This window comes from Kluyvera genomosp. 2 (assembly GCF_036759865.1).
Lineage (GTDB): Bacteria > Pseudomonadota > Gammaproteobacteria > Enterobacterales > Enterobacteriaceae > Kluyvera > Kluyvera ascorbata_B.
The window spans coordinates 1-57,671 of sequence record NZ_JAPKIA010000003.1 but is presented as its reverse complement, the minus strand read 5'-3'; the positions used below and the strand labels follow the sequence as shown (position 1 = coordinate 57,671).

The 57,671-nt window shown below is 55.3% G+C and carries 51 protein-coding genes and 2 tRNA genes (1 of these 53 running past the window's edge); 36 read left to right on the top strand and 17 right to left on the bottom strand.

Going from position 1 to position 57,671, the window contains the following annotated elements; translation table 11 throughout:
* The 4 genes from nagE to chiQ all read left to right on the top strand — a co-directional run.
* Window positions 1-42, top strand: the 3' end of a protein-coding gene (nagE, locus tag V6942_RS03650) for a PTS N-acetyl glucosamine transporter subunit IIABC (RefSeq protein ID WP_106924670.1). Its footprint begins 1,908 nt before the window's first position; only the last 42 of its 1,950 coding nucleotides appear in the window; the start codon falls outside the window, past its left edge; the stop codon is at window positions 40-42.
* A 186-nt stretch (window positions 43-228) separates the two neighbouring features.
* The gene (gene glnS / locus V6942_RS03645; RefSeq protein ID WP_106924669.1) at window positions 229-1,887 is read left to right on the top strand and encodes a glutamine--tRNA ligase; all 1,659 of its coding nucleotides are present in this window, start codon (window positions 229-231) and stop codon (window positions 1,885-1,887) included.
* A gap of 447 nt (window positions 1,888-2,334) precedes the next feature.
* Window positions 2,335-3,741, top strand: a complete 1,407-nt coding sequence (gene chiP, locus V6942_RS03640; RefSeq protein ID WP_106924668.1) for a chitoporin ChiP — start codon at window positions 2,335-2,337, stop codon at window positions 3,739-3,741.
* A gap of 50 nt (window positions 3,742-3,791) precedes the next feature.
* Complete coding sequence (chiQ, locus tag V6942_RS03635) at window positions 3,792-4,130, top strand: ChiQ/YbfN family lipoprotein (protein WP_106924667.1); 339 nt, start codon at window positions 3,792-3,794, stop codon at window positions 4,128-4,130.
* A gap of 121 nt (window positions 4,131-4,251) precedes the next feature.
* Here chiQ and fur read toward each other — a convergent pair whose 3' ends face one another.
* From fur to ybfF, 4 genes are all read right to left on the bottom strand, one after another.
* On the bottom strand, window positions 4,252-4,704 hold the full coding sequence (gene fur, locus V6942_RS03630; protein WP_106924666.1) for a ferric iron uptake transcriptional regulator: 453 nt from the start codon (window positions 4,702-4,704) through the stop codon (window positions 4,252-4,254).
* A 292-nt stretch (window positions 4,705-4,996) separates the two neighbouring features.
* Window positions 4,997-5,527 (bottom strand): flavodoxin FldA, encoded by a 531-nt coding sequence (fldA, locus tag V6942_RS03625; protein ID WP_064548295.1) that lies wholly within the window; start codon window positions 5,525-5,527, stop codon window positions 4,997-4,999.
* A 150-nt stretch (window positions 5,528-5,677) separates the two neighbouring features.
* Window positions 5,678-5,971 (bottom strand): LexA regulated protein, encoded by a 294-nt coding sequence (ybfE, locus tag V6942_RS03620; RefSeq protein ID WP_106924665.1) that lies wholly within the window; start codon window positions 5,969-5,971, stop codon window positions 5,678-5,680.
* Window positions 5,972-6,100: 129 nt separating this feature from the next.
* On the bottom strand, window positions 6,101-6,865 hold the full coding sequence (gene ybfF, locus V6942_RS03615; protein ID WP_182929284.1) for an esterase: 765 nt from the start codon (window positions 6,863-6,865) through the stop codon (window positions 6,101-6,103).
* A gap of 182 nt (window positions 6,866-7,047) precedes the next feature.
* On the opposite strand from ybfF, the gene seqA reads away from it, so the two are divergent.
* Window positions 7,048-7,620 carry a replication initiation negative regulator SeqA gene (gene seqA / locus V6942_RS03610; RefSeq protein WP_106924663.1) on the top strand — a complete coding sequence of 191 codons (573 nt, stop codon included), beginning with the start codon at window positions 7,048-7,050 and terminating at the stop codon, window positions 7,618-7,620.
* Window positions 7,621-7,658: 38 nt separating this feature from the next.
* On the top strand, window positions 7,659-9,299 hold the full coding sequence (pgm, locus tag V6942_RS03605; RefSeq protein WP_106924662.1) for a phosphoglucomutase (alpha-D-glucose-1,6-bisphosphate-dependent): 1,641 nt from the start codon (window positions 7,659-7,661) through the stop codon (window positions 9,297-9,299).
* A gap of 72 nt (window positions 9,300-9,371) precedes the next feature.
* Here pgm and V6942_RS03600 read toward each other — a convergent pair whose 3' ends face one another.
* From V6942_RS03600 to kdpF, 10 genes are all read right to left on the bottom strand, one after another.
* Complete coding sequence (locus tag V6942_RS03600) at window positions 9,372-9,845, bottom strand: pyridoxamine 5'-phosphate oxidase family protein (protein ID WP_106924661.1); 474 nt, start codon at window positions 9,843-9,845, stop codon at window positions 9,372-9,374.
* A gap of 62 nt (window positions 9,846-9,907) precedes the next feature.
* Window positions 9,908-11,224 carry a putrescine-ornithine antiporter gene (gene potE / locus V6942_RS03595; protein WP_106924660.1) on the bottom strand — a complete coding sequence of 439 codons (1,317 nt, stop codon included), beginning with the start codon at window positions 11,222-11,224 and terminating at the stop codon, window positions 9,908-9,910.
* The gene (gene speF, locus V6942_RS03590) at window positions 11,221-13,416 is read right to left on the bottom strand and encodes an ornithine decarboxylase SpeF (protein WP_106924659.1); all 2,196 of its coding nucleotides are present in this window, start codon (window positions 13,414-13,416) and stop codon (window positions 11,221-11,223) included. The genes potE and speF overlap by 4 nt, the downstream gene beginning before the upstream one ends.
* 243 nt (window positions 13,417-13,659) lie before the next feature.
* Window positions 13,660-13,764 (bottom strand): leader peptide SpeFL, encoded by a 105-nt coding sequence (speFL, locus tag V6942_RS03585; protein WP_106924658.1) that lies wholly within the window; start codon window positions 13,762-13,764, stop codon window positions 13,660-13,662.
* A gap of 278 nt (window positions 13,765-14,042) precedes the next feature.
* On the bottom strand, window positions 14,043-14,720 hold the full coding sequence (gene kdpE / locus V6942_RS03580; RefSeq protein WP_106924657.1) for a two-component system response regulator KdpE: 678 nt from the start codon (window positions 14,718-14,720) through the stop codon (window positions 14,043-14,045).
* On the bottom strand, window positions 14,717-17,404 hold the full coding sequence (gene kdpD, locus V6942_RS03575; protein ID WP_106924805.1) for a two-component system sensor histidine kinase KdpD: 2,688 nt from the start codon (window positions 17,402-17,404) through the stop codon (window positions 14,717-14,719). Before kdpD ends, kdpE begins: the two co-directional genes overlap by 4 nt.
* 2 nt (window positions 17,405-17,406) lie before the next feature.
* Entirely contained in the window at window positions 17,407-17,982 is a 576-nt protein-coding gene (kdpC, locus tag V6942_RS03570; protein WP_106924656.1) for a potassium-transporting ATPase subunit KdpC, read from the bottom strand.
* Between the two features lie 10 nt (window positions 17,983-17,992).
* A complete protein-coding gene (gene kdpB / locus V6942_RS03565) occupies window positions 17,993-20,041 on the bottom strand; it encodes a potassium-transporting ATPase subunit KdpB (RefSeq protein WP_333500818.1) in 2,049 nt (682 codons plus the stop codon).
* Between the two features lie 20 nt (window positions 20,042-20,061).
* Entirely contained in the window at window positions 20,062-21,741 is a 1,680-nt protein-coding gene (gene kdpA, locus V6942_RS03560) for a potassium-transporting ATPase subunit KdpA (RefSeq protein ID WP_333500868.1), read from the bottom strand.
* Window positions 21,741-21,830, bottom strand: coding sequence for a K(+)-transporting ATPase subunit F (gene kdpF, locus V6942_RS03555; RefSeq protein WP_077625464.1), 90 nt, complete (start codon window positions 21,828-21,830; stop codon window positions 21,741-21,743). Before kdpF ends, kdpA begins: the two co-directional genes overlap by 1 nt.
* A 304-nt stretch (window positions 21,831-22,134) precedes the next feature.
* On the opposite strand from kdpF, the gene V6942_RS03550 reads away from it, so the two are divergent.
* A complete protein-coding gene (locus V6942_RS03550; RefSeq protein ID WP_106924653.1) occupies window positions 22,135-22,341 on the top strand; it encodes a YbfA family protein in 207 nt (68 codons plus the stop codon).
* Window positions 22,342-22,521: 180 nt separating this feature from the next.
* The gene (phrB, locus tag V6942_RS03545; protein ID WP_333500817.1) at window positions 22,522-23,943 is read left to right on the top strand and encodes a deoxyribodipyrimidine photo-lyase; all 1,422 of its coding nucleotides are present in this window, start codon (window positions 22,522-22,524) and stop codon (window positions 23,941-23,943) included.
* A 22-nt stretch (window positions 23,944-23,965) separates the two neighbouring features.
* On the opposite strand, the gene dtpD is transcribed toward phrB, so the two are convergent.
* Window positions 23,966-25,447, bottom strand: coding sequence for a dipeptide permease DtpD (dtpD, locus tag V6942_RS03540; protein WP_106924651.1), 1,482 nt, complete (start codon window positions 25,445-25,447; stop codon window positions 23,966-23,968).
* A 281-nt stretch (window positions 25,448-25,728) separates the two neighbouring features.
* Here dtpD and V6942_RS03535 point away from each other — a divergent pair, with 281 nt between their 5' ends.
* The 5 genes from V6942_RS03535 to nei all read left to right on the top strand — a co-directional run bounded on the left by V6942_RS03535 (window position 25,729) and on the right by nei (window position 30,021).
* The gene (locus V6942_RS03535; protein WP_106924650.1) at window positions 25,729-26,472 is read left to right on the top strand and encodes a type 2 GTP cyclohydrolase I; all 744 of its coding nucleotides are present in this window, start codon (window positions 25,729-25,731) and stop codon (window positions 26,470-26,472) included.
* A gap of 17 nt (window positions 26,473-26,489) precedes the next feature.
* The gene (pxpB, locus tag V6942_RS03530; RefSeq protein WP_182929280.1) at window positions 26,490-27,146 is read left to right on the top strand and encodes a 5-oxoprolinase subunit PxpB; all 657 of its coding nucleotides are present in this window, start codon (window positions 26,490-26,492) and stop codon (window positions 27,144-27,146) included.
* Entirely contained in the window at window positions 27,140-28,072 is a 933-nt protein-coding gene (pxpC, locus tag V6942_RS03525) for a 5-oxoprolinase subunit PxpC (protein WP_106924648.1), read from the top strand. The genes pxpB and pxpC overlap by 7 nt, the downstream gene beginning before the upstream one ends.
* A 210-nt stretch (window positions 28,073-28,282) precedes the next feature.
* A complete protein-coding gene (locus tag V6942_RS03520) occupies window positions 28,283-29,149 on the top strand; it encodes a DUF1266 domain-containing protein (RefSeq protein ID WP_333500867.1) in 867 nt (288 codons plus the stop codon).
* Window positions 29,150-29,229: 80 nt separating this feature from the next.
* Entirely contained in the window at window positions 29,230-30,021 is a 792-nt protein-coding gene (nei, locus tag V6942_RS03515; RefSeq protein WP_182965882.1) for an endonuclease VIII, read from the top strand.
* Window positions 30,022-30,159: 138 nt separating this feature from the next.
* Here the strand turns inward: nei and V6942_RS03510 are convergent, their stop codons facing one another.
* On the bottom strand, window positions 30,160-31,443 hold the full coding sequence (locus V6942_RS03510) for a citrate synthase (RefSeq protein ID WP_106924645.1): 1,284 nt from the start codon (window positions 31,441-31,443) through the stop codon (window positions 30,160-30,162).
* Between the two features lie 637 nt (window positions 31,444-32,080).
* On the opposite strand from V6942_RS03510, the gene sdhC reads away from it, so the two are divergent.
* The 8 genes from sdhC (at window position 32,081) to sucD (ending at window position 41,840) form a co-directional block, all read left to right on the top strand.
* On the top strand, window positions 32,081-32,485 hold the full coding sequence (gene sdhC / locus V6942_RS03505) for a succinate dehydrogenase cytochrome b556 subunit (protein WP_181357960.1): 405 nt from the start codon (window positions 32,081-32,083) through the stop codon (window positions 32,483-32,485).
* Complete coding sequence (gene sdhD / locus V6942_RS03500; RefSeq protein ID WP_035892719.1) at window positions 32,479-32,826, top strand: succinate dehydrogenase membrane anchor subunit; 348 nt, start codon at window positions 32,479-32,481, stop codon at window positions 32,824-32,826. Before sdhC ends, sdhD begins: the two co-directional genes overlap by 7 nt.
* Window positions 32,826-34,592, top strand: coding sequence for a succinate dehydrogenase flavoprotein subunit (sdhA, locus tag V6942_RS03495; RefSeq protein WP_106924644.1), 1,767 nt, complete (start codon window positions 32,826-32,828; stop codon window positions 34,590-34,592). Before sdhD ends, sdhA begins: the two co-directional genes overlap by 1 nt.
* 15 nt (window positions 34,593-34,607) lie before the next feature.
* Window positions 34,608-35,324: a succinate dehydrogenase iron-sulfur subunit SdhB gene (sdhB, locus tag V6942_RS03490; protein WP_064548333.1), complete on the top strand. Its 717-nt coding sequence runs from the start codon at window positions 34,608-34,610 to the stop codon at window positions 35,322-35,324.
* Between the two features lie 298 nt (window positions 35,325-35,622).
* Entirely contained in the window at window positions 35,623-38,424 is a 2,802-nt protein-coding gene (sucA, locus tag V6942_RS03485; protein WP_182929275.1) for a 2-oxoglutarate dehydrogenase E1 component, read from the top strand.
* 13 nt (window positions 38,425-38,437) lie between these two features.
* Window positions 38,438-39,658, top strand: a complete 1,221-nt coding sequence (gene odhB, locus V6942_RS03480; protein ID WP_106924642.1) for a 2-oxoglutarate dehydrogenase complex dihydrolipoyllysine-residue succinyltransferase — start codon at window positions 38,438-38,440, stop codon at window positions 39,656-39,658.
* A 146-nt stretch (window positions 39,659-39,804) separates the two neighbouring features.
* Window positions 39,805-40,971: an ADP-forming succinate--CoA ligase subunit beta gene (gene sucC / locus V6942_RS03475; protein WP_003022927.1), complete on the top strand. Its 1,167-nt coding sequence runs from the start codon at window positions 39,805-39,807 to the stop codon at window positions 40,969-40,971.
* Window positions 40,971-41,840, top strand: coding sequence for a succinate--CoA ligase subunit alpha (gene sucD, locus V6942_RS03470; protein WP_006809578.1), 870 nt, complete (start codon window positions 40,971-40,973; stop codon window positions 41,838-41,840). Before sucC ends, sucD begins: the two co-directional genes overlap by 1 nt.
* 98 nt (window positions 41,841-41,938) lie before the next feature.
* Here sucD and V6942_RS03465 read toward each other — a convergent pair whose 3' ends face one another.
* A complete protein-coding gene (locus V6942_RS03465; protein WP_182965880.1) occupies window positions 41,939-42,655 on the bottom strand; it encodes a GntR family transcriptional regulator in 717 nt (238 codons plus the stop codon).
* Between the two features lie 183 nt (window positions 42,656-42,838).
* Between V6942_RS03465 and mngA the strand changes: the two genes are divergently transcribed.
* The 15 genes from mngA to V6942_RS03390 all read left to right on the top strand — a co-directional run bounded on the left by mngA (window position 42,839) and on the right by V6942_RS03390 (window position 57,614).
* Window positions 42,839-44,755 (top strand): PTS 2-O-a-mannosyl-D-glycerate transporter subunit IIABC, encoded by a 1,917-nt coding sequence (gene mngA, locus V6942_RS03460; RefSeq protein WP_333500816.1) that lies wholly within the window; start codon window positions 42,839-42,841, stop codon window positions 44,753-44,755.
* A 24-nt stretch (window positions 44,756-44,779) separates the two neighbouring features.
* Complete coding sequence (mngB, locus tag V6942_RS03455) at window positions 44,780-47,413, top strand: mannosylglycerate hydrolase (RefSeq protein ID WP_333500815.1); 2,634 nt, start codon at window positions 44,780-44,782, stop codon at window positions 47,411-47,413.
* 735 nt (window positions 47,414-48,148) lie between these two features.
* Window positions 48,149-49,717 (top strand): cytochrome ubiquinol oxidase subunit I, encoded by a 1,569-nt coding sequence (gene cydA, locus V6942_RS03450; RefSeq protein ID WP_106924638.1) that lies wholly within the window; start codon window positions 48,149-48,151, stop codon window positions 49,715-49,717.
* A gap of 15 nt (window positions 49,718-49,732) precedes the next feature.
* Window positions 49,733-50,872: a cytochrome d ubiquinol oxidase subunit II gene (gene cydB, locus V6942_RS03445; RefSeq protein ID WP_333500814.1), complete on the top strand. Its 1,140-nt coding sequence runs from the start codon at window positions 49,733-49,735 to the stop codon at window positions 50,870-50,872.
* Between the two features lie 14 nt (window positions 50,873-50,886).
* Complete coding sequence (cydX, locus tag V6942_RS03440; protein ID WP_006177208.1) at window positions 50,887-51,000, top strand: cytochrome bd-I oxidase subunit CydX; 114 nt, start codon at window positions 50,887-50,889, stop codon at window positions 50,998-51,000.
* Window positions 51,000-51,296: a cyd operon protein YbgE gene (gene ybgE / locus V6942_RS03435; protein WP_106924636.1), complete on the top strand. Its 297-nt coding sequence runs from the start codon at window positions 51,000-51,002 to the stop codon at window positions 51,294-51,296. Before cydX ends, ybgE begins: the two co-directional genes overlap by 1 nt.
* 145 nt (window positions 51,297-51,441) lie before the next feature.
* Entirely contained in the window at window positions 51,442-51,846 is a 405-nt protein-coding gene (ybgC, locus tag V6942_RS03430; RefSeq protein ID WP_035892730.1) for a tol-pal system-associated acyl-CoA thioesterase, read from the top strand.
* Complete coding sequence (gene tolQ / locus V6942_RS03425) at window positions 51,843-52,544, top strand: Tol-Pal system protein TolQ (RefSeq protein WP_074398837.1); 702 nt, start codon at window positions 51,843-51,845, stop codon at window positions 52,542-52,544. Before ybgC ends, tolQ begins: the two co-directional genes overlap by 4 nt.
* A 3-nt stretch (window positions 52,545-52,547) precedes the next feature.
* Window positions 52,548-52,976 (top strand): colicin uptake protein TolR, encoded by a 429-nt coding sequence (gene tolR, locus V6942_RS03420; protein WP_064548352.1) that lies wholly within the window; start codon window positions 52,548-52,550, stop codon window positions 52,974-52,976.
* A gap of 88 nt (window positions 52,977-53,064) precedes the next feature.
* The gene (gene tolA, locus V6942_RS03415; RefSeq protein ID WP_333500813.1) at window positions 53,065-54,372 is read left to right on the top strand and encodes a cell envelope integrity protein TolA; all 1,308 of its coding nucleotides are present in this window, start codon (window positions 53,065-53,067) and stop codon (window positions 54,370-54,372) included.
* Between the two features lie 132 nt (window positions 54,373-54,504).
* Complete coding sequence (tolB, locus tag V6942_RS03410; protein ID WP_106924634.1) at window positions 54,505-55,797, top strand: Tol-Pal system beta propeller repeat protein TolB; 1,293 nt, start codon at window positions 54,505-54,507, stop codon at window positions 55,795-55,797.
* 34 nt (window positions 55,798-55,831) lie between these two features.
* Window positions 55,832-56,353, top strand: coding sequence for a peptidoglycan-associated lipoprotein Pal (gene pal, locus V6942_RS03405; protein ID WP_106924633.1), 522 nt, complete (start codon window positions 55,832-55,834; stop codon window positions 56,351-56,353).
* A 9-nt stretch (window positions 56,354-56,362) separates the two neighbouring features.
* On the top strand, window positions 56,363-57,160 hold the full coding sequence (gene cpoB, locus V6942_RS03400) for a cell division protein CpoB (protein ID WP_182965874.1): 798 nt from the start codon (window positions 56,363-56,365) through the stop codon (window positions 57,158-57,160).
* Between the two features lie 165 nt (window positions 57,161-57,325).
* Window positions 57,326-57,401 (top strand) — tRNA-Lys (locus V6942_RS03395).
* 137 nt (window positions 57,402-57,538) lie between these two features.
* Window positions 57,539-57,614 (top strand) — tRNA-Val (locus tag V6942_RS03390).
* The last annotated feature ends 57 nt before the right edge of the window (window positions 57,615-57,671 follow it).

The window sequence follows — 57,671 nt, the reverse complement described above, 5'->3', positions numbered from 1 at the left end:
GTTGCAGGGCAAACGCCGCTGTATGAGATTAAAGGTAAGTAATCGCTCCTGAGTAAAGTAGATTAATGCCTTAAGCGGCGGGGGGAGATCCTCCGCCGCTTTTTTTTGTCGTAAATCCCCCCATATACACCAGAGAGACGCCATTTTTGTGCAACTAATAGTTGTCTCTTAGCGCCGCTTATAAGATCATGTGCCGTTATACGTTGTTTACGCTTTGAGGAATCCAAGATGAGTGAGGCTGAAGCCCGCCCGACTAACTTTATTCGTCAGATCATTGATGAAGATCTGGCTACCGGTAAGCACACCACGGTGCATACCCGTTTTCCGCCAGAGCCGAATGGTTATCTGCACATCGGCCATGCGAAATCCATCTGCCTGAACTTCGGCATTGCGCAAGACTACCAGGGCCAGTGCAACCTGCGTTTCGATGACACCAACCCGGTCAAAGAAGACATCGAATACGTTGACTCCATCAAAAATGACGTCGAGTGGTTAGGTTTTCACTGGTCTGGCAACGTTCGCTATTCCTCGGATTACTTCGATCAGCTGCACGCATACGCGGTAGAGCTCATCAATAAAGGCCTGGCCTACGTTGACGAGCTGACCCCAGAACAGATCCGCGAGTACCGCGGCACGCTAACCGCACCGGGTAAAAACAGCCCGTTCCGCGATCGCAGCGTGGAAGAGAACCTGGCGCTGTTCGAAAAAATGCGTACCGGCGGCTTTGCGGAAGGTACCGCCTGTCTGCGCGCGAAAATCGATATGGCGTCGCCGTTTATCGTCATGCGCGATCCGGTGCTGTACCGCATTAAATTTGCCGATCACCACCAGACCGGCACCAAGTGGTGCATCTACCCGATGTACGACTTTACCCACTGCATCAGCGATGCCCTGGAAGGCATTACCCACTCGCTGTGTACGCTGGAATTCCAGGACAACCGTCGTCTGTACGACTGGGTACTGGACAACATTTCCATTCCGGTTCACCCGCGTCAGTATGAATTCTCGCGCCTGAATCTGGAATACACCGTGATGTCCAAGCGCAAGCTGAACCAGCTGGTCATGGAAAAACACGTAGAAGGTTGGGACGACCCGCGTATGCCGACCATCTCCGGTCTGCGTCGTCGTGGCTACACCGCCGCGTCCATCCGTGAGTTCTGTAAACGCATCGGCGTGACCAAGCAGGACAACACCATTGAGATGGCATCGCTGGAATCCTGCATTCGCGAAGATCTGAACGAAAATGCGCCGCGCGCGATGGCGGTTATCGATCCGGTTAAGCTGGTTATCGAAAACTACCCGCAGGGCGAAAGCGAAATGGTCGCCATGCCTAACCATCCGAATAAGCCGGAGATGGGCAGCCGCGACGTGCCGTTCAGTGCGGAAATCTGGATCGATCGCGCCGACTTCCGTGAAGAAGCGAACAAACAGTACAAGCGTCTGGTGATGGGCAAAGAAGTTCGCCTGCGTAACGCCTACGTCGTGAAAGCAGAACGCGTGGAGAAAGATGCTGAAGGCAATATCACCACCATCTTCTGCACCTACGATGCCGATACCCTGAGCAAAGATCCGGCCGATGGTCGCAAGGTGAAGGGCGTTATTCACTGGGTGAGCGCCGCGCATGCGCTACCGGTAGAAATTCGTCTGTATGACCGTCTGTTCAGCGTGCCGAATCCGGGCGCTGCGGAAGACTTCCTCGCGGTGATGAACCCTGAGTCGCTGGTCATCAAGCAGGGCTATGCCGAACCGTCTCTGCAGGCCGCAGAGGCCGGTAAAGCGTATCAGTTTGAGCGTGAGGGGTACTTCTGTCTCGACAGCCGCTACACCACCGCGGATAAACTGGTCTTTAACCGTACCGTCGGTTTACGTGATACCTGGGCGGGCTAAGCTCAGTCAGCAGAATAAAAAACGCCGCTTTTGCGGCGTTTTTTTTACGCCAGAATCAGGAGGGCAATTTTGTCCCCGTATCGTTCATGATGACTTATCATTTCGCAGAGCGAATTAATAGTAATATCCTGGGTCTGATACGTTCGTTTTTTTTCACAACTCCCATCACACATTCTGAATGTAAACGGTCTCATTAACATTCCACTCAGGCCCCGCAAGGGTTGGCGTGGATAAATGTTAATAACGCATTACGTTACACATTGAAACCAAATATGTGCGCTTTGTCATAATCCTGCACTCTTGTTGCGGAAAAGGATTGATAATTCGCGTCGCGAAAAATAGTCTATCCGTGTACTAAATATCTTTTTCCAGAAGTTCATTTTTTTTAAGTTTTATTTTTTGCCTCTGCTTTGCGGCGGCATTTTAAAAGTCAAAGAGGATATAACTATGCGTACGTTTAGTGGCAAACGTAGTACGCTGGCGCTGGCTATCGCCGGTGTGACAGCTCTCTCAGGTTTTGCAATGACCCCGGAAGCCAAAGCGGAAGGGTTTATTGATGATTCAACATTGACCGGTGGCGTCTATTACTGGCAGCGTGAACGTGACCGTAAAGATGTGACCGACCACGACAAATATAAAACCAACCTTTCCCACTCCACCTGGAACGCTAACCTTGATTTCCAGTCTGGCTATGCGGCTGACATGTTCGGTATTGATATTGCGGCGTTTACCGCAATTGAAATGGCGGAAAGCAGCGAAAGTGGCCACCCGAACGAAATTGCCTTCTCGTCGAAAAACAAAGGTTACAGCGAAGATTACAGCGGCGATAAGAGCGGTATCAGCCTGTATAAAGCGGCAGCTAAATTTAAACTGGGCCCAACCTGGGCACGTGCCGGTTACATTCAGCCAACCGGTCAAACCCTGCTGGCGCCGCACTGGAGCTTTATGCCGGGTACCTATCAGGGTGCTGAAGCCGGGGCGAATTTCGACTACGGCGACAACGGTGCGCTGAGCTTCTCGTACATGTGGACCAACGAGTATAAAGCGCCGTGGCACCTGGAGATGGACGACTTCTATCAGGCCGATAAGAAGACCAAGGTTGATTATCTGCACTCCGTTGGTGCGAAATATGATTTCAAAAACAACCTGGTGCTGGAAGCAGCATTCGGTCAGGCGGAAGGGTATGTTGATCAGTACTTCGCCAAAGCCAGCTACAAGTTTGATATTCCTGGCGGCCCGCTGACCACCAGCTACCAGTTCTACGGTACGCGCGACAAGGTTAACGACGGCAGCGTAAACGATATCTATGATGGCACCGCCTGGCTGCAGGCGCTGACATTCGGCTACAAGCTGAACGAAGTCTTTGACTTCCGCCTGGAAGGGACCTGGGTTAAGGCCGACGGTCAGCAGGGTTACTTCCTGCAACGTATGACCCCGACCTACGCATCGTCCAACGGTCGTCTGGATATCTGGTGGGATAACCGTTCTGACTTCAACGCCAACGGCGAAAAGGCGGTCTTCTTCGGTACCATGTATGACCTGAAGAACTGGAACCTGCCGGGCTGGGCAGTAGGGGCTTCCTATGTCTATGCATGGGATGCGAAGCCAGCGACCTGGCAGAGCAACCCGGATGCTTACTACAACAAAAACAACACTATCAGAGAGTCTGCATACAGTCTGGATGCGATGTACACCGTACAGGAAGGCCGCGCGAAGGGTACGCTCTTCAAACTGCATTTCACTCAGTATGACAACCACTCCGATATCCCGAGCTGGGGCGGTGGTTACGGCAACATCTTCCAGGATGAGCGCGACGTGAAATTCATGGTTATCGCTCCGTTCACTATTTTCTGATGCATGATGCGGCAGGGGGAGACCTCTGCCGCCGCTAAGAGGCTCATCGTATGAAAAAACTGATTATGGTTGCTCTGATGGCCGCAGGGCTGACCGCCTGTGTTCAGCCGCCAGCGCCAAAAGAAGACAGCAAGCTGAAGGATGCCTACAGCGCCTGTATTAACACCGCGCAGGGTAATCCGGATAAAATCGAAGCCTGCCAAAGCGTGCTGAACGTGCTGAAACAAGAGAAGCAGCACCAGCAGTTTGCTAACCAGGAAAGCGTGCGCGTGCTGGATTATCAGCAGTGCATTCAGGCAACCCGTACCGGTAACGACCAGGCGGTAAAAGCCAAATGCGATAAAATGTGGCAGGAAATTCGCAGCAACAATACTCCTGCGCAAAAATAAATATTCCGCCACGCTAATCACTGAAAAAACCGCTGCTTGCAGCGGTTTTTTTATGGCCAATATCTGACGGCAGGCGAAAAAAAACCAGCGGATAGCGCTGGTTTTTAACGAAGACGATGCGTTATTTTTCTACGGCGTCGTGAGCGTGTTCATCTTCACGGCAGTCGCCTTCAGCGCAGTGGCCGTACAGATAAAGACTATGGTTAGTCAGGCGAATACCGTGCTTCGCGGCGATTTCACGCTGGCGAGCTTCAATGGAATCATCGCTGAACTCGATCACTTTCCCGCAATCAAGGCAGATCAGGTGATCGTGGTGATGCTGCTGGGTCAGTTCGAAAACGGATTTGCCGCCTTCAAAGTTATGACGGGTAACGATGCCAGCATCGTCAAACTGGTTCAGGACGCGGTAAACCGTCGCCAGACCAATTTCTTCACCCATGTCGATCAGGCGTTTGTATAAGTCTTCCGCACTGACATGGTGGTTGTCCGGCCCCTGAAGCACTTCCAGGATCTTTAACCGTGGAAGTGTGACTTTCAGGCCAGCCTTCTTTAATGCGGTATTATTGTCAGTCATGCGGAATCTGTCCTGTTGCTAAACGATTAACTTCCATCAGCGAAAGTATCACAGAGAATTCACCCGTTTTAATGCGTCTCATTATAGAATGACCCTATTGAAATGAAAACAGCAAGACTTGGGTAAACTAAGCTTTCAAAAACGAGGCTTCATCGACAAACTCCCGATGAGACCGCGCTAAATCAGAAGATATTGTACAGGTATGCGCTAAAAAGTTAAAAAAATGTAGCTATTATTTTGATTGCTTTTACCTATTAATGAGGCGCAATTTCATAATTGCGCCTCATTATCATCAGGCGTTTTTAATTTCGTCCAGGTGCAGTTCTTCCGCGACCTGTTTAACCCATTTTTCAACGCGCTCTGCGGTCAGCTCCGGCTGACGATCTTCGTCAATGGCCAGACCGACAAAGTGGTCGTCATCGGCCAGACCTTTAGAGGCTTCAAAATGGTAGCCCGCGGTCGGCCAGTGGCCGACGATGGTGGCGCCGTTTGGTTCAATGATGTCACGGATGGTGCCCAGCGCATCGCAGAAGTATTCCGCATAATCTTCCTGATCGCCGCAGCCGAACAGCGCAACCAGCTTACCGTTGAAGTCCACTTCTTCCAGTGATGGGAAGAAATCATCCCAGTCGCACTGTGCTTCACCGTAGTACCAGGTCGGGATACCCAGCAGCAGGATATCGTAGCCCGCCAGGTCTTCTTTGCTGCTCTTGGCAATGTCGTGAACGTCTGCGACATCTTTACCAAGCTGTTTTTGAATCATTTTTGCGATATTTTCGGTGTTCCCGGTGTCGCTACCGAAGAAGATGCCAACGATTGCCATGAGTAAAATAACCTCTTGAAACTTAATGATATGGTGGTGGCTTATTGCCCACAGATAAGGGCAATCATAGCAGAACAGAGAAGCGTGCGGAAACAGCTATCGTGCCGGACTGCACACTCTGCTACATGAAAGTGTGTTCTGGGGGATTTTTCAGACGTTCCCCTGTCCGTGCAACAGGGCTAACTGGCTCATCAGAATTTCTTCGATGAGTTCGCTACGGCTCATGTCACGGGCAGTTGCCAGCTCGTTAAGCGCATCAACGGCGTCGCTGTTCAGTTTGAGCTCGACGCGCTTAAGCCCGCGAACTTTATCGCGTTTGAGCTGATTGCGCTTATTAATGCGGAGCTGTTCGTCACGCGAAAGCGGATTGGTTTTGGGTCTTCCCGGCCGACGCTCATTTGCGAACAAATCTAATGTCGTACGGTCCGTTTGTTCTTTTGCCATGGTTCAGAGTGACTTCGGGGAAACAAGCTACCGGGCGGTGCCCGATGCAGACAGCGCGCAATCATACAACAGTGGGGCCCGCACGCCAACGACCACGGCCATTCTGACGCGCGGTCGATGCATTTTTAATCACTCTGCGAGGTAGCGGCGGATGGCACGCAGTACCGCATCCGGTTTTTCCGCGTGCACCCAGTGTCCTGCACCGGCAATGACGTGCGCTCTGGCCTGCGGGAACTGGGCGAGCAGATCGGCGCGGTAGGCTTCCGTAACGTACGGCGAGTTGCCGCCGGGAATAAACAGTGCCGGATGATCCCAGGCCGGAATGGCCTCCCAGCCCACGATATGCGGGTATTGTTCCCACAGCACCGGTACGTTAAAGCGCCAACCGCCGTCAACGAACGACTTCAGCAGGAATTGAATGACGCCCTCTTCATGCAAATACTCGCGCATGACCGTTGCCGCTTGTTGGCGAGTGGCAACTCCGGCGCTGGTGACGGCGTTAATGGCGGCAAAAATCTCATCGTGACGGCGCACGTGGTAGTCCACCGGCGCAATATCGATCGCGACCAGGCGGTCAATCCGCTCCGGAGCCAGCGCGGTCATCGCCATGACGGCTTTACCGCCCATGGAATGGCCAATCAGCGTGGCTTTTTCAATCTGGTTGGCGTCCAGGGTATCCAGCAGATCCTGCGCCATGGCCGGATAGTTCATCTCGTCGGCGCGAGGCGACAATCCGTGGTTACGCATATCGACCTGAATGATGTCGTGGTCAGAAACCAGGTCACGCGCCAGGATGCCCAGGTTATCCAGGCTGCCGAACAGGCCGTGAACCAGAACGATGGGGGAATTATTGTGCAGGTTTTGTGCAGTTTGCGCTCGGAAATTCAATTTCATAGCAAAGTTCTTTTTTTCGCATTGTCGGGTTAGGGTATCATGTTGAGCATTCTAACGCGCAGGGGGAAGTGAGGAACTCATCCGAATTTTGCCGTCCCCCTGGTTTGGCGCTACCCGCTGTTGGGTTTTGACTTTATAATCCCAATAAACTGTATACAGAAAAATAATTGCACCGGATTAAGATGAAAACGATCGAAGTTGATGACGAGCTCTATCGCTATATTGCAGCCCACACTCTGCGCATTGGCGAGAGCGCGTCCGACATTTTACGGCGTATGCTGAAATTCTCCGCCGCTTCCCAGCCGGCAGCCGCTGCTGTCGCGCCGGTCGTCAAAGCCGAACCCGTTGCCGCTCCGGCTCCGGCGGCTACCCCCGTTGCTGAGGTAAAAGCGGTCAAAACCGCCAAAGATAAAGTTCGCGCCATGCGCGAGCTGCTGCTTTCTGACGAATACGCTGAGCAGAAAAAGGCGGTAAATCGCTTTATGCTGGTGCTGACCACGCTCTATTCGCTGGACAACCAGGCGTTCGCCGAAGCCACCGAATCCCTTCACGGCCGTACCCGCGTCTACTTTGCCGAAAATGAGCAAACGCTGCTGAAAAACGGCAACCAGACCAAACCGAAACAGGTTCCGGATACGCCATACTGGGTTATCACTAATACCAATACGGGCCGTAAATGCAGCATGGTCGAACACATCATGCAGTCAATGCAATTCCCGGCGGAATTGATTGAAAAGGTTTGCGGTACCATCTAATACTGACAATCTAACCCTTGCATAAGAAGGACCAGGCAATGGCAAACCATACCCGTGCGGGTCAACCCGCACAGCAGAGTGATTTGATCAACGTCGCTCAACTGACTGCGCAGTACTACGTGCTGCAGCCGGACGTGAGCAATGCGGAACATGCGGTGAAATTCGGGACCTCCGGTCACCGCGGTAGTGCAGGTCGTCACAGCTTCAATGAAAAGCATATTTTGGCCATTGCCCAGGCGATTGCTGAAGAGCGCGCGAAAAACGGAATTTCGGGCCCATGCTTCGTCGGGAAGGATACGCACGCGCTCTCTGAGCCGGCGTTTATCTCCGTTCTTGAAGTGTTAGCCGCCAATGGGGTGGATGTTATTGTGCAGGAAGACAATGGTTTCACGCCGACACCGGCGGTTTCCAACGCTATCCTGGTACACAATAAAAAAGGCGGCCCGCTGGCTGACGGCATTGTGATTACGCCGTCCCACAACCCGCCGGAAGACGGTGGCATCAAGTACAACCCGCCAAACGGTGGTCCGGCTGATACCAACGTCACTAAAGTGGTTGAAGACCGCGCCAATGCGCTGCTCGCCGCCGATCTGGCTGGCGTTAAGCGTATTTCTTATGATGCCGCGCTGGCCTCGGGTCACGTGAAAGAAGTGGATCTGGTGCAGCCGTTTGTTGAAGGGCTGGCGGATATCGTCGATATGGCGGCTATCCAGAAAGCCGGTCTGACGCTGGGCGTCGATCCTCTCGGCGGCTCCGGTATTGAATACTGGAAACGTATCGCGAAGCACTACAACCTGAACCTGACTATCGTCAACGATCACGTTGACCAGACGTTCCGCTTTATGCACCTCGACAAAGACGGCGCTATCCGTATGGACTGTTCCTCCGAGTGTGCGATGGCTGGCCTGCTGGCGCTGCGCGATAAGTTTGATCTGGCGTTCGCCAATGACCCGGACTACGACCGTCACGGTATCGTGACTCCGGCAGGGCTGATGAACCCGAACCACTACCTGGCGGTGGCCATCAACTACCTGTTCCAGCACCGTCCTCAGTGGGGCAAAGAGGTCGCGGTCGGTAAAACGCTGGTCTCTTCCGCTATGATTGACCGCGTGGTGAACGACCTGGGGCGTAAGCTGGTAGAAGTACCGGTGGGCTTCAAATGGTTTGTTGACGGTCTGTTTGACGGTAGCTTCGGCTTTGGCGGTGAAGAGAGCGCGGGCGCGTCTTTCCTGCGTTTCGACGGCACGCCGTGGTCAACCGATAAAGACGGCATCATCATGTGCCTGCTGGCGGCAGAAATTACCGCCGTTACCGGTAAGAATCCGCAGGAGCACTACAACGAGCTGGCCGCACGCTTCGGTGCGCCGAGCTACAACCGTTTGCAGGCTAGCGCAACGTCCGCACAGAAAGCGGCGCTGTCTAAGCTCTCTCCGGAAATGGTAAGCGCCAGCACGCTGGCGGGCGATCCGATCACCGCTCGTCTGACGGCTGCGCCGGGTAACGGTGCGTCAATCGGCGGTCTGAAAGTCATGACTGACAACGGCTGGTTCGCTGCGCGTCCGTCCGGTACGGAAGATGCCTACAAAATTTACTGCGAAAGCTTCCTTGGCGCTGAGCATCGTCAGCAGATCGAGAAAGAAGCGGTTGAAATTGTTAGCGAAGTACTGAAAAACGCCTGATGGCGCTTCGCTTATCTGGCCTACGTCTCCTGTAGGCCTGTACTCTGAGGAGCCGAAAGGCTCCTTTTTTGATCACGCGGTGTGCTGATGGCAGGTTAAGGTCTGGCAATCGAGACGCACGACGCAAACAGCCTTCATCATGTCCTCCCGATAGTCAAAGGATTGCCCCGGCGCCGACTGACGCATGATCGCGTCCAGCCCGCGTATCATCTCTTCACGGTCATGTAAGATAGTCGCCCGGCCGCTGGCGATGATACTGGAATACGCGAAGCTAAAATCACAGGCCTCTGGTGCCGGAATTAACCCGTGATCGCCATCGATTTCAAGGCTGATGTGCGGGTCTTTACGCAGTAAACGCATCTTTTTGCCGGTGCGGGCACCGTGGAAAAAGAACGTCCAGCGTTCGTCCTCATAGGTATAACCAAAGTTGACCGGCACAATATACGGGCTGCGCTCGTCGTTAAGCGCGATGCGGCAAATTTGCTGGCGTTGAATCAGGGGAATGATTTTTTCTGCGGTGCTGATGATGCGTTCGGGATTGCTCATGATGGCTGTCTTATCACAAAGAAGGGGCCGGGCTGCAGGGGGACTACAGCCCGGCCGGATGATTAACCGTGTTTGTTTTTCAATTCAAAGCGCGGTGATACCAGACCGTACAGCGTCCAGCCGAGGAAGGTCACGATGGAACCGTACAGCATCGCTTCTTCGCCGGAAGAGAACAGGGCGTAGAAGCTGTACATCGCGCCGATAAACGCCACGATGTTAGCCATACGCGCTTTGCCCGCCGGTACGTTTGCCATCCGCTGGATAATCGCCAGCGCCGCCATCGACAGGATGTACGGAATGATGTTGGTCACCACCGCCAGGTTAACCAGTACGTTAAACTGGTTGTTCAGCGACGGGCTGATGGTCATCAGCGATAGGCCAGACTGAATAATCACAATCACCAGCATGCCTTTCACCGGTGCATCTGCATGGCTGACCTGTGAAAAGACTTTCGGGAAGTAGCCTTCGTCCGCAGAGGATTTGAAGACCTGGGCGATGGTGAACTGCCAGCCGAGCAGCGAACCGCAGCAGGACATCACCATCAGCGCCATGATCACTTTACCGACTTCCGGCGTGAACATCTGCGCAAAGGCCAGGCCAAACGGTGCGGTTGAGTTGGCCAGATCCATGTTTGGCACAATCCCGGCAATCACGTTGGTGGAAATGATGTAAATCACCGCAGCCCCCAACGTCCCGCCGAGTACGGCGATCGGGACGTTACGTTCCGGGTTTTCAACCACGTCGGCGTTGGCGCAGGCCGATTCCAGACCGAGGAAGGCCCACAGCGTCATGGCGATAGACGAGCCAACGGCGCTAAAGAACGGTACGTGATGCGGGTTCCAGGATTCGACATACATGGTCGGGCTGAACCAGAACCAACCGATGACGCACAGGCCGACAACCGGGATAATCACCCCCCAGACGGTAATGCTGCTGATCTGCCCGGTAATACGTGCACCGCCAAAGTTGGCGACCGTACAGATCCACAGGACACCGATGGTGGCCAGCCCGATTTGCACCGGGCTCAGCGTGGCACCGAAGAGCTCGGTGCCGTAACCCACAGCGGAGATAGCAATCGCCACGTTGGCAATCAGCAGTGAAACCCCGTAGGTATAGTTGGCCATAAAGTTGCCAGACTTACCAAAGGCATACTCGGCGTAGCCGCCCATGCCCCCGGATTTCTTACTGAACATCCCGCACTTAGCGAAGGCCCAGGCCAGCGCCATCGAACCGACGGCGGTGACCAGCCAGGAGATAATGGAGATGGTGCCGACTTCAGCGAGTTTGGTGGGCAGCATAATGATACCGGAGCCCATCATGTTCACCATCGTCAGGATGGTGAGCTGAACAACACCCATCTTATTTTTGGCTGTGCTCATAATTTCTCCCCTTTCAGCAGCGCCGGTTGCGGCTGCTGAGTCTTAATCACGTTGCACCACACTTCTTTGCGGCCATCATGTTCCTGGATATATACCCCTTGCAGTTCTGGCGCGAAGCCCGGCAGCAGGTTGATCCCTTCTTCCAGCGCTTTGAAGTAGCGCAGTACGGAATCACCCCAGATTTCGCCCGGGACAACGCACAGCACGCCAGGAGGATACGGCAGAGCACCTTCTGCGGCGATTTTGCCTTCCGCCATGGACAGCGGCACCAAATCGACTTCGCCACGGATATAAGCGAAGTTGGCTTCCTGCGGGTTCATGCTGACGCGCGGGAAGTGTGATTTACGGAACATCTCTTTCTGCAGCTGTTTCACGTTATGGCGGGCGTACAGGTTATGCATTTCCTGGCACAGTTGGCGCAGGGTGTAGCCTTCGTAACGATCTTTATGCTGCCCGTACAGCGACGGCAGAACGTCTTTCAGCGGCGCATCGGCTTCCAGCAGCGTTTCAAAGCGCACCAACAGCGCAACCAGCTGCTGCAGTTTGGCCATATCTTCGGCCGGTGTCAGCAGGAACAGGATAGAGTTGAGGTCGCATTTTTCCGGCACTACGCCGTGTTCGCGCAGGTAGTTCGCCAGAATGGTTGCCGGTACGCCGAAGGTGTCGTATTCGCCGTTGCCGTCAATCCCCGGCGTGGTCAGCAGGAGTTTGCAAGGGTCGACGAAATACTGATGTTCGGCGTAGCCTTCAAAACCATGCCAGCGTTCGCCCGGTACGAAGTGGAAGAAGCGCAGATCGTTAGCAATCTGCTCGGTCGGCCAGGACTGCCACGGTTTGCCGTCAACGTCGTTAGGCACAAACGGGCGAATATGGCGGCAGTTGTCGAGAATCAGCTTACGTGCTTCGATACCGTTCGCGACGCAGTCCATCCACATATTGCGGCCGGCCTGGCCTTCATGCATTTTGGCGTTCACGTCCAGCGCGGCAAACAGCGGGTAGAACGGGCTGGTGGACGCGTGCATCATAAAGGCGTTGTTCAGACGTTTGTGCGGAACATAACGCTGCTGGCCTTTAATATGGCTGTCTTTTTTATGAATTTGCGAGGTCTGGGAGAAACCAGCCTGCTGTTTATGCACCGACTGGGTGACCAGAATACCCGGATCGTTCTCGTTGAGTTCAAGCAGCAGCGGCGAGCAGTCGGCCATCATCGGAATAAACTGTTCGTAGCCTACCCACGCGGAGTCGAACAGGATGTAATCGCACAGGTGACCAATTTTATCAACGACCTGACGTGCGTTGTAAATGGTGCCGTCGTAGGTCCCTAACTGAATGACCGCCAGACGGAACGGGCGCTCGTTGCGCGCGCGGTTCGGTGCAACTTCGGCAACCAGCTCACGCAGGTAGCGTTCTTCAAAGCAGTGGGCATCAATACCGCCGATAAAGCCGTACGGGTTACGTGCGGTTTCCAGATACACCGGCGTTGCACCAGCCTGCAGCAGCGCGCCGTGGTGGTTTGATTTGTGGTTATTACGGTCAAACAGCACCAAATCGCCCGGGGTCAGCAGCGCATTCAGCACCACTTTGTTAGACGAAGAGGTCCCGTTCAGTACGAAGTAGGTTTTATCCGCGTTAAAGACTTTGGCTGCGTGCTGTTGGGCAATGCACGGTGCGCCTTCGTGGATCAGCAGGTCACCCATCGCGACGTCGGCGTTGCACAGGTCGGAGCGGAAAAGCGTTTCACCAAAGTATTCAACGAATTGGTTACCGGCAGGGTGACGGCGGAAGAATTCACCGCCCTGGTGCCCCGGGCAGTCAAACGCGCTGTTGCCCTGTGCTACGTAGTCGACCAGTGCGCTGAAGAACGGTGGGCGCAGATTCACTTCATATTTGTGCGCAGCGGCTTCCAGCTGGCGGCCGTAGAAGTCGTTACGGGTTTCATCGTGCTCAAATACCCCTTGAATACGTGAGAGATATTCAGAAGGAACGATTTGATCTTTATTAATAGCAATGAAGACGGGCAGGTTATAACCCGTGGCATCTATTTCATCGAGTTTACCGCACTCAACGTCTTCAATTGATAATACGGCGGCCGCGACATCAATAAAGTGGGTGTCACAGGTATTGATAATACTGCGCTGGGTAGTAAAGCAGTCCGGGCATGAACGACTTACGGCAATTTTTAATTCAGACATTTTTCGACTCTTCATTTTAGGTAATAGCAGTCCGTCAATTACTCAAAAGAGAAATTGATATCGCCGGAAAAAAAGCAAGACGATCCCGCTGACACTAAAATCAGGGCGTTGCTTTTTTCAGAATATGGCAAACCCAACCGGTCCGGTGGCCGGAAGAAACAGGTTTGTCAGAGCGAGCGCTGGCAGCAGGCGGTATGCCTGTATTTACAAGGAAATACTGCGAGGCGCCCGAAGTCGGAAGACTTATCGGGCGTTAAAGAAGTGAAAGTCGAAGCTATTACGGTGGGCAAACATCATAATATGTGTTGTCCGCCGGATATGGGGCATTTGTCGGTTATTATTTTCCATTTCGTATCCCTCCGATGAATATCTTAAGGCGGAGTCATTTTATCTCTGATAAGGCGTAAAACTGTGAGGTTGATCAACAATAGGAGATCATTCATAAAATAATCAATTATTGGTAGGTGGTGTGCCAGGATAAAATGCTGTTTTGTTGAGATGTTGTAAACAACTTGTATTTTATTTATTTAAAGTAGAATTAAGCCACGCCATTTAAATATGCGGGTGGCTTACGTTAATTCTTAATAAAATAAGTATGTGATAGTAGGGTTATTATGAATAATTATTCATAACATAAAACGATAGCCAATACCGGTTTCGGTTAATAAATGCTGAGGGCGCGCGGGATCGATTTCCAACTTCTGGCGAAGGTGCCCCATATAAATGCGCAAATAATGACTATGTTCCACCGCATTCGGCCCCCACACCTGGCTCAGTAGCTGCCGTTGAGTGAGCACTTTTCCGGCATTGTTGAGTAACACCGCCAGCAGGCGGAACTCAATAGGGGTGAGGTGAATTTCTTCACTGCCGCGGGTTATGCGTCGTGAAGCCAGGTCCACGGTGATATCAGAGAAGGTCACTTGTGGATCGTGCGGCTGCGTGCTGGCATGGCGGCGCAGGGCCACGCGCAGTCGTGCCTGAAGCTCGCCGATGCCAAATGGTTTACTCAGATAGTCGTCGGCGCCGGCGTCCAGTGCGGCAATTTTATCGTGCTCTTCGCTGCGTGCGGACAGCACAATAATCGGCACCGGGCTCCACTGGCGAATATCGCGGATAAAATCAAGACCGTCACCGTCGGGCAGGCCAAGGTCAAGGATCACTAAATCCGGCTTACGCGTCGCCGCTTCCAGCAGACCGCGTTGCAGGGTATCGGCATCGAACACGCGCAGGTCTTCTGCTTCCAGCGCGGTGCGCAGAAAACGGCGGATAGCCTGTTCATCTTCAACAATCAGAACGCTGGTCACAGCTCCTCGGGTCCCTCTTCAAGTTCAGGTGGTTTTTCTAGTGGAAGTGTAACACGAAAACAGGCTCCCCCTTCCGGGCGGTTGCTGGCCGACAGCGTGCCGCCGTGGATCTCAACGATTGCCTGGCAAATGGCCAGACCTAGCCCGACGCCGGGAATCGCCGACTCTTTGTTGCCGCGGGCAAATTTGGCGAAAATTAGCTGCTCCTGGCCGAGAGGAATACCCGGCCCGCTGTCCCAGACGTCGAGCAGCAGACGGTTATTCTCAGTGGTGGCGCGAATGCCGATTTGTGCCTCGCTGCCTGCGTACTTCACGGCGTTTTCCAGCAGATTGTTCAGCACCCGCTCGAATAACGGGCCATCGAGGTGGACCAGCATGAGCGGGTCGGGTAGGGCGAGCGCGATCCGGCGGCCGCCGAGCGTGGGTTCTAGCGTGCGCAGCGCGCTGCCGACGACCTCTTCCAGCGTCAGCCATTCCTTATGAAGATTAAACCCGCCGGACTGAATGCGCGCCATATCCAGCAGGTTATTGACCAGCCGCGTGGTGTTCAGCACGTGCTGGCGAATTTCGTTTGCCTGTGGCGCGTAGGGCGAGCCGCTGCTGGCCAGATCGAGCGTCAAAATTTCCGCCTGTCCGAACAGCACGGTTAGCGGCGTGCGCAGATCGTGCGACAGAGCGGCCAGTAGGGAGTTGCGCAGGCTTTCACGTTCGCTGATAAGCCTGGACTGCTCCTCGCTTGCCGTCAGCGCCAGCCGCTCCAGCGCGCTGGCGACCAGCAGGGTGAACGTTTCCAGCAGCCGCTGTTGTTCCGGCACCATTAACTGGCGCAGATTATTGGGTTCCACCACCACCAGCCCGTGGGTTTTATCGGCGCTGCGCAGCGGCAGAATCAGATAAGGTACGCCGGGGAGGGTATCGGTTCCGGCCCCGGCGGGCAGCCCTTTGTCAAAACTCCAGTGGGCAATGGCTTCATCCCACGGCGTCATGCCCTCCTGATGGTTAAGCGCCGCCAGCTTACCGTGCTCATCCGGCAGCAGTACCTGGCTGCGGGCGTGGAACGTCGAGCGGATATACTGCTCGCAGGTCACGGCGATATCGCGGGCATTACGCCCGACCGCCAGCGTTTTGGACATCTCGTAGAGGTGTCGCGTTCGCTGCTCGCGGTAGCGGGCAACGCGTGCCTGGTAACGTACTCCAGCGGTCAGATTACCGATCACCAGCCCCACCGTCAGCATGACCCCGAAGGTCAACAGATACTGTACGTCGGACACGGCCAGGGTGCCGCGCGGCGCCACGAACACTAAGTCAAAGCTCACGACGTTGATGACCGTGGCCAGCACCGAGGGCCAGCGGCCGTAGAACAGGGCCACGATCACCACGCCGAGCAGGTAGAGCATGACGAGGTTGGCGGCTTCAAAGGCCACCAGCCACTGCGCGGCAATAAAGGTAATGGCCGCGCACAGCGCGAGCGCCACCGCGCAGCCGCGAATCTGTACGCGCCATTTATCCCGCCATGGCCGCCGATCGTGCGGGCGATCCGGCAGAGGCAGCGGCGTTTCATCCACGCCGATAACCAGCAGATCCAACTCTGGAGCATGGCGTGAGAGGCGATCGCCGAAGCGTTCGCCGCGCCACCATTGACGCTTTTGTTGGCGACCAATCACAATTTTGCCGAGATTATGCTCGCGGGCGTAGCGAATCACCGCGGCTTCTTCGGAGGGATCGGAGAGCGTAGCGGTTTCTGCACCCAGCTCCTGCGCCAGGCGCAGTGATTTAAGGATTGCCCGTCGCTGAGGTTCTGGCAAACGGTGTAGCGCAGGGGTCTCGACGTAAACCGCGTGCCAGGCGCTGCCCAGACGAGCAGCCAGGCGGGCAGCGGTACGCACCAGCTTCTCACTACCGGCATGGTGGCCGATGCACAGCAGAATGGCATCGTGGGTATGCCAGACTTTTTCCTGCCCCTGCGCGTCACGCCAGGCGCGCATTTGATCGTCCACGCGTTCGGCGGTGCGGCGCAGCGCCAGTTCGCGCAGGGCAATCAGGTTCCCTTTACGGAAGAAATTTTCGATGGCCCGCTCGGCCTGGCCGGCAAGATAGACCTTGCCTTCATTCAGCCGCTGGCGCAGATCGTCGGGCGGTAGATCCACCAGCACCACTTCATCTGCGGCGTCAAAGAAGGGATCGGGTACTGTTTCCCGCACCTGAATCCCGGTTACCCCACTGACCACGTCGTTGAGGCTCTCAAGGTGCTGAACATTGACGGTGGTAAACACATCAATTCCGGCGTCCAGCAGTTCATCGATATCCTGCCAGCGTTTAGGGTGACGTGAACCGGGGGCATTGCTGTGGGCCAGCTCATCCATCAGCACCAGCGCCGGGCGACGGGCGAGGGCTGCGTCGAGGTCAAACTCGCTGACGTAGCGGCCGCGATAGGCGGTGCGCTTTGGTGGCAGCATGCTCAGGCCGTTGAGCATCGCGGCGGTTTCTTTACGTCCGTGGGTTTCGACCACGCCCGCCAGCACGTCCAGCCCCTGTGCGCGCAGCCGCTGCGCCTCAGCCAGCATGGCCCAGGTTTTACCGACCCCGGCGCAGGCGCCGAAGAAAATCTTCAGCTTGCCGCGGTGCGCATCGGCGGTTTGTTCCAGCAGGCGATCCGGGTCAGGACGCAGCGGCTCATCGGTCATCATTAATTATCCTTGTGGGCATCCAGCGCCATATTCAGCTCAACAATATTTACCACAGGTTGACCGAGAAAGCCGAGCAGCGGCTTATGGGTTGCGGCCTGAACCTGCTGCATGAGCCACTGCGGCGAAAGGTGGCGCGCTTTGGCAATGCGCGGTACCTGCCATAACGCAGCGGCGGGCGTCAGGTGTGGGTCTAGTCCGCTGGCGGATGCGGTCACCAGTTCAACCGGAACCCGGCTGCTGGCGTCCGGATTGGCAGCACGTAGCGCGGCAATTCGGTCGGTAAACAGCTTATCCAGCGCCGGGTTACTGCCCGCCAGGTTACTACCGCCGGAGGCCATCGGGTTATCCGGCGTATCGGCGGTGGCGGAAGGGCGGCCCTGGAAATAACCAGGATCGGTAAAGGACTGGCCGGTAAGCCGCGAGCCGCGAATATCGGTATGGTCAAAAATCAGCGAGCCGTTAGCCTGAGTATGGAACAACCACTGCCCCAGCGCGGTGGTCACGAGCGGATAAATACCGCCGGTGATAACCGCGAGGAACAGGAAGATAACAACGGCAGGACGCAATGCAGACATGGTTTTTTCCTCACACCAGACCCAGCAGGGTTAACAGTAAATCAATGAGTTTGATGCCGATAAACGGCACTACCAGCCCGCCGGCGCCGTAAATCCACAGGTTGCGGCGTAGCATTGCTGATGCCGACAGCGGGCGGTAGCTCACCCCTTTTAGCGCCAGCGGCAGCAGGAACACGATGATCAGCGCGTTAAAAATGACGGCGCTGAGAATCGCAGAGTCCGGCGAGTGCAGACGCATAATGTTCAGCACTCCCAGCTGCGGCCAACTGGCGGCAAAGGCGGCGGGAATAATGGCGAAGTATTTCGCCACGTCGTTGGCGATACTGAACGTGGTCAGCGAGCCGCGGGTCATCAGCATTTGCTTGCCAATGTGCACCACCTCAATCAATTTGGTCGGGTTAGAGTCAAGGTCGACCATATTGCCCGCCTCTTTGGCCGCCTGAGTCCCGGAATTCATTGCCACCGCAACGTCGGCCTGGGCTAACGCCGGGGCGTCGTTGGTGCCGTCGCCGGTCATTGCCACCATGCGGCCTTCGGACTGGTACTGGCGAATCAATGCCAGCTTGGCTTCTGGCGTGGCTTCAGCAAGGAAGTCGTCAACGCCCGCTTCGGCGGCGATGGCCGCGGCGGTCAGCCGGTTGTCGCCGGTGATCATCACCGTTTTAATGCCCATCTTACGCAGTTGAGCGAAGCGTTCTTTAATACCGCCTTTGACAATATCCTTCAGCGCTATGACCCCAAGCACGCGCGCGCCTTCGGCGACGACCAGCGGCGTGGCACCAAGGCTCGCGACGCTTTCCACTTTCTGTTCGACATCAAGCGGGAAGCGGCCGCCGTTGCTTTCAATATGACGGCGAATAGCATCAACGGAACCTTTGCGAATCATACGGTTGTCGATGTTTATCCCGCTCATCCGGCTCTGTGCGGTAAACGGGACGAAGGTCGCGTGCAGCGCCTGCACGTCGCGTTCGCGCAGGTTGAAGCGCTGTTTTGCCAGCACCACGATGCTGCGTCCTTCCGGGGTTTCATCCGCCAGCGATGACAGCTGAGCGGCATCGGCCAGCGTTTTTTCGTCTACGCCTTGTGCTGGAAGGAACTGCGATGCCTGGCGGTTGCCCAGCGTAATAGTGCCGGTTTTATCCAGCAGCAGCACGTCGACATCGCCCGCCGCTTCCACGGCGCGACCGCTGGTGGCGATAACGTTAGCGCCCAGCATGCGACTCATCCCGGCAACGCCGATAGCCGATAGCAGACCACCAATGGTGGTGGGGATCAGGCATACCAACAGCGCGACCAGCACGGTGACGCTTATTGGTGTACCGCTCCAGGCGGAGAACGGCCAGATGGTGGCGGTCGCCAGCAGGAAGACGATAGTCAGCGCCACCAGCAAAATGGTCAGGGCAATTTCGTTCGGCGTCTTACGACGCTGCGCACCTTCCACCATCGCAATCATGCGATCGAGGAACGTCTCCCCCGGGTTGACGCTACAGCGCACCACCAGCCAGTCGGAGAGGATGCGCGTCCCGCCGGTGACCGAGGCGAAGTCGCCGCCGGATTCACGAATAACCGGTGCGGATTCGCCGGTAATGGCGCTTTCGTCTACCGATGCGCCACCCTCGATGACTTCGCCGTCGCAGGGAATAATGTCGCCTGCTTCAACCAGCACCACGTCGCCTTTGCGCAGATCGTCGGCCGGGATGTGATCTATTGCGGCACCGTAGCGAGCCTCACGCAATTTGCGGGCAAAAGCCGTTTTTTTGACCCCTTTCAGGCTGTTGGCCTGCGCCTTACTGCGGCCTTCGGCCATGGCTTCGGCAAAGTTGGCAAACAGTACGGTAAACCACAGCCACAGGGCGATGGCGCTACTAAAGCCCACGTTGCCAGGCAGGGCACCCAGCGCCATGGCGGCGGCCAGCGCGCTGGTCAGCACGCTGCCAATCCAGACGATAAACATAACCGGATTACGCCACTGCACGGTGGGGCTGAGTTTTTTCACGGCGTCGATCAACGCCTGGCGAACCAGAGACGGTTCAAACAGGCCCAGTTGTTTGCGACTCATAACCAATTGCTCCGCATGACTCAAAACAGGGAAAGATGTTCCGCTACCGGGCCAATCGCCAGGGCGGGAATAAAGGTCAGTGCGCCCACCAGCAGCACGGTGCCGATCAGCAGGCCAATAAACAGGGCATCGTGTGTCGCCAGCGTGCCTGGCGTAGCGGGCTGGATTTTTTTATTCACCAGCGAACCGGCAATTGCCAGCACCGGGAGAATCACGCCGAAGCGGCCGACAAACATGCACACCGCCAGCAGGCAGTTCCAGAATGGCGTGTTGGCGCTTAAGCCCGCAAAGGCGCTGCCGTTGTTATTCGCGGCCGACGAAACGGCATACAGCACCTCGCTAAAGCCGTGCGAACCGGGGTTGGCCATGGCGCTACGTCCGGCATCGGTCATCATCGCCAGCGCGGTGCCGAGCAGCACCAGCGTTGGGGTGACCAGAATCGCTAGCGCGGTCATTTTCATCTCCGGTACGTCGATTTTTTTGCCGAGGTATTCGGGGGTGCGACCAATCATCAGCCCGGCGATAAACACCGCCAGCAGGACGAACAGCAGCATGCCGTACAGACCGGAGCCCACGCCGCCGAAGACCACTTCACCAATCTGCATCAGCCACAGCGGGATCATGCCGCCCAGCGCGGTAAAGGAGTCATGCATCGCGTTTACCGCACCGCAGGAGGCTGCGGTTGTCACCACCGCGTACAGGCTGCTGGCAAGGATGCCGAAGCGGCTCTCTTTCCCTTCCATATTGATACTGCTGTCGGCACCGAACGCGAGCTGGTGTGGGTTACCGCGGGTTTCCGCCCACATCACCACCGCCACGCAGACCACGAAAATAATCGTCATCGCCCACAGAATCGCCCGGCCCTGGCGGTTGTCGCCTACCGACTCGCCGAAAGCAAAGCACAGCGCCGCCGGGATCAGGAAGATCGCCAGCATCTGCACGAAGTTGGTCAGCGCCGTCGGGTTTTCAAAGGGGTGTGAAGAGTTAGCGTTAAAGAACCCGCCGCCGTTGGTGCCCAGCATTTTAATGGCCTCCTGTGAGGCGACGGGGCCCATCGGCAGCAGCTGATGCGCACCTTCCAGCGTGGTAAACGGCTGGTAGGGCAGGAAGTTCTGTAACGTGCCTTGCTGAATAAAGAACAGCGCCAACAGCAGTGAAATGGGCAGCAGCAGCCACAGGGTAATACGGGTGATATCGACCCACGCGTTACCCAGCGTACTGACGCTATGGCGGGCAAAAGCGCGCACCAACGCAAACAGCACGGCGATGCCGGTGGCGGCAGAGAGGAAATTCTGTACCGTCAGACCAGCCATCTGGCTGAAATAGCTTAGCGTGGTTTCACCGCTGTACGACTGCCAGTTGGTGTTGCTGACGAAGCTCACGGCGGTGTTCAGCGCCAGGTGCCATGACAGGCCCGGCAGCTGCTGTGGGTTAAGCGGCAGATAGCCTTGCAGCATCAGCATGGCGAACAACGCCGCCAGACCGCAAAGGTTCAGCAGTACGATGGCCATGGCATAGCGTCGCCAGCTCATTTCCTGGCCGGAAATGCCGAGGATGCGCCACAGAACGCTTTCCGTCCGGGCCAGACCCGGCAGCGGCGCATTGCCGATCATCGTCGCCAGCATCTTGCCGAGCGGACGAGCGAGAATAAACAGCACCAGCAGGAAGCTGGCAACGAGTAGAAATCCCTGAGCAGCCATCACAGCGCCTCCGCCTTCAAAAGGGCATAAACCAGATACGCCAGTAACAGGAACACCAGCACCACGCCGGCTATTACGCCTGTAGTCACAATCCACCTCCGGACGATTGAGTTATTGCGCTAAGCGTAGGTTTTCAGGTGCAAAGATTTCGCAAAAATTGCCGGGCGGGGTGTAAAAAAAGTATAAAAATAACAAATCCACAATTTAACTAATGGTTAGTATTAATTTAACAATCACGTAACTAAGTTACGCGGTGAATGTAAATAAACACAAAACAAACCGAAATTAGTGGTCGGATGAGTAGTAAAATTACACAAAAAGCGGTACGATTTTAAACAGATTACCAAGCATTATTTTCCGGCGAAGATTGCCGGCCAACTTAGGGGAGAGAATATGGAACTGTACAAAAAATATCCTGCACACGTCGTGTTAATGCGCCGTACTTTCGCCGTGGTGGCGGGGATTCTGGCGCTGCCGGTGATGCTGTTCTGGAAAGACCGCGCCCGTTTTTACAGCTATCTGCACCGCGTCTGGTCGAAAACCAGTGAGAAACCGGTATGGATGGAACAGGCTGAAGAGGCCGCCTGCGACTTTTATTAATCGTGTCGCAGCGAAAAAAAACGCGCAAGCCGCTCCTGCAAAGGGGCGGCTTTTTGCATTTGCAGTGATGCAGGCCTGATAAGTGCAGCGCCATCAGGCAGGTGTGGTATCAACGTCGAAAGGTGTTGTGAAATAATTGGTGTAATATGAATGTATTAGTTAAATGTATTCAGGATTTTTATGCCTACGCATCTGGTCTGGTTCCGCGCTGATTTGCGCCTGCATGACAACCTCGCCCTTGCCGCTGCCTGCCGCGATCCGCACGCGCAGGTGCTGGCATTGTATATTGCCACCCCGCAACAGTGGGCGGCGCACGCCATGGCCCCCCGCCAGGCCGCCTATCTTGCCGCGCAGCTGAACGCGCTTCGTCAGGCGCTGGCAGAGAAAAATATCCCGCTGATTTTCCACGAGGTGGCTGATTTTGCCGCCAGCATTGAGGTGGTGCGCAGCGTCTGCAAACGGCATGCGGTCACGCACCTTTTCTACAACTATCAGTATGAGTTCAACGAGCGTCAGCGCGATCGCCAGGTGGAACACTCGCTGGTGGATACCGTCTGTCAGGGGTTTGATGACAGCGTGATCCTGCCACCGGGGGCGGTGGTGACCGGCAATCACGAGATGTATAAAGTGTTTACGCCGTATAAAAACGCCTGGCTACGACGGCTGCGTGAGCACCTACCGGAGTGCGTTCGTGCGCCAGCGCCAAGAAATGCGCCTGCGGTAATAGCTGGGCCGGCGATAACATTGACCTATCCGCAGCAGCCGTTTGATCCGGCGCTGTTTCCTGCCGATGAAAACACGGCGATTCAACGGCTGCGTCAGTTCTGCCAGCAGGGCGCATCTGAGTATGAATCTCAGCGTGATTTCCCGGCGATTGAGGGGACCAGCCGTTTATCCGCGTGCCTGACCGTTGGCGTACTGTCACCGCGTCAGTGTCTGCATCGCCTGCTGGCGGAGCAGCCAGCGGCACTGGACGGCGGTGCGGGCAGCGTGTGGCTAAACGAACTGATCTGGCGTGAGTTTTATCGCCATCTGATGACTTATTATCCGCGGCTCTGTCAGCACCAACCGTTTATCAAGTGGACAGATAATGTCCGCTGGCACGACGCCCCGGTGGCGCTGACGGCCTGGCAGCGCGGGCAAACCGGCTATCCGATCGTCGACGCCGCGATGCGCCAGCTCAATGCTACTGGTTGGATGCATAACCGCCTGAGAATGATCGTCGCCAGCTTCCTGGTGAAAGACCTGCTGATCGACTGGCGGGAAGGGGAGCGCTACTTTATGTCGCAACTGGTGGATGGCTGCCTGGCGGCTAACAACGGCGGCTGGCAGTGGGCGGCCTCAACCGGTACCGATGCAGCGCCCTATTTTCGTATCTTTAACCCGACAACCCAGGGCGAACGTTTTGATAAAAGCGGGGCGTTTATCCGTCAGTGGCTGCCGGAACTGGCGGCGGTGCCGGACAGCGCGATTCATCAGCCGTGGACGTGGGCTGAGAAGCAGGGAAGGGGATTGGATTATCCGCGGCCCATCGTTAATCACAGTGAAGCGAGGGTTGCCACGCTTGCCGCCTATGAAGCTGCGAAGAAAAATGAGGCCTGATTTTCAGGCCTCATAGACAGGGTTACGCGTCAACCGCCAGGCGGCGTTGGCGAACTTTCACCGAGTGGTACAGCCAGATAACCATGACGACGCCGACGCAGGCCAGCGCGCCCCAGGTAATCTGGCTAAAGACGTCAATATAGGCATTGATGGAGTAGTCTGCCGCACCGGCGGAATCAAACGAGGCCTGCGAGGTCTGGTCGGCAATAATGCCCGCCACATAGTTGGCCACCGCGCCGGAGAGCAGCATGTAGATGCCGGTCAGTACACCGGTGACGCCCGGGATCTGAATACGGGTAATCTGCGACATGGCCACCGGGTCGATAAACAGCTCCGCAAAGCCCATCACCGACAGCCCCAGCAGCATCAGCGGCATGGAGGAGTGCCCGTAGCTGGCAGACCAGCGGGCGCTGAGGGTCAGAATACAGAACCCGGCGCTCATCAGCCCCAGGCCCAGCGCATACTTGCCCCAGATCCGCAGATCGCGGTTGCGGGTCACCTGCTCTTTAATCAGCCACGCCAGTACCACGCCGCAAAGCATGACCGCAAAGGCATTCACCGACTGGAACATGGCGGTCGGCACTTCGTAGCCCAGCACGTTACGGTTAACGAAACGGTCAATATACAGGCTGATTGAGCTGCCGCCCTGCTGGGCAAAGGCCCAGAACAACAGGCTGAAGAAGGTCAGCACCACAATCAGGCGCAGGTCTTTACGCTGTTCAGCCGTTTCGGCGCGACGGTAAATTTTCGCCAGTACCGCCAGGCCGATAATCGAAGCCGCGATCAGCGCATAGACCGACCATTCCTGCCAGAACAATACCGTAATAAACAGCGGTGCAACGACCAGCAGTACCAGCAGCCAGCCCCAGTTGGGCAGCAGGAAGCTGCGCGCGCACAGTACTTCTTTGTTGACCCCGCGGGTGTGAGCGAAGTGGCGACGGCCGCTGATAAAAATGACCAGCCCGGCCAGCATGCCGACGGCAGCCAGCGTAAAGCCCATCGCCCAGCTATACTGCTCTTGCGCGAAACCACAGGCGATAGGCGCCACGATTGACCCGACGTTACCCGCCGCGTACATCAGCGAGAAACCGCCGTCACGGCGCGGATCGGTGGGTTCATACAGCTCGCCTAACAGGCAGCTGACGTTGGATTTAAACAGCCCGTAGCCGCAGACAATAATGGCCAGCGACAGATACAAGAACATGGGGGCCACTTCGCTGGCACCCAGTACCATATGCCCGATGACCATCAGCAGCGCGCCGAGCATCACCGCCATGCGGTTACCCAGCACTTTATCGGCCAGATAGCCGCCGAGAATCGGCGTGACGTAGACCAGTGAACAATAGGCGCTGAACAGCTCGTAGGCGTGAGTATCGTTGTACTTCAACTGGTTGGTGAGATACAGAATCAGCAGCGCGCGCATGCCGTAGAAGCTGAAGTATTCCCAGATTTGCAGGGCGACAACGTAGTAAATTGCCTTCGGCTGCGATTGTGATTTATTCATTGCACATTTAACCTCGAAACCCGGCAACGGCCTGCTGCGTAAGGCTTTGTTTCATTTATGTAATAATACGTATAAAAGCGTATTATCTTTGTAATATGCGGTATGGTTGCATAAATATACATGAAGTTGCTCACATTGAAACAGGCAAATTGTGTTATTCAGGCATTTATTGTGCGTAGTTAAGCGGCGTTCCGGCGGATGTCAGGCATTGTGTATCGACGTAGCGGCAAAGTGACGCTATTTTATTCTGCTTAACAGCATTGATGGCTAAGGGAGCGAAAATGAAAAATACCGAGCTAGAACAACTGATTAATGAAAAACTTGGCAGCGGTGCCTTTAGCGATTATGCACCTAATGGCCTGCAGGTCGAGGGGCGTGAAACGGTACAGAAAATTGTGACCGGCGTGACCGCCAGTCAGGCATTGATTGATGAAGCCGTACGCCAGCAGGCGGATGCGGTTATCGTCCATCACGGTTATTTCTGGAAGGGCGAGTCGCCGGTGATTCGCGGCATGAAACGCAACCGCCTGAAGGCGCTGCTGGCAAACGACATCAACCTCTATGGCTGGCATCTGCCATTGGACGCGCATCCAGAGCTGGGGAATAACGCCCAGCTGGCGCATCTGCTCGGTATTAACGTGATGGGTGAAATTGAACCCCTGGTGCCGTGGGGAGAACTGTCGATGCCGGTTTCAGGGCTTGAGCTGGCGTCGTGGATAGAAGTGCGTCTGGGGCGTAAACCGCTGTGGAGCGGCGATACCGGGCCGGAAAAAGTCTCCCGCGTGGCCTGGTGTACCGGCGGCGGACAGGGATTTATCGATAGCGCAGCGCGTTTCGGCGTGGATGCCTTCATTACCGGTGAAGTGTCAGAACAAACCATTCATTCTGCTCGCGAGCAGGGGCTGCATTTTTATGCTGCGGGCCACCATGCGACCGAACGCGGCGGTATTCGTGCGTTGAGCGAATGGCTCAATGAAACCACCGATCTGGATGTCACCTTTGTTGATATCCCTAATCCGGCCTGATTAACGGGGGGCATAAAGTGCAGCGAGCGCGTTGTTATCTGTTAGGGGAAACCGCCGTCGTGCTGGAGCTGGAACCGCCGGTCACGCTGGCGGCGCAAAAGCGCGTATGGCGATTGGCCCAGCGTCTGGCGGCGATTCCGGACGTGGTGGATGCGATTCCCGGAATGAATAATATTACCGTGACTCTGCGCCATCCGCAGACCCAGGCGCTGGACGCCATTGAGCGCCTTCAGCGCTGGTGGGAAGAGAGTGAGGCGCTGGAGCCTGATTCGCGGCAAATCGATATCCCGGTGGTCTACGGCGGAGAAAGTGGCCCTGACCTACCCGAGGTGGCCCGCCTGAGCGGCCTGACGCCAAAGCAAGCCGTAGAACTTCATGCGTCGGTGGACTACGTCGTGTGGTTTCTCGGCTTCCAGCCCGGTTTTCCTTACCTTGGTGGCCTGCCGGAGCGCCTGCATATGCCGCGTCGCGCGGAGCCCAGGCTGAAAGTGCCCGCCGGTTCGCTCGGCATTGGCGGCGCGCAAACCGGTATTTATCCGCTGTCGACGCCCGGTGGCTGGCAGCTGATTGGTCGCACGCCTCTGGCGCTGTTTTCGCCGAACCGTGAGGATCCTATTCTGCTGCGCCCCGGGGATACGGTGCGCTTTGTGCCGCAAAAGGAGGGAATATGCTAAAGGTGATACGTGCGGGCATGTATACCTCAGTGCAGGACGCCGGGCGTGATGGGTTGCGACAGTCCGGCGTGAGCCGCTGCGGCGCGATGGATAAGCCGGCGCTGATAACGGCCAATTTGCTGGTGGGCAACGATGCTAACGCTGCGGCGCTGGAGATTACGCTGGGGGCGGCAACCTTTCAGTTTGCCCGCGACGGTTGGTTTGCGTTAACCGGCGCGGGCTGCGAAGCCACCCTGGACGGTGCGGCGGTATGGAGCGGTTGGCGACACTGGGCAACGGCAGGGCAGACGCTGATGCTCGGGCGCCCTCAGCACGGCATCCGTAGCTACCTGGCGCTGGCGGGCGGTATTGATGTGCCGATGGTGCTGGGCTCACGCAGTACCGATCTGAATGCTGGCGTCGGCGGTCTTGAGGGGCGATGTCTGCGCGATGGTGACGTGCTGCCGCTGGCAACGCCGCAGCGTACTTTCCGCGCGCCGCGCGGCGTAAAGCCGCTTCTCGCCAGCAATCGCATCCGTGCGCTGCCGGGGCCGGAGTATCATGAGTTCGATGACGTTTCGCAGGAGGCGTTCTGGCGCTCACCCTGGCAGCTCAGCCCGCAAAGCAACCGCATGGGCTATCGGCTTAAAGGGCAACCGCTGACGCGCGCTCATGCGCGCGAGCTGCTGTCGCACGGGCTGGTGCCAGGCGTCGTGCAGGTGCCGCATAACGGCCAGCCGATCGTGCTGATGAATGATGCGCAGACCACCGGCGGCTATCCGCGTATCGCCTGTATTATTGAGGCCGATATGTTCCAGCTAGCGCAAATTCCGCTGGGTCAGCCGATACATTTTGTCCGCTGCTCGCTGGAAGAGGCGCTGAAGGCTCGCGATGACCAGCAGCGTTATCTGGCGCAGCTTAGCTGGCGGCTGAATGAGGAAGCATGACGGCGGAGACGCGTCTCCCGTAATGAAACCGGCGCGAGGGGAATATGCGCCGGTTTATTATTTATTTCTTGAATGTAATCTTTGAGAATAATATTTGAATATTATTTATTTATTCTGATTTCATCATGCGATAAAGACCTTTTGTAGCGTTGTTCTTAAGGTTGTGCTTATATCCACACTGTCTGAACAGTAATCCAGGGATGGAATGTGATGTTTAATATTGTCACGCCGCTGGCGGTTTTTTTTGCCTGCGAAATAGCCGAGCGGCAGTTTAATTTATTTCCCAGTAAGTCGATCTATCATACGGTTTATGGGCTGGTTTTAGTATGGATGCTGTTGGCTATTATTCTTCATTTTATGACCACGCGCAGGTCGGAACAAACGACGCCGTTTGCCATCGCCAAGCTCTATAATACTCGCCCGGTCTACCCGCTACGTACCGACAACGAACGTCTTGCCGCCTGCGCTGAGGCGCTGTTTCTGATTAGCGAAACGGCGAACCCTCACCCATCTATTAGCTATATAAATTCACTGGAGCAGCTGGATTTAAATAATGTTGAAGATATTAAAGACGCGCGGCTATTAATGAGTTCGGCCTGGAATATTGATGGCGATCGGGCATTACGCAAAATGCTGAATAAACTCATCACCCGCGCCACCTCAGGTGCAAATATACCGATGGCGACGATCGCAGGTAAGGAGCGATATATCGCCTTTTTGCAACATCAGGGGCTGCCGTTCCAGGACATCGATGCGTGCCCGATTACCGGTTTCGATTTGGTTCGGGCTTCGTGTCTGGTCAGGATTGGCTTTTCCGTTGGCTATATTGATGAACAGGAAGCGCGATCGTTTCTGAATATCGTTGGTGAACTTATTGCGCGGCAATTCACGTCGTGGGAGCAGCTGACTGCCTCATATCTGGTCATGTATCTGGAGTGGAACGGCGGAGTGAAAGGGCCGCTCGGCGTTCTGCTTTCCTGGTTTGGCCCCCGCAACCGGATTTTGGGGGCCCGGCTGCTGCTGGAGGATGACGCGTCGCCATTTCGCCGCGCATCTTTTCAGCCTTACGCCTCCTGAACGGCCGAAATTGCCGCTTGCGCCAATAAGACAGGGCGCTCAGGATAATAGGCGTGATGGTTTAGCAGAAGGAGAGAGGCATGCCTGAGGGCCCAGAGATCCGCCGTGCGGCGGATAGCCTTGAAGCGGCAATCAAAGATCAACCTTTGACCGAGGTGTGGTTTGCATTCCCTGAACTTGCGCCCTACGCGCCGGGCCTGGTGGGGCAGCGCGTAACGCGTGTAGAAACCCGCGGCAAGGCGCTGCTGACGCACTTTTCCAGCGGGCTGACGCTCTATAGCCATAATCAGCTCTATGGCGTGTGGCGCGTGGTTAACGCCGGTGAAATCCCACAAACGACCCGCGTGCTGCGCGTGAAGCTGCAAACGGCAGACAAAGCCATTCTGCTTTACAGTGCCTCAGATATCGAAATGCTGACGGCTGAGACGCTGAAAACGCACCCGTTTTTACTGCGCGTTGGCCCCGATGTGCTCGACATGAGCCTGACGCCACAGGCGGTTAAAGCACGCCTGTTGTCGGCAAAATTCCGTCATCGCCAGCTCTCCGGGCTGCTGCTTGATCAGGCGTTTCTTGCCGGGTTGGGTAACTATCTGCGGGTTGAGGTGCTGTGGCAGGTTGGCTTAACCGGCAATCACAAGGCCTCACAGCTTGATGAACAGCAGCTTGAGGCGCTGTCGCATGCGCTGCTCGATATTCCTCGCCTTTCCTACAACACGCGCGGCCTGGTGGATGATAATAAACACCACGGCGCGCTGTTTCGCTTTAAAGTGTTTCACCGCGACGGCGAGACCTGTGAGCGCTGCGGTGAGGTGATTGAGAAGACGATGCTGTCATCAAGACCGTTTTACTGGTGTCCTGGCTGCCAACACTAGGCGAGCTGGCGTGTGTTGTGTCGGTCGCCGTCATCCGCCAATCAGCCACGCGTTGCCTGATGGCGCTTCGCTTATCAGGCCGACAGGATAGCCATAAAAAAAGCGCCCGCAGGCGCTTTTTTACGTTCAAACGCTCAATTATTTCTTGAGGTCTGATTTGAAGTCGCGCTGTTCGTAGCCGGTGTACAGCTGACGCGGACGCGCAATCTTCATGCCGTCGGTGTGCATTTCGTTCCAGTGGGCAATCCAGCCAATGGTGCGCGCCATCGCGAAGATAACGGTGAACATCGAAGACGGAATACCCATCGCTTTCAGGATGATGCCGGAGTAGAAATCGACGTTCGGGTACAGTTTCTTCTCGATGAAGTACGGATCGTTGAGCGCAATATGCTCCAGCTCCATGGCCACTTCCAGCAGATCGTCTTTGGTGCCCAGTTCTTTCAGTACTTCATGGCAGGTTTCACGCATCACGGTGGCACGCGGGTCGTAGTTTTTGTACACGCGGTGGCCAAAGCCCATCAGGCGGAAAGAGTCGTTCTTGTCTTTCGCGCGACGGACGAATTCCGGAATGTGCTCAACGGAGCTGATCTCTTCCAGCATCTTGAGCGCTGCTTCGTTGGCGCCGCCGTGCGCAGGCCCCCACAGAGACGCGATACCCGCAGCGATACAGGCGAACGGGTTCGCGCCGGATGAGCCTGCCGTACGGACGGTGGAGGTAGACGCGTTCTGTTCGTGGTCAGCGTGCAGGATCAGAATGCGGTCCATGGCGCGTTCCAGCACTGGGTTCACTTCGTAGTCTTCGCAAGGCGTCGCGAACATCATACGCAGGAAGTTACCGGCATAGGAGAGATCGTTGCGCGGATACACGAACGGCTGACCGATAGAATATTTGTAACACATCGCCGCCATGGTCGGCATTTTCGACAGCAGGCGGAAGGCTGCAATTTCACGATGACGCGGGTTATTGACGTCCAGAGAGTCGTGATAAAACGCAGCCAGTGCACCGGTGATCCCGCACATCACCGCCATCGGGTGAGAGTCGCGACGGAAGGCGTGGAACAGACGGGTAATCTGCTCGTGGATCATGGTGTGGCGAGTGACGGTGGTGGTGAACTCGTTGAATTCGGCCTGGTTCGGTTTTTCGCCGTACAGGAGGATGTAGCATACTTCGAGGTAGTTAGATTCGGTGGCTAACTGATCGATAGGGAAGCCGCGGTGCAGCAGGATGCCCTCGTCGCCATCAATAAAAGTAATCTTAGACTCGCAAGATGCGGTAGAGGTAAAACCAGGGTCAAAAGTAAAAATGCCTTTTGAACCGAGAGTACGGATATCAATAACATCCTGACCGAGCGTGCCTTTCAGCACATCAAGTTCAATAGCAGTATCACCCGATAGAGTGATTTTTGCCTTTGTATCAGCCATTTACGGTCTCCTTAGCGCCTTTTTGCTTAAGACTGCCGGATGCCGGATTTGCAATTCAAAAAATAGTTCGACGGTGCCAGTTTGTTATTTGGCTCACGGCTCTGCTGTAGAGATGCAACAAGGGTACAGAGCAAGGGCGCTTGACGGTGCACGTCTAATCTACAGTGAAACAACAGCAAATCAGGGTCTTAGCAATCCAATGATTCAAACCTGAACAAACACTAATAACTTTACTGATAGGTTGGGTCAACCCCATCACACTGTTACATAACTTATTATCAGGTGAAAGAGTGACCCCATAACTTTTGAGCATTATATGCTTTTACAGGTGATGGTTGTAACAATAATGTTTAATATTTGTCAAATCACGTGATTAATTTTTAAAAAATTGTTTTAATCGTGAGCGTGATCACTGTTCTGCATAAAACCAGACAAACTATATGTAGGTTAATTGTAATGATTTTGTGAACGGCCTATACTGCCGCCAGGTCTCCGGAACACCCTGCAATCCCGAGCCACCCAGCGTTTTAACGTGTCGATTTAGCATCTGTGAGCAGATTTAACCATGACGCGAAGTTATAGAAAGGACGCTGCTTGACCCGCCTGCAGACCGGAGGAAGGAAATAATAAGAACAGCATGTGGGCGTTATTCATGATAAGAAATGTGAAAAAACAAAGACCTGTCAATCTGGATTTGACAACGATCCGGTTCCCTATAACAGCGATAGCGTCCATTCTTCATCGCGTTTCCGGCGTGATTACGTTTGTGGCGGTGGGCATTCTGCTTTGGCTGCTGGGCACCAGTCTCTCTTCCCCGGAAGGCTTCCTGACCGCTTCCTCTATCATGAGCAGTTTCTTCGTTAAATTCATTATGTGGGGCATCCTCACTGCGCTGGCCTACCACGCGGTTGTGGGTATTCGTCACGTGTTAATGGATTTCGGTTATATCGAAGAAACCCTCGAGGCCGGTAAGCGCTCTGCCAAAATTTCTTTCGTTATTACTGTCGTGCTTTCAATTCTTGCAGGAGTCCTCGTATGGTAAGCAACGCCTCAGCATTAGGACGCAACGGCGTACATGACTTCATCCTCGTTCGCGCCACCGCTATTGTCCTGACTCTGTACATCATCTACATGGTGGGCTTTTTTGCGATTCACGGTGAAGTCACCTGGGAAATCTGGAGCGGTTTCTTTGCCTCTGCGTTCACTAAAGTGTTCACCCTGCTGGCTCTGTTCTCCATCTTGATTCATGCCTGGATCGGCATGTGGCAGGTGTTAACCGACTACGTTAAACCGCTGGCGCTGCGCCTGACGCTGCAACTGGTGATTGTTGTTGCGCTGCTGGTTTACGTTATCTATGGATTTGTTGTGGTGTGGGGTGTGTGATGAAACTGCCAGTCAGAGAATTTGATGCTGTAGTGATTGGTGCCGGTGGCGCAGGTATGCGCGCGGCGCTGCAAATTTCCCAGAGCGGCCAGACCTGTGCGCTGCTGTCTAAAGTGTTCCCGACCCGTTCCCATACCGTATCAGCGCAGGGTGGCATCACCGTGGCGCTCGGTAATACCCATGAAGATAACTGGGAATGGCATATGTACGACACCGTAAAAGGGTCGGACTATATCGGTGACCAGGACGCCATTGAATACATGTGTAAAACCGGTCCGGAAGCGATTCTGGAGCTGGACCATATGGGGCTACCGTTCTCCCGTCTGGAGAATGGGACCATCTATCAACGTCCGTTTGGCGGCCAGTCGAAAAACTTCGGCGGCGAGCAGGCGGCACGTACCGCCGCAGCGGCTGACCGTACCGGTCACGCGCTGTTGCATACTCTTTATCAACAGAATTTGAAAAACCACACTACGATTTTCTCCGAGTGGTATGCGCTGGATCTGGTGAAAAATGCCGATGGCGCGATTGTGGGTTGTACTGCCCTGTGTATCGAAACCGGCGAAGTGGTTTACTTCAAAGCCCGTGCCACCGTGCTGGCGACCGGCGGTGCAGGGCGTATTTATCAGTCCACCACTAACGCCCACATCAATACCGGTGACGGCGTGGGTATGGCTATCCGTGCCGGTGTGCCGGTGCAGGATATGGAGATGTGGCAGTTCCACCCGACCGGTATTGCCGGCGCGGGCGTTCTGGTCACAGAAGGCTGCCGTGGTGAAGGTGGTTATCTGCTGAACAAACACGGCGAGCGCTTCATGGAACGTTATGCGCCGAATGCGAAAGACCTGGCGGGTCGTGACGTGGTGGCGCGTTCCATCATGATCGAAATCCGTGAAGGTCGTGGCTGTGACGGCCCATGGGGTCCACACGCCAAGCTGAAGCTGGATCATCTGGGTAAAGAAGTGCTGGAATCCCGTCTGCCGGGCATTCTGGAGCTGTCTCGTACCTTCGCACACGTTGACCCGGTTAAAGAACCAATCCCGGTTATCCCAACCTGCCACTACATGATGGGCGGTATTCCGACCAAAGTAAGCGGTCAGGCGCTGACCGTGAACGAGCAGGGCGAAGATGTGGTGATTCCTGGTCTGTTCGCGGTAGGTGAAATTGCCTGCGTATCCGTTCACGGCGCCAACCGCCTGGGCGGTAACTCGCTGCTGGATCTGGTGGTATTTGGTCGTGCAGTTGGCCTGCATCTGCAGGAATCCATTGCCGAGCAGGGCGTACTGCGTGATGCAACCGAAGAAGAGATCGACGCTTCTCTGGAACGCCTGAACCGCTGGAACGGTAATCGTAACGGTGAAGACCCGGTTGAAATCCGCAAAGCGCTGCAGGAATGTATGCAACACAACTTCTCGGTGTTCCGTGAAGGTGATGCGATGGCAAAAGGTCTGGAGCAACTGAAGGCTATCCGCGAGCGCCTGAAAAATGCGCGCCTGGACGATACTTCCAGCGAGTTCAACACCCAGCGCGTAGAGTGCCTGGAGCTGGATAACCTGATGGAAACCGCTTACGCCACCGCGGTGTCGGCAAACTTCCGTACCGAAAGCCGTGGCGCACATAGCCGCTTCGACTTCCCGGAGCGTGATGATGAAAACTGGCTGTGCCATTCCCTGTATCTGCCAGAGTCGGAATCCATGACGCGTCGTAGCGTCAATATGGAACCGAAACTGCGCCCGGCATTCCCGCCGAAGATTCGTACTTATTAATGCGGAGACAGGACAATGAAACTCGAGTTTTCAGTTTATCGCTATAACCCGGATGTTGACGACGCTCCGCGCATGCAGGATTACACCCTAGAAGCGGAAGAAGGTCGCGACATGATGCTGCTGGATGCGTTAATCCAGCTGAAAGAAAAAGATCCGAGCCTGTCGTTCCGCCGCTCCTGCCGTGAAGGGGTTTGTGGTTCGGACGGTCTGAACATGAACGGGAAAAACGGTCTGGCATGCATTACGCCGATCTCCGCGCTGAATCAGCCGGGCAAGAAAATTGTTATCCGTCCGCTGCCTGGATTGCCGGTGATCCGCGATTTGGTGGTAGACATGGGGCAATTCTACGCACAGTATGAGAAGATTAAGCCTTACTTGTTGAATAATGGGCAAAATCCTCCGGCTCGTGAGCATCTGCAGATGCCGGAGCAGCGTGAGAAACTCGATGGTCTGTACGAGTGTATTCTCTGCGCATGCTGTTCGACCTCTTGCCCGTCGTTCTGGTGGAACCCGGACAAGTTTATCGGCCCGGCAGGCCTGCTGGCTGCGTATCGCTTCTTAATTGATAGCCGTGATACCGAAACCGATAGCCGCCTGGAAGGGTTAAGTGACGCTTTCAGCGTATTCCGCTGCCATAGCATCATGAACTGCGTCAGTGTATGTCCGAAAGGTCTGAACCCGACGCGCGCCATCGGCCACATTAAGTCGATGCTGCTGCAACGTAGTGCGTAAGTAGTCATTGTTGCCGGATGGCGACGTACCGTCTTATCCGGCCTACATCCCCCGTAGGCCTGATAAGCGAAGCGCCATCAGGCAACAAACATGCAGGAAACCTTTAAAAACTGCCAAATCTACTTTCTCTGAGCAGAAAGGGTGAGAGTCCAAAAAACTCTAAAGACAGTTTCTAAAGGTTCCTTCGCGGGCCAGTGCAAATACAAGAGCTCGCAAGTGAACCCTGGGACGTGTGCTTTACCGGCGTACGTCGTAGTTATCCACGGCGAAATAAGCATAAAATGCTTAAGGGATCACGATGCAGAACGGCGCAATGAAAGCCTGGCTGGACTCTTCTTACCTCTCTGGTGCGAACCAGAGCTGGATAGAACAGCTCTATGAAGACTTCTTAACCGATCCTGACTCTGTCGACGCTCACTGGCGTTCAATGTTCCAGCAGTTACCTGGTACCGGAGTCAAACCGGATCAATTTCATTCCAAAACGCGTGATTATTTCCGTCGTCTGGCGAAGGATGCCTCACGTTACTCTTCTTCGATTTCCGACCCTGACACGAATGCGAAGCAGGTTAAAGTCCTGCAGCTTATCAACGCTTACCGCTTCCGTGGTCACCAGCATGCGAATCTCGATCCGCTGGGACTGTGGCAGCAGGAGCGAGTGGCTGATTTAGATCCCGCTTTCCACGATCTGACCGAGGCCGACTTCCAGGAGAGCTTTAACGTAGGTTCTTTTGCCATCGGCAAAGAGACGATGAAGCTCGGCGATCTGATTGATGCCCTCAAACAGACCTACTGCGGCCACATTGGCGCGGAATACATGCACATTACCAGCACCGAAGAAAAACGTTGGATTCAACAGCGTTTTGAAGCGGGGCATGCCACCTTTAGCGCAGAAGAGAAAAAGCGTTTCCTGAGCGAACTGACCGCGGCGGAAGGCCTGGAACGCTACCTGGGCGCGAAATTCCCGGGCGCAAAACGCTTCTCGCTGGAAGGCGGCGACGCGCTGGTACCGATGCTCAAAGAGATGATCCGCCATGCGGGCAAGAGCGGTACCCGTGAAGTGGTGCTGGGTATGGCGCACCGCGGTCGTTTGAACGTGCTGATCAACGTACTGGGCAAACAGTCCCAGGAGCTGTTTGACGAGTTCTCCGGCAAACATAAAGAACACCTCGGCACCGGTGACGTGAAGTACCACATGGGCTTCTCTTCTGACATCGAAACCGAAGGCGGTCTGGTACACCTGGCGCTGGCGTTTAACCCGTCGCACCTCGAAATCGTGAGCCCGGTCGTCATGGGTTCCGTTCGCGCGCGTCTGGACAGACTGGACGAGCCGAGCAGCAATAAAGTGCTGCCTATCACCATTCACGGTGATGCGGCAGTGACCGGGCAGGGCGTGGTTCAGGAAACCCTGAACATGTCCAAAGCGCGGGGTTACGAAGTGGGCGGTACCGTTCGCATCGTTATCAACAACCAGGTGGGCTTCACCACCTCTAACCCGCTGGACGCGCGTTCTACGCCGTACTGCACCGACATCGGTAAGATGGTTCAGGCGCCGATTTTCCACGTTAACGCGGACGATCCGGAAGCCGTGGCCTTCGTGACCCGTCTGGCGCTGGACTTCCGTAATACCTTCAAGCGCGACGTGTTCATCGACCTGGTGTGCTACCGCCGTCATGGCCACAACGAAGCCGACGAGCCAAGCGCAACCCAGCCGCTGATGTACCAGAAAATCAAAAAGCATCCGACCCCGCGCAAACTCTACGCTGACAAGCTGGAAGCGGACAAAGTCGCGACGCTGGAAGATGCCACTGAAATGGTTAACCTGTATCGCGACGCGCTGGACGCGGGCGAATGCGTGGTGAAAGAGTGGCGTCCAATGAACCTGCACTCCTTTACCTGGTCGCCGTACCTCAACCATGAATGGGACGAAAGTTACCCGAACAAGGTTGACATGAAGCGCCTGCAGGAGTTGGCTAACCGTATCAGCACCGTGCCGGAAGGCGTGGAAATGCAGTCGCGCGTAGCGAAAATCTACGGTGACCGTCAGGCCATGGCGGCTGGCGAGAAGCTGTTCGACTGGGGCGGCGCGGAAAATCTGGCGTACGCCACGCTGGTTGATGAAGGCATCCCGGTGCGTCTGTCTGGTGAAGATGCCGGTCGTGGTACCTTCTTCCATCGTCACGCGGTGATTCATAACCAGACCAACGGTTCGACCTACACCCCGCTGCAGCACGTGCACAACGGCCAGGGCGATTTCAAAGTGTGGGACTCCGTGCTGTCTGAAGAAGCGGTACTGGCATTTGAATACGGCTATGCGACGGCTGAGCCGCGCACGCTGACCATCTGGGAAGCGCAGTTTGGCGACTTCGCCAACGGTGCGCAGGTGGTGATTGACCAGTTTATCTCCTCCGGTGAGCAGAAGTGGGGCCGTATGTGTGGCCTGGCGATGCTGCTGCCGCACGGCTACGAAGGGCAGGGCCCGGAGCACTCCTCCGCGCGTCTGGAACGTTATCTGCAGCTTTGCGCACAGCAGAATATGCAGGTTTGCGTACCGTCTACCCCGGCTCAGGTTTATCACATGCTGCGTCGTCAGGCGCTGCGCGGGATGCGCCGTCCGCTGGTCGTCATGTCGCCGAAGTCGCTGCTGCGCCACCCGCTGGCGGTTTCCAGCCTGGATGAGCTGGCGAACGGTACCTTCATGCCGGCGATTGGCGAAATTGACGATCTGGACCCGAAAGCGGTGAAACGCGTGGTGCTGTGTTCTGGTAAGGTTTACTACGACCTGCTGGAACAGCGCCGTAAGAACGATCAGAAAGATGTCGCTATCGTGCGTGTTGAACAGCTGTACCCGTTCCCGCACCAGGCGGTACAAGAAGCACTGAAACCTTATGCACACGTGCATGATTTTGTCTGGTGCCAGGAAGAGCCGCTCAACCAGGGCGCCTGGTACTGCAGCCAGCATCATTTCCGTGATGTGATTCCATTTGGGGCCGCTCTGCGCTATGCAGGTCGCCCGGCCTCCGCCTCACCGGCGGTAGGGTATATGTCCGTTCACCAGAAGCAGCAACAAGATCTGGTCAATGACGCGCTGAACGTCGATTAATTAAGGATACATAATGAGTAGCGTAGATATTCTGGTTCCCGACCTGCCTGAATCCGTAGCGGATGCCACCGTCGCCACCTGGCATAAAAAACCGGGCGATGTGGTTGTGCGTGATGAAGTGCTGGTAGAAATCGAAACTGACAAAGTGGTACTGGAAGTACCGGCGTCGGCAGATGGCATCCTTGATGCCGTTCTGGAAGATGAAGGTACCACCGTCACTTCCCGTCAGATCCTGGGCCGCCTGCGTGAAGGCAACAGCGCGGGTAAAGAAACCAGCGCCAAAGCTGACAGCAAAGAGTCAACGCCGGCTCAGCGCCAGCAGGCTTCTCTGGAAGAGCAGAACAACGAAGCGCTCAGCCCGGCGATCCGTCGCCTGCTGGCTGAGCACAACCTCGAAGCCAGCGCCATTAAAGGCACCGGCGTCGGCGGCCGTCTGACTCGTGAAGACATCGAGAAGCACCTGGCAAAAGCACCGGCGAAAGCCGCTGCGGCGCCGGCACCGGCAGCTGCCGCTCCGGTTGCGCCGCTGGCTGGCCGCTCTGAGAAACGCGTACCGATGACCCGTCTGCGTAAACGCGTGGCCGAGCGTCTGCTGGAAGCGAAAAACTCTACCGCGATGCTGACGACCTTCAACGAAGTGAACATGAAGCCAATCATGGACCTGCGTAAGCAGTACGGTGACGCGTTTGAAAAACGTCACGGTATCCGTCTGGGCTTTATGTCCTTCTACGTGAAGGCCGTAGTGGAAGCGCTGAAACGCTATCCGGAAGTGAACGCGTCCATCGACGGCGATGACGTGGTTTATCACAACTACTTCGATGTGAGCATGGCGGTTTCTACGCCGCGCGGCCTGGTGACCCCGGTCCTGCGTGATGTTGATGCACTGGGTATGGCTGACATTGAAAAGAACATCAAAGAGCTGGCGGTTAAAGGCCGTGACGGCAAGCTGACCGTAGAAGATCTGACCGGCGGTAACTTCACTATTACCAACGGCGGCGTATTCGGCTCCCTGATGTCTACCCCGATCATCAACCCGCCTCAGAGCGCGATTCTGGGTATGCATGCCATTAAAGACCGCCCGATGGCGGTGGATGGCAAAGTGGAAATTCTGCCGATGATGTACCTGGCACTGTCCTATGACCACCGTCTGATCGATGGGCGCGAGTCTGTGGGCTTCCTGGTCGCCATTAAAGAGTTGCTGGAAGATCCAACCCGTCTGCTGCTGGACGTGTAGCCAATAAGAGTACCACCTGCCCTGTAGGCCGGATAAGGCGTTTACGCCGCCATCCGGCGTTGATGCGATGCCTGATGGCGACGCTCGCGCGTCTTATCAGGCCTACAGGTTTAAGATAATGATTACCTGAAGGATGGATAGAACACATGAACTTACATGAATATCAGGCAAAACAACTCTTTGCCCGCTATGGCTTACCGGCTCCGGTGGGTTATGCCTGTACTACTCCGCGCGAAGCAGAAGAAGCCGCTTCAAAAATCGGCGCTGGCCCGTGGGTAGTGAAATGTCAGGTTCACGCTGGTGGCCGCGGTAAAGCGGGCGGTGTGAAGGTTGTTAACTCGAAAGAAGACATCCGCGCTTTCGCTGAACATTGGCTGGGCAAACGTCTGGTGACTTACCAGACGGACGCACACGGCCAGCCGGTTAACCAGATCCTGGTTGAAGCGGCTACCGACATCGGTAAAGAGCTGTACCTGGGCGCGGTCGTCGATCGTAGCTCCCGTCGCGTGGTCTTTATGGCCTCTACCGAAGGCGGCGTGGAAATCGAAAAAGTGGCGGAAGAAACCCCGCACCTGATCCACAAAGTGGCGCTCGATCCGCTGGCTGGCCCGATGCCTTACCAGGGTCGCGAACTGGCGTTCAAACTGGGTCTGGAAGGTAAACAGGTTCAGCAGTTCACCAAGATCTTCATGGGTCTGGCGACCATTTTCCTGGAGCGCGACCTGGCGCTGATCGAAATCAACCCGCTGGTTGTCACCAAACAGGGTGACCTGATCTGCCTCGACGGCAAGCTGGGCGCTGACGGCAACGCGCTGTTCCGCCAGGCCGATCTGCGTGAAATGCGCGATCAGTCGCAGGAAGATCCGCGTGAAGCGCAGGCTGCACAGTGGGAACTGAACTACGTTGCGCTGGACGGCAACATCGGTTGCATGGTTAACGGTGCGGGCCTGGCAATGGGCACCATGGACATCGTTAAGCTGCACGGCGGCGAACCGGCTAACTTCCTCGACGTTGGCGGCGGCGCAACCAAAGAGCGCGTGACCGAAGCGTTCAAAATCATCCTCTCTGATGACAATGTTAAAGCCGTTCTGGTTAACATCTTCGGCGGTATCGTACGTTGCGACCTGATCGCTGACGGTATCATCGGCGCGGTAGCTGAAGTGGGCGTTAACGTCCCGGTTGTCGTCCGTCTGGAAGGCAACAACGCCGAACTCGGCGCGAAAAAACTGGCTGATAGCGGCCTGAATATTATTGCAGCGAAAAGTCTGACGGATGCAGCTCAGCAGGTTGTTGCCGCAGTGGAGGGGAAATAATGTCAGTTTTAATTAATAAAGATACCAAGGTTATCTGTCAGGGCTTTACCGGTAGCCAGGGGACTTTCCACTCCGAACAGGCGATTGCTTACGGTACGCAGATGGTTGGCGGCGTAACGCCAGGCAAAGGCGGCACCACGCACTTGGGCCTGCCGGTGTTCAACACCGTGCGTGAAGCGGTAGAAGCGACGGGCGCGACCGCTACCGTTATCTACGTTCCGGCACCGTTCTGCAAAGACTCCATTCTGGAAGCGATCGATGCAGGCATCAAACTGATCATCACCATCACCGAAGGCATCCCTACGCTGGATATGCTGACCGTGAAGGTGAAGCTGGATGAAGCGGGCGTGCGTATGATTGGCCCGAACTGCCCAGGCGTTATCACCCCGGGCGAATGTAAAATCGGTATCATGCCGGGCCACATTCACAAGCCGGGTAAAGTGGGCATCGTTTCCCGTTCCGGTACGCTGACTTATGAAGCGGTTAAGCAGACCACCGACTACGGTTTCGGCCAGTCCACCTGTGTGGGCATCGGTGGTGACCCGATCCCGGGTTCTAACTTTATCGATATCCTGAAACTGTTCCAGGAAGATCCGCAGACTGAAGCGATCGTTATGATCGGTGAGATCGGCGGTAGCGCAGAAGAAGAAGCCGCTGCGTACATTAAAGATCACGTGACCAAGCCGGTTGTCGGTTACATCGCGGGCGTCACCGCGCCGAAAGGCAAGCGTATGGGCCACGCTGGCGCCATCATCGCAGGCGGTAAAGGTACGGCAGACGAGAAATTCGCTGCGCTGGAAGCCGCGGGCGTGAAAACCGTTCGTAGCCTGGCCGATATCGGCGAAGCGCTGAAATCAATTATCAAGTAATCCTCTCTGCTCCCTACGCGAATTCCTGACGCATACAGGAAGTAGGGAGCCTTATATGTCTGGTTTCGACATGGTTGGCCGCCCCTGGGCGGCCTTTTTTAATGGCGCCGTCTGGCGACCAGCGTAAATTTATAGTCGTCGCTCTTAAAGGTATTGCGGCTATATTCAAAGATTCGCCCATCCTGCAAAAAGCCGCGCGATACTTTTTCCAGCACCGGTTTGCCCGGCATAATTCCCAGCATAGCCACCGTTTCTTCGTTGGGGATCACTGGGATAAGTTCCTGTTCGCTACGATCGATAACCATTTTTTTGATCGCTTCAATAAAGTGATATTTAGAATTCTCCATCACTTCCCAGGTCAGGTCGGGGAAAAGGGCGAGTGGCATCCACGTTTCTTCAAGGGTGACCGCCTTTTGCTTGATAAACCGCACGCGCTTAACGTGCCAGACCTTATCGTCGGCGGCCAGCTGCAGCTGCTCGGCCAATGCTTCACCGGCCGCGATGACTTCAAACACTTTCACTTCGCTGTGGGTTTCGACGTGTCGGTCGGCGAGCTTCTCGTAAAAGCTGGTGAGCTGGTAGATATCGTAGTTGACGCGCTCTTCTTTCACATAGGAGCCGCTTCCCTGAATGCTTTCAATAATTTCCTGCTCGGTAAGCAGCTTGAGCGCCTGTCTGACGGTCACACGGCTGACCTGAAAAGCTGCCTGTAACGCTGATTCGGTTGGCAACGCGTCGCCCGGTTTTAGCTCACCGCGCGTAATTTGCCCCCGCAGTGCGTCGGCAATCTGGCGATACATCGGTTTTTTACTCATCGCTTTTCGCTTTTGTATGAATTGGTTAAGACCTTTTTAGCTGATTATGCCGACATCTCAATAATAGTAAACAATACAAATTAAATACAAATTGTTGGCTATTAGTGAAATTGATCACTTAAATGTATTATTTTGTCTGCCACAATCGCCGCACAACATAACGACAATCCTCTGAGGATCATCATGAACCTGACGACCCTGTCTCACCCTCGTGCTGTCTGTTTACAGGCATGTTTTACCGATCGCGATGACGCGATTCGCCAGCTGGCACAGCGGCTGGCTGAACTGGGCAACATTACCGATATCGATGCCTATCTGGCGGAAGTTTTTCACCGGGAATCGCAGGGGCCAACGGCACTTGGCGAAGGTCTGGCGGTGCCGCACGGCAAAACGGCGGCGGTAAAAGAGGCGGCATTTGCGGTCGCCACGCTGAGCAAACCGCTGGCATGGGACGGGGTAGATGGCCCTGAACCGGTCGAGCTGATTTTTCTGCTGGCCATCCCGCCAGCGCAAGCGGGATCCACCCATATTCAGATCCTGACGGAACTCACCACCCGGCTCGCCGATGACGACGTGCGGCGCCGCGTGATGGCTGCCGACAGCGCCGAAGCGTTGCTGGCAGCGCTGGCTGCTCAGCCAGAGAAGGCGGCGATTGAACTGGACGCCGAGGCGCCCACCATCGTCTGCGTGACCGCTTGCCCTGCGGGCATTGCGCACACCTATATGGCGGCAGAGTATCTGGAGAAAGCCGGGCGGCGCATGGGCGTCAATGTGGTGGTGGAAAAGCAGGGAGCCAACGGTATTGAAGGTCGCCTCACCGCGCAACAGCTCAACGATGCCCGGGCCTGTATTTTCGCGGCAGAAGTGGCCATTAAGGAGAGCGAGCGCTTTCGCGGTCTGCCGTCTCTTTCCGTTCCGGTTGCGGAACCGCTGCGCCACGCCGAGGCGCTGATTGAACGCGCGTTGGCGCTGGAGCCCCTGAAAGGGGAGAGGCACGCCCAGCCGCAGTTGGAGCAGAAAAAAAGTGTGAAAACCGAGCTTAAACAGGCATTGCTGAGCGGCATTTCATTTGCTGTTCCGCTGATTGTCGCCGGTGGGACCGTGCTGGCGGTGGCGGTACTGCTGGCGCAGATTTTTGGCCTGCAGCACCTTTTTGATTTGGAAAACTCCTGGCTGTGGATGTACCGCAAGCTGGGTGGTGGCATGTTGGGAACGCTGATGGTGCCCGTGCTGGCTGCCTATACGGCTTACTCGTTGGCCGATAAACCGGCGCTGGCACCCGGCTTTGCCGCCGGGCTGGCGGCCAATATGATTGGCGCCGGTTTTCTGGGCGCCGTCGCCGGGGGGCTGATCGCGGGTTACCTGATGCGCTGGGTCAAAAACCATATCCGGCTGAGCGCGCGTTTTAACGGTTTTCTGACGTTCTACCTTTATCCGGTTATCGGCACGCTGGCGGCGGGCAGCCTGATGCTGTTCGTGATTGGTGAACCCGTGGCATGGATTAACAATTCGCTCACCGCGTGGCTGAACGGGTTATCCGGTGCCAATGCTCTGCTGCTGGGCATGATCCTCGGTTTTATGTGCTCGTTCGATCTCGGTGGTCCAGTAAACAAAGCGGCTTATGCCTTCTGCCTGGGGGCTATGGCCAACGGCGTATATGGCCCGTACGCCATTTTTGCTTCAGTCAAAATGGTTTCGGCCTTCACCGTGACGGCGTCCACCCTGCTGGCACCGCAGCTGTTTAAACAGTTTGAGATCGAAACCGGTAAATCGACCTGGCTGCTCGGTCTGGCCGGAATTACCGAAGGGGCGATTCCGATGGCTATTGAAGATCCGCTACGCGTGATTGGTTCTTTTGTCCTGGGGTCGATGGCGACCGGCGCGATTGTCGGCGCGATGGGGATCGGTCTTTCCACGCCGGGCGCAGGGATTTTCTCTCTCTTTTTACTTCAGCATGCCGGAATCGGCGCTTTTACTGCGGCGGCGGGCTGGTTTGGCGCCGCGCTGGTTGGGACGTTTATCTCGACCATGGTGCTGTTGCTCTGGCGTCGTCAGGCGGTAAAGCAGGGAAAATACACCACCGATAGTGTGATGCCGTAAGCACTTACTTAACAGGAAACGAAGATGAAAGCAGTATCTCGCGTTCACATTACGCCACATATGCACTGGGACCGTGAATGGTATTTCACTACCGAAGAGTCACGTATTTTACTCATCAACAATATGGAGGAGATCCTCTCCCGCCTTGAACAGGACGCTGATTACAAGTACTACGTGCTGGACGGGCAAACGGCCATACTTGAAGACTACTTCGCCGTGAAGCCGGAAAATCGCGAACGCGTGAAATCGCTGGTACAGGCCGGTAAATTGATCATTGGACCCTGGTATACGCAAACCGACACCACCCTTGTCTCTGGTGAATCTATCGTGCGTAATCTGATGTACGGCATTCGTGACTGTATGGCGTTTGGCGAACCGATGAAGATTGGCTACCTTCCGGATTCGTTCGGTATGTCCGGGCAGCTACCGCATATTTATAACGGCTTTGGTCTGACCCGCGCGCTCTTCTGGCGCGGCTGCTCTGAGCGCCATGGCACCGATAAAACGGAGTTTTTATGGCAAAGCCGGGACGGAAGTGAAGTGGTCACCCAGGTGCTGCCGTTGGGCTACGCGATTGGTAAGTACTTACCGGAGGACGAAGCCGGGCTGCGTAAACGGCTTGATGGTTACTTTGATGTGCTGGAAAAAGCCTCGGTCACCCAAGAGATCCTGCTGCCTAACGGCCACGACCAGATGCCACTGCAACAAAATATCTTCGCCGTGATGGAGAAGCTGCGCGATATTTATCCGCAGCGGCAGTTTGTCATGAGCCGTTTTGAAGATGTCTTTGAGCGCATTGAAGCGCACCGCGACGTGTTGGCGACCCTACAGGGCGAGTTTATCGACGGCAAATACATGCGCGTTCACCGGACTATTGGCTCTACGCGTATGGATATCAAAATCGCCCATGCGCGCATTGAGAATAAAATCGTCAATATTCTGGAACCGCTAGCCACGCTGGCCTGGAGCCTGGGCTTTGAATATCACCATGGCCTGCTCGAGAAAATGTGGAAAGAAATTTTAAAAAACCACGCCCATGACAGCATTGGCTGCTGCTGTAGCGACAAAGTCCATCAGGAGATTGTCTCGCGTTTTGTACTGGCCGAAGACATGGCGGATAACCTGATTCGTTTTTATATGCGCAAGATTGCCGACAACATGGCGCACAGCGCAGAAGATAAACTGGTGATGTTTAACCTGATGCCGTGGCCGCGCGAAGAGACGATCAACACCACGATTCGCCTGCGGGCCAGCCAGTTCCGCCTGGTTGACGGCAAAGGTCATGACATTCCCTATTTTATTCGCCAGGCGAGGGAGATCGATCCCGGGCTTATTGACCGGCAAATTGTGCACTACGGGAATTACGAGCCCTTTATGGAGTTTGATATTCAGCTTCACCAAATCCTGCCGTCGATGGGCTACCGCACGCTGTACGTTGAGCCGCACGTCGCGGGAAGCCTGGTGAAGGCTTCACCAGCGGCGACATCGCTGCTGGAAAACGCCTTCTGGCAAATTGAGATGAATAGCGACGGAACGCTACGACTGCGTGATAAAGACAGCGGAATCGTTTATGACCGGGTGCTGGAAATCGAAGACGGCGGTGACGATGGTGATGAATATGACTATTCGCCTCCGCGAGAGGAGTGGGTGCTGACGAGCGTGCAAACGCCTTTTGACTACGAGGTCATCCACGATGCCTGGCAAAGTCGGGTGATTATTCGTTATCAGATGGCGGTGCCAGCAAATCTTAACGCGCGTGCGGCGCGCCAGCGTAACGGTGAGCTTGGCATCGAAGTGGAGGTGACCCTCAGCCACAATAGTCGGCGTATTGACGTGGAGGTCAGGCTGGATAATCAGGCTGACGATCACCGCGTTCGGGTGCTGATTCCGACGCCTTTTCACACGCGGGAAGTGCTGGCCGATACGCAGTTTGGCTCAATAATGCGCCCGGTTCGCGATGAGGCAATGGCTTACTGGCAAGAAGAGGGGTGGAAGGAAGCGCCGATCCCGGTATGGAATTTACTCAACTATGCCGCTCTTCAGGAAGGGCGTAACGGGCTAGCCGTTTTTAGCGAGGGGCTACGCGAGTTTGAAGTACTCGGCGAGGAGAAAAAAACCTTCGCCCTGACGCTGCTTCGTGGCGTAGGGGTATTGGGTAAAGAAGATCTGCTTCTACGCCCTGGTCGTCCCTCGGGAATTAAACTGCCGGTGCCTGATTCGCAGATGCGTGGCCCGCTTCATGGGCGGTTTAGCCTGTTCAGCTATAGCGGGACGCCGCTGAATATCGGCCTGGCTCAGCAGGCAAGATCCTGGCTGACCCCCATTCAGTGCTATAACAAAATTCCGTGGGATGCGATGAAGCTGAATAAAAGCGGGGCGATTGTGCCCGAAAGCTACAGTCTGCTCAGCATGTCGCCGGTAGGCTGCCAGCTCAGTGCGCTAAAAAAGGCCGAGGATCGCGATGAGATTATTTTACGTTTGTTCAATCCGTCCGACAGCCAGTGTAGTGAGGCCGCTGTGTCATTCAGCCAAGGTGTGGCGGCGTGCCGGGAAACGGGAATGGATGAAATCCCGTACCCGGATCAGGATGCCACAAAGGTCATCGCCGGCGTTTTCCATCCATGTCAGTCGCGTACTTTTAGCGTTAAGCCTGGCTGATGGTGTGGAGGGTAACGTCAGCGAGCCTGCTGGCGTTGCCCGCTTGCCTGTTTTTTGTTCGATTGACGAGTAAGGGCTCAGACGTTTATACCCGGCTGGCATCCGTTCAGAAGGGATGAATGTTGCATTAATAATTTATTTGGTTAAAAACTTGTTAATTATCATTCAGACAGATGTCAGCATTGGAAAAAAATGACGGAAGGTCTACTTTAATCTATACGGGCATTATTGGCCTGTTCCCAGCATGCCTCGTTAAATTTAATTACCACACCATTCAATCTCACTTCATTTGATAACCATCAATGCCAGAATAAAAACACATCATTAACATTCTATTCATCATGACGTTCAATTAAAAACATAATTAACAATATTGCGTGAAGTTGATTTAAATCAATATGTAATCACTGGATATAAGGTGTCAAAACGGATAAATTGTCGTGGATCAAATTGGCCTAAAACAGTGTGATTCGCTATAAATTGATCACCGTCGAAAAACGTAAAACTTCTCCAATAAAAACCTGTTTATTGTAAGGGTTTTACAGCGTAATATATTTTAGGGATCAATTGAGTTTTTTATTAACAGGTTTGTAACTTTCACTTATTGCTGTTTCCTGTTGACGACAAGGGGCTGCTGTAGGGAAGGGGACAAATAAATTTGTATTGGGGCATGTGTTTGAATCCCGGGTAACGGGTTCAATCTCGGAGTCTTCATGCGATGAGCAAGGAGTCATGATGTTAGATATAGTCGAACTGTCGCGCTTACAGTTTGCCTTGACCGCGATGTACCACTTCCTGTTTGTTCCGCTGACGCTGGGTATGGCGTTCCTGCTGGCAATCATGGAAACGGTCTACGTCCTTTCCGGCAAACAGATTTATAAAGATATGACCAAGTTCTGGGGCAAGTTGTTTGGTATCAACTTTGCGCTGGGTGTGGCTACCGGTCTGACCATGGAGTTCCAGTTCGGGACTAACTGGTCCTACTACTCCCACTACGTGGGCGATATCTTCGGTGCGCCGCTGGCCATCGAGGGTCTGATGGCCTTCTTCCTCGAATCTACCTTTGTAGGTCTGTTCTTCTTCGGTTGGGATCGTCTGGGTAAAGTCCAGCATATGGCGGTCACCTGGCTGGTGGCGCTTGGCTCCAACCTCTCCGCGCTGTGGATTCTGGTAGCGAACGGTTGGATGCAGAACCCGATTGCTTCCGATTTCAACTTTGAAACCATGCGTATGGAAATGGTCAGCTTCTCTGAGCTGGTCCTGAACCCGGTTGCGCAGGTGAAATTCGTTCACACCGTCGCTTCCGGCTACGTGACCGGCGCGATGTTCATTCTGGCCATCAGCTCCTGGTATATGCTCAAAGGTCGCGACTTCGCGTTTGCCAAGCGCTCCTTTGCGATTGCCGCTAGCTTCGGTATGGCGGCAATTCTTTCCGTTATCGTACTGGGCGATGAATCCGGTTACGAAATGGGTGACGTGCAGAAAACCAAACTGGCCGCTATTGAGGCCGAATGGGAAACGCAGCCGGCGCCGGCCGCCTTTACTCTGTTTGGTATTCCGGATCAGGATGCGCAGGAAAACCGCTTCTCGATTCAAATTCCTTACGCGCTGGGCATCATCGCCACCCGTTCCGTTGATAAACAGGTGACGGGCCTGAAAGATCTGATGGTGCAGCACGAAGAGCGTATCCGTAACGGTATGAAAGCCTACTCTCTGCTGGAGCAGCTGCGCGCGGGCGCGACCGATCCGGCGGTACGTGCGCAGTTCAATGACGTGAAGAAAGATCTGGGCTATGGCCTGCTGCTGAAACGCTATACGCCGAACGTGGCTGATGCGACTGAAGAGCAGATCCAGAAAGCGACCAAAGACTCTATTCCGCGCGTTGCGCCGCTGTACTTCGCCTTCCGTATCATGGTGGCGTGCGGTGTGCTAATGCTGCTGATTATCGGCGCCTCCTTCTGGACTGTTATTCGTAACCGTATCGGTGAGAAAAAATGGCTGCTGCGCGCTGCGTTCTATGGCCTGCCGCTGCCGTGGATTGCCGTTGAGGCGGGCTGGTTTGTCGCTGAGTATGGCCGCCAACCGTGGGCTATCGGTGAGGTGCTGCCAACGGCGGTCGCCAACTCGTCGCTGACGGCGGGTGACCTGATCTTCTCCATGGTGCTGATCTGCGGTCTGTACACGCTGTTCCTGGTGGCTGAACTGTTCCTGATGTTCAAATTTGCCCGCAAAGGACCAAGCAGCCTGAAAACCGGTCGCTATCACTTTGAACAGTCCTCCGCGACTATTCAGCCGGCACGCTAAGACAGGAGTCGTCAAATGATCGATTATGAAGTATTGCGTTTTATCTGGTGGCTGCTGATCGGCATTCTGCTGATTGGTTTTGCGGTCGCCGACGGCTTCGACATGGGGGTGGGCATGCTCACCCGCTTCCTCGGTCGCAATGACACCGAGCGTCGAATTATGATTAACGCCATCGCCCCGCACTGGGACGGTAACCAGGTATGGCTCATCACCGCCGGCGGCGCGCTGTTTGCTGCCTGGCCGATGGTCTACGCGGCAGCCTTCTCTGGCTTCTACGTGGCGATGATTCTGGTTCTGGCATCATTGTTCTTCCGCCCGGTGGGTTTCGACTACCGTTCGAAGATTGAAGATAGCCGCTGGCGTAACATGTGGGACTGGGGCATCTTCGTGGGCAGCTTTGTGCCGCCGCTGGTGATCGGCGTGGCGTTTGGTAACCTGCTGCAGGGCGTCCCGTTCCATATTGATGAGTACCTGCGTCTTTACTACACCGGCAATTTCTTCCAGCTGCTGAATCCGTTTGGCCTGCTGGCGGGCGTGGTGAGCGTGGCGATGATCCTGACCCAAGGGGCGACCTACCTGCAGATGCGTACCGTGGGCGAGCTGCACCTGCGCACGCGCTCCGTTTCGATGGTGGCTGCGCTGGTGACGCTGATTTGCTTCGCACTGGCAGGCGTTTGGGTCTACTACGGTATCGACGGCTACGTGGTGAAATCCGTTCTGGATCACACCGGTCCGTCCAACCCGCTGACCAAAGAAGTGGCGCGTGAAGCCGGTGCGTGGATGGTGAACTTCAACAACATGCCGGCGCTGTGGGCGATTCCTGCTCTGGGCGTGGTGCTGCCGCTGCTGACTATCCTGTGCACGAAAGCGGATAAAGGCGCGTGGGCGTTCCTGTTCTCCTCACTGACGCTGGCCTGCATCATTCTGACCGCTGGTATCGCCATGTTCCCGTTCATTATGCCGTCCAGCACGATGATGAATGCGAGCCTGACCATGTGGGATGCAACGTCCAGCCAGCTGACGCTGAACCTGATGACCTATGTCGCGATTGTCTTCGTACCGATTATTCTGGCCTACACCACCTGGTGTTACTGGAAAATGTTCGGTCGCATCACCAAAGAAGACATCGAACGTAACACCCACTCTCTGTACTAAGTAAGGAGCTGAATATGTGGTATTTCGCATGGATTTTGGGAACGCTTCTTGCCTGTGCATTCGGCGTGATCACCGCGCTGGCGCTTGAGCACGTTGAAGCGTCCAAAGCGGGTGAAGAAAAACACTGATGAAAAATGTTATCGCAATGTTGTATGCGATAATGGACAAGCGCCCCCTGCGGGCGCTTTCCCTTGTGATGGCCCTGCTGCTGGCAGGCTGCATCTTCTGGGACCCGTCGCGCTTTGCGGCGAAGACCAGCGAACTGGAAATCTGGCACGGTTTTCTGCTGATGTGGTCGGTGTGCGCGGGCGTGATTCACGGCGTGGGCTTCCGCCTGCGGTCGATTCACTGGCAGGGGATTTTTTGTCCGCTTATCGCCGAACTGGTGCTGTTTGCCGGGCTGATTTTCTTCTTTTCCCGCTGAAAATTTTCATCTGAAAACGATGGGCTTGCTTAAGCCCATAAAAATTTACTCTCCGTTTACTTCCCCCCATTCCAAAGCATCATTCCCGCGCGTATAGTAGCGAAGTTCAAAAACCCAAAATTTTTTTGCATTACTGGGACGTAAAGTGAATACAACGCTGTTTCGATGGCCGGTTCGTGTCTACTATGAAGATACCGATGCCGGTGGTGTGGTTTATCACGCCAGCTATGTCGCTTTCTATGAAAGAGCGCGCACAGAGATGCTGCGTCACCATCACTTCAGCCAGCAGGTACTGTTGGCTGAGCGCGTGGCCTTTGTCGTGCGTAAAATGACGCTGGAGTATTTTGCGGCTGCCCGACTCGACGATATGCTCGAAGTCCAGACAGAAATTACATCAATGCGCGGTACCTCAATGGTGTTCACGCAGCGAATAGTCAACGCTGAGAATAAGGTTCTGAACGAAGCAGAAGTCCTGATTGTCTGTGTTGATCCACTCATCATGAAGCCTCGTGCGCTTCCCAAGTCTATTGTCGCGGAGTTTAAGCAGTGACTGACATGAACATCCTTGATTTGTTCCTGAAGGCTAGCCTTCTGGTTAAACTTATCATGTTGATTTTGATTGGTTTTTCAATCGCCTCCTGGGCCATCATCATCCAGAGAACGCGCATCCTTAACGCGGCAAGCCGTGAGGCCGAAGCGTTTGAAGATAAATTCTGGTCCGGCATCGAACTGTCTCGTCTGTATCAGGAGAGCCAGGGGCGTCGTGAAAACCTCGCGGGATCGGAACAGATCTTCTACAGCGGCTTTAAAGAGTTTGCGCGTCTGCATCGTGCCAACAGCCATGCGCCGGAAGCCATCGTGGAAGGGGCATCGCGTGCGATGCGTATTTCGATGAACCGCGAGCTGGAAACGCTGGAAACGCACATTCCGTTCCTGGGCACCGTGGGGTCCATCAGTCCGTATATCGGTCTGTTCGGTACCGTATGGGGGATCATGCACGCCTTTATCGCGCTGGGCGCGGTAAAACAGGCTACGCTGCAGATGGTTGCGCCGGGGATCGCCGAAGCGCTGATCGCTACCGCTATCGGTCTGTTCGCCGCGATTCCTGCGGTTATGGCGTATAACCGTCTGAACCAGCGTGTGAATAAACTGGAGCTGAACTACGACAACTTTATGGAAGAGTTCACCGCGATTCTGCACCGTCAGGCTTTTACCGCCAGCACCGCCAGCGAGAGCAACAAGGGGTAAGCCATGGCCAGAGCACGTGGACGCGGACGTCGCGAACTGAAGTCCGAAATTAACATCGTTCCGCTGCTGGATGTGTTGTTGGTGCTGCTGCTGATCTTTATGGCGACAGCGCCGATCATTACGCAGAGCGTGGAAGTGGATCTTCCTGATGCCACCGAATCACAGGCTGTCAGCAGTAATGATGAACCCCCGGTCATTGTTGAAGTGTCCGGCGTGGGGCAATACAGCGTGAACGTTGGCCCGGAAAAGATGCCGCAGCTGCCGCCTGAACAGGTGGTCGCAGAAGCGCAGCGCCGTTTGCAGGCGAATCCGAAGACGGTCTTCTTAATTGGGGGCGCGAAAGACGTGCCTTACGATGAAATAATTAAAGCGCTTAACCTGTTACACAGCGCCGGGGTGAAATCGGTCGGGTTGATGACCCAGCCAATTTAACCGCCGACATACCGTATTTGCCGCAGGCCGGGAACGGCCTGCACCGTGTACGGTAGGGTAACGGGGGAACAGTTTTTGGGAACCGAGAGTGTCAAAGGCAACCGAACAAAACGATAAGCTTAAACGAGCGATAATTATTTCAGCAGTGCTGCACGTCATTCTGTTTGCGGCGCTGATCTGGAGTTCGTTCGATGAGCATTTAGACGCCGCGGCCGGCGGGGGCGGTGGGTCATCCATCGACGCGGTCATGGTCGATCCGGGTGCGGTCGTCGACAACTATAATCGCCAACAGCAGCAGCAGGCCAGTTCGAAACGTGCGCAAGAGCAGCGTGAAAAACAGGCTCAGCAGCAGGCCGAAGAGCTGCGTGAAAAGCAGGCTGCGGAACAGGAACGTTTAAAAGCGCTGGAAAAAGAGCGTTTAGAAGCCCAGGAAGCGGCTAAGCAGGCGCAGGAACAGCAGAAGCAGGCTGAGGAAGCGGCGAAGAAAGCCGCCGCCGACGCCAAAGCGAAGGCCGACGCACAGGCTAAAGAAGCCGCAGAAGCTGCCGCGAAAGCCGCGGCCGATGCCAAGGCGAAGGCCGATGCTCAGGCAAAAGCCGCCGCTGAAGCGGCGAAGAAAGCCGCTGCTGACGCGCAGAAAAAAGCGGAAGCTGAAGCGGCAAAAGCCGCCGCCGATGCGAAAAAGGTTGCCGAAGCTGCCGCCGCGAAAGCTGCCGCAGATGCAGAGAAGAAAGCGGCTGCGGAAGCGGCGAAGAAGGCTGCCGCTGAAAAGGCCGCTGCTGAGAAAGCCGCAGCCGCTGAAAAAGCGGCCGCCGAGAAAGCGGCCGCAGCTGCGGAAAAAGCCGCTGCTGATAAAGCTGCTGCTGATAAAGCTGCTGCTGCCGCGAAAGCCGCTGCAGATAAGAAGGCTGCTGCGGAAAAAGCCGCTGCGGACAAGAAAGCGGCTGGCGAGAAAGCGGCTGCCGCGAAAAAAGCCGCCGCTGAAAAAGCGGCTGCCGCTTCGGGGGTTGATGATCTGCTGGGCGATCTGAGTTCTGGTAAGAATGCGCCGAAAGGCAACACCAGCGGTAGCGCCGGTGGCTCTTCTCCTGCTAAAGGTAACAAGCCGGGGCAGGGTGGGGCGTCGCAGGCTGAAATTGCGTCCTATATTGCGCAGGTTCAGGCCGCGATTAAAGGTCACCTGTACGACTGGGATACCTATAAAGGGAAGACCTGTACGTTACGCGTGAACCTGGCTGAAGATGGTACCGTGCTGAGCGTGAAACAGGAAGGTGGCGATGAGGCGTTCTGTCAGCAAATGCTGGCGGCAACCAACCGCATGACCAAATTCCCGAAACCGCCGTCACAAGCGGTCTGGCAGACCTTTAAAAATGCGCCGCTGGACTTTAAGCCTTAAGCATTATTTTTCGTCGCAGTACGTGAAAAATAAAGGCGGAATCGTCGCAGGGTTTTGGTAGTTTTGTGTATTTTAGTTTGTTAACATTCTGCTAAATTATCGTGGGCTTTCCGCCTGGATAAGGGAGAAATGATGAAGCAGGCATTACGAGTAGCATTTGGTTTTCTGATGCTGTGGGCAGCGGTGCTGCACGCAGAAGTACGTATCGAGATCACCCAAGGGGTGGACTCGGCGCGTCCGATTGGCGTCGTTCCGTTCCAGTGGGCCGGGCCGGGTGCTGCGCCTGAAGATATCGGCGGTATCGTGGGCGCTGACCTACGTAACAGCGGGAAATTCAACCCGTTAGATCGTTCTCGTCTGCCGCAGCAGCCGGGCAGCGCTCAGGAAGTTCAGCCGGCAGCCTGGTCTGCGCTGGGCATTGATGCTGTGGTTGTGGGCCAGGTAAGCCCGAACGCCGACGGCAGCTATAATGTTTCTTACCAGTTAGTCGATACCGGCGGTGCGCCGGGTACCGTACTGGCGCAAAACACTTACAAAGTGAACAAGCAGTGGCTGCGCTACGCGGGTCACACTGCCAGTGATGAAGTGTTCGAGAAGCTGACCAGCATCAAGGGTGCATTCCGTACCCGTATTGCCTACGTCGTGCAGACCAACGGCGGTCAGTTCCCGTACGAACTGCGCGTTTCTGACTACGATGGTTACAACCAGTTTGTCGTTCACCGTTCTCCGCAGCCGCTGATGTCTCCGGCGTGGTCTCCGGACGGCTCGAAACTGGCTTACGTCACCTTCGAAAGCGGCCGTTCGGCGCTGGTTATCCAGACGCTGGCAAACGGTGCGGTTCGCCAGGTGGCTTCCTTCCCGCGTCACAACGGTGCGCCGGCGTTCTCTCCGGACGGCAGCAAACTGGCGTTCGCGCTGTCTAAAACCGGCAGCCTGAACCTGTACGTGATGGATATCGGCTCCGGTCAGATCCGTCAGGTAACCGATGGTCGCAGCAACAACACGGAACCGACATGGTTCCCGGACAGCCAGAACCTGGCCTTTACTTCCGACCAGGCCGGTCGTCCGCAGGTGTATAAAGTTAACGTCAACGGCGGTGCTCCGCAGCGTATTACCTGGGAAGGTTCGCAGAACCAGGATGCTGATGTCAGCAGCGACGGTAAGTTTATGGTAATGGTCAGCTCGGCTAACGGCCAGCAGCACATTGCTAAGCAGGATCTGGTAGCGGGTGGCGTACAAGTACTGTCGTCAACGTTCCTGGACGAAACGCCAAGTCTGGCACCTAACGGCACTATGGTAATCTACAGCTCTTCTCAGGGGATGGGATCCGTGCTGAATTTGGTTTCTACAGATGGGCGTTTCAAAGCGCGTCTTCCGGCAACTGATGGACAGGTCAAATTCCCTGCCTGGTCGCCGTATCTGTGATAATAATTAATTGATTAGTAAAGGAATCATTGAAATGCAACTGAACAAAGTGCTGAAGGGGCTGTTGATTGCTCTGCCTGTTATGGCAATCGCGGCATGTTCTTCCAACAAGAACGCCAGCAATGACGGCAGCGAAGGCATGCTGAACGGCGCCGGCACTGGTATGGATGCGAACGGTAACGGCAACATGTCTTCTGAAGAGCAAGCGCGTCTTCAGATGCAACAGCTGCAGCAGAACAACATCGTTTACTTCGATCTGGACAAGTACGATATCCGTTCTGACTTCGCTGCAATGCTGGATGCGCACGCAAACTTCCTGCGTAGCAACCCGTCTTACAAAGTCACCGTAGAAGGTCATGCGGACGAACGTGGTACTCCGGAATACAACATCTCCCTGGGCGAACGTCGTGCTAACGCTGTTAAAATGTACCTGCAGGGTAAAGGCGTTTCTGCTGACCAGATCTCCATCGTTTCTTACGGTAAAGAAAAACCTGCAGTACTGGGTCATGACGAAGCGGCTTACGCCAAAAACCGTCGTGCCGTACTGGTTTACTAAGAGAATTGCATGAGCAGTAACTTCAGACATCATTTATTGAGTCTGTCGTTACTGGTTGGCATAGCGGCCCCTTGGGCCGCTTTTGCTCAGGCGCCAATCAGTAGTGTCGGCTCAGGCTCGGTCGAAGACCGCGTCACCCAACTCGAGCGTATTTCTAATGCTCACAGTCAACTTTTGACCCAACTCCAGCAACAACTCTCTGATAACCAGTCTGATATTGATGCCCTCCGTGGACAGATCCAGGAAAGTCAGTACCAGTTGAATCAGGTGATGGATCGTCAAAAGCAGATCATGCTGCAAATTGATAGCCTGAACAGCGGTGGCGCCGCATCAGCGGCGCCGCAGACTTCTGGCGATCAAAGTAACGCAGCGGCGGCTACGGCTGCGCCAGCGAGCGGAGGGACCGCCTCTGCTGGCGTTCCGGCGCAAACGGGCGATGCGAATACCGATTACAATGCGGCGATCGCGCTGGTGAAGGACAGTTCCCGCCAGGACGATGCGATTGCGGCGTTTCAGAATTTCGTCAAAAAGTACCCTGATTCAACCTATCAGCCCAACGCCAACTACTGGCTGGGGCAGTTGAATTACAATAAGGGTAAAAAAGATGATGCGGCGTACTACTTTGCGTCGGTGGTGAAAAACTATCCGAAGTCGCCAAAGGCGGCAGACGCAATGTTTAAGGTTGGGGTCATCATGCAGGACAAAGGGGATACCGCGAAGGCAAAAGCGGTTTACCAGCAGGTTGTCAGCAAATACCCAGGTACCGACGGTGCCAAGCAGGCGCAAAAACGTCTTAGCGGGCTGTGATGCGTGAAGTAAGACCAGAAATCGTTTTATTTCTGGTCTTGCCGCATGAAACATAAGCACTTAAACGATCTTTGTCGAAATACTTGTTGCGCTGAATTCTGAATTCAGTAATATATGCCGCCGTTGCCAAGGGATATCAAACATCCTGAAAGCGACAAAAAAAGTGGGTCGTTAGCTCAGTTGGTAGAGCAGTTGACTTTTAATCAATTGGTCGCAGGTTCGAATCCTGCACGACCCACCAATCGCTAAGGTGGAACGCGATTGTAAAACGTGAAGGATAACGTTGCGTAAGCAACGGCCCGTAGGGCGAGGCGAAGCCGAGTCATCCTGCACGACCCACCACTAACTTAGTTAGTAAGCAGTATCCAGCGTAGTATCGGGTGATTAGCTCAGCTGGGAGAGCACCTCCCTTACAAGGAGGGGGTCGGCGGTTCGATCCCGTCATCACCCACCACCGGGTCGTTAGCTCAGTTGGTAGAGCAGTTGACTTTTAATCAATTGGTCGCAGGTT

What these genes read in the sequence shown, in the direction of transcription:
- glnS (WP_106924669.1), top strand. Translation starts at nt 229, where the DNA reads ATGAGTGAGGCTGAAGCCCGCCCGACTAACTTTATTCGTCAGATCATT.
- chiP (WP_106924668.1), top strand. Translation starts at nt 2,335, where the DNA reads ATGCGTACGTTTAGTGGCAAACGTAGTACGCTGGCGCTGGCTATCGCC.
- chiQ (WP_106924667.1), top strand. Translation starts at nt 3,792, where the DNA reads ATGAAAAAACTGATTATGGTTGCTCTGATGGCCGCAGGGCTGACCGCC.
- fur (WP_106924666.1), bottom strand. Translation starts at nt 4,704, where the DNA reads ATGACTGACAATAATACCGCATTAAAGAAGGCTGGCCTGAAAGTCACA.
- fldA (WP_064548295.1), bottom strand. Translation starts at nt 5,527, where the DNA reads ATGGCAATCGTTGGCATCTTCTTCGGTAGCGACACCGGGAACACCGAA.
- ybfE (WP_106924665.1), bottom strand. Translation starts at nt 5,971, where the DNA reads ATGGCAAAAGAACAAACGGACCGTACGACATTAGATTTGTTCGCAAAT.
- ybfF (WP_182929284.1), bottom strand. Translation starts at nt 6,865, where the DNA reads ATGAAATTGAATTTCCGAGCGCAAACTGCACAAAACCTGCACAATAAT.
- seqA (WP_106924663.1), top strand. Translation starts at nt 7,048, where the DNA reads ATGAAAACGATCGAAGTTGATGACGAGCTCTATCGCTATATTGCAGCC.
- pgm (WP_106924662.1), top strand. Translation starts at nt 7,659, where the DNA reads ATGGCAAACCATACCCGTGCGGGTCAACCCGCACAGCAGAGTGATTTG.
- V6942_RS03600 (WP_106924661.1), bottom strand. Translation starts at nt 9,845, where the DNA reads ATGAGCAATCCCGAACGCATCATCAGCACCGCAGAAAAAATCATTCCC.
- potE (WP_106924660.1), bottom strand. Translation starts at nt 11,224, where the DNA reads ATGAGCACAGCCAAAAATAAGATGGGTGTTGTTCAGCTCACCATCCTG.
- speF (WP_106924659.1), bottom strand. Translation starts at nt 13,416, where the DNA reads ATGTCTGAATTAAAAATTGCCGTAAGTCGTTCATGCCCGGACTGCTTT.
- speFL (WP_106924658.1), bottom strand. Translation starts at nt 13,764, where the DNA reads ATGGAAAATAATAACCGACAAATGCCCCATATCCGGCGGACAACACAT.
- kdpD (WP_106924805.1), bottom strand. Translation starts at nt 17,404, where the DNA reads ATGACCGATGAGCCGCTGCGTCCTGACCCGGATCGCCTGCTGGAACAA.
- kdpC (WP_106924656.1), bottom strand. Translation starts at nt 17,982, where the DNA reads ATGTCTGCATTGCGTCCTGCCGTTGTTATCTTCCTGTTCCTCGCGGTT.
- kdpB (WP_333500818.1), bottom strand. Translation starts at nt 20,041, where the DNA reads ATGAGTCGCAAACAACTGGGCCTGTTTGAACCGTCTCTGGTTCGCCAG.
- kdpA (WP_333500868.1), bottom strand. Translation starts at nt 21,741, where the DNA reads ATGGCTGCTCAGGGATTTCTACTCGTTGCCAGCTTCCTGCTGGTGCTG.
- V6942_RS03550 (WP_106924653.1), top strand. Translation starts at nt 22,135, where the DNA reads ATGGAACTGTACAAAAAATATCCTGCACACGTCGTGTTAATGCGCCGT.
- phrB (WP_333500817.1), top strand. Translation starts at nt 22,522, where the DNA reads ATGCCTACGCATCTGGTCTGGTTCCGCGCTGATTTGCGCCTGCATGAC.
- dtpD (WP_106924651.1), bottom strand. Translation starts at nt 25,447, where the DNA reads ATGAATAAATCACAATCGCAGCCGAAGGCAATTTACTACGTTGTCGCC.
- V6942_RS03535 (WP_106924650.1), top strand. Translation starts at nt 25,729, where the DNA reads ATGAAAAATACCGAGCTAGAACAACTGATTAATGAAAAACTTGGCAGC.
- pxpC (WP_106924648.1), top strand. Translation starts at nt 27,140, where the DNA reads ATGCTAAAGGTGATACGTGCGGGCATGTATACCTCAGTGCAGGACGCC.
- V6942_RS03520 (WP_333500867.1), top strand. Translation starts at nt 28,283, where the DNA reads ATGTTTAATATTGTCACGCCGCTGGCGGTTTTTTTTGCCTGCGAAATA.
- nei (WP_182965882.1), top strand. Translation starts at nt 29,230, where the DNA reads ATGCCTGAGGGCCCAGAGATCCGCCGTGCGGCGGATAGCCTTGAAGCG.
- V6942_RS03510 (WP_106924645.1), bottom strand. Translation starts at nt 31,443, where the DNA reads ATGGCTGATACAAAGGCAAAAATCACTCTATCGGGTGATACTGCTATT.
- sdhC (WP_181357960.1), top strand. Translation starts at nt 32,081, where the DNA reads ATGTGGGCGTTATTCATGATAAGAAATGTGAAAAAACAAAGACCTGTC.
- sdhD (WP_035892719.1), top strand. Translation starts at nt 32,479, where the DNA reads ATGGTAAGCAACGCCTCAGCATTAGGACGCAACGGCGTACATGACTTC.
- sdhA (WP_106924644.1), top strand. Translation starts at nt 32,826, where the DNA reads ATGAAACTGCCAGTCAGAGAATTTGATGCTGTAGTGATTGGTGCCGGT.
- sdhB (WP_064548333.1), top strand. Translation starts at nt 34,608, where the DNA reads ATGAAACTCGAGTTTTCAGTTTATCGCTATAACCCGGATGTTGACGAC.
- sucA (WP_182929275.1), top strand. Translation starts at nt 35,623, where the DNA reads ATGCAGAACGGCGCAATGAAAGCCTGGCTGGACTCTTCTTACCTCTCT.
- odhB (WP_106924642.1), top strand. Translation starts at nt 38,438, where the DNA reads ATGAGTAGCGTAGATATTCTGGTTCCCGACCTGCCTGAATCCGTAGCG.
- sucC (WP_003022927.1), top strand. Translation starts at nt 39,805, where the DNA reads ATGAACTTACATGAATATCAGGCAAAACAACTCTTTGCCCGCTATGGC.
- sucD (WP_006809578.1), top strand. Translation starts at nt 40,971, where the DNA reads ATGTCAGTTTTAATTAATAAAGATACCAAGGTTATCTGTCAGGGCTTT.
- V6942_RS03465 (WP_182965880.1), bottom strand. Translation starts at nt 42,655, where the DNA reads ATGAGTAAAAAACCGATGTATCGCCAGATTGCCGACGCACTGCGGGGG.
- mngA (WP_333500816.1), top strand. Translation starts at nt 42,839, where the DNA reads ATGAACCTGACGACCCTGTCTCACCCTCGTGCTGTCTGTTTACAGGCA.
- mngB (WP_333500815.1), top strand. Translation starts at nt 44,780, where the DNA reads ATGAAAGCAGTATCTCGCGTTCACATTACGCCACATATGCACTGGGAC.
- cydA (WP_106924638.1), top strand. Translation starts at nt 48,149, where the DNA reads ATGTTAGATATAGTCGAACTGTCGCGCTTACAGTTTGCCTTGACCGCG.
- cydB (WP_333500814.1), top strand. Translation starts at nt 49,733, where the DNA reads ATGATCGATTATGAAGTATTGCGTTTTATCTGGTGGCTGCTGATCGGC.
- cydX (WP_006177208.1), top strand. Translation starts at nt 50,887, where the DNA reads ATGTGGTATTTCGCATGGATTTTGGGAACGCTTCTTGCCTGTGCATTC.
- ybgE (WP_106924636.1), top strand. Translation starts at nt 51,000, where the DNA reads ATGAAAAATGTTATCGCAATGTTGTATGCGATAATGGACAAGCGCCCC.
- tolR (WP_064548352.1), top strand. Translation starts at nt 52,548, where the DNA reads ATGGCCAGAGCACGTGGACGCGGACGTCGCGAACTGAAGTCCGAAATT.
- tolB (WP_106924634.1), top strand. Translation starts at nt 54,505, where the DNA reads ATGAAGCAGGCATTACGAGTAGCATTTGGTTTTCTGATGCTGTGGGCA.
- pal (WP_106924633.1), top strand. Translation starts at nt 55,832, where the DNA reads ATGCAACTGAACAAAGTGCTGAAGGGGCTGTTGATTGCTCTGCCTGTT.
- cpoB (WP_182965874.1), top strand. Translation starts at nt 56,363, where the DNA reads ATGAGCAGTAACTTCAGACATCATTTATTGAGTCTGTCGTTACTGGTT.